Source organism: Shimia sp. (assembly GCF_965227725.1).
GTDB lineage: Bacteria > Pseudomonadota > Alphaproteobacteria > Rhodobacterales > Rhodobacteraceae > Shimia.
In genome coordinates this window covers 948,015-1,004,285 of the sequence record NZ_CBDDGH010000001.1, presented here as the reverse complement: position 1 = coordinate 1,004,285, position 56,271 = coordinate 948,015, and the positions used below count along the sequence as shown (strand labels likewise).

General features: G+C 58.7%; 53 protein-coding genes and 1 pseudogene (2 of these 54 running past the window's edge). 32 read left to right on the top strand and 22 right to left on the bottom strand.

Translation table 11 applies throughout. The annotated features are described in order from the left end of the window. The 6 genes from ACO07T_RS04695 to ACO07T_RS04670 form a co-directional block, all read right to left on the bottom strand. Nucleotides 1-767, bottom strand: partial view of an SIS domain-containing protein gene (locus ACO07T_RS04695; protein ID WP_422048450.1) — the 5' portion only. The gene continues 232 nt to the left of window position 1, outside the view; only the first 767 of its 999 coding nucleotides appear in the window; it begins with the start codon at nt 765-767; its stop codon lies beyond the left edge, outside the window. Beyond that, nucleotides 764-1,900 (bottom strand): Gfo/Idh/MocA family protein, encoded by a 1,137-nt coding sequence (locus tag ACO07T_RS04690; protein WP_422048449.1) that lies wholly within the window; start codon nt 1,898-1,900, stop codon nt 764-766. The genes ACO07T_RS04695 and ACO07T_RS04690 overlap by 4 nt, the downstream gene beginning before the upstream one ends. A 9-nt stretch (nt 1,901-1,909) precedes the next feature. Next, nucleotides 1,910-3,007, bottom strand: a complete 1,098-nt coding sequence (locus tag ACO07T_RS04685; protein WP_422048448.1) for an ABC transporter ATP-binding protein — start codon at nt 3,005-3,007, stop codon at nt 1,910-1,912. Nucleotides 3,008-3,100: 93 nt separating this feature from the next. Then, complete coding sequence (locus ACO07T_RS04680) at nt 3,101-4,306, bottom strand: ABC transporter substrate-binding protein (RefSeq protein ID WP_422048447.1); 1,206 nt, start codon at nt 4,304-4,306, stop codon at nt 3,101-3,103. A gap of 20 nt (nt 4,307-4,326) precedes the next feature. Further along, complete coding sequence (locus ACO07T_RS04675) at nt 4,327-5,169, bottom strand: carbohydrate ABC transporter permease (protein ID WP_209076180.1); 843 nt, start codon at nt 5,167-5,169, stop codon at nt 4,327-4,329. Between the two features lies 1 nt (nt 5,170). Further along, nucleotides 5,171-6,103, bottom strand: coding sequence for a carbohydrate ABC transporter permease (locus ACO07T_RS04670; RefSeq protein WP_209058048.1), 933 nt, complete (start codon nt 6,101-6,103; stop codon nt 5,171-5,173). A 217-nt stretch (nt 6,104-6,320) separates the two neighbouring features. Between ACO07T_RS04670 and ACO07T_RS04665 the strand changes: the two genes are divergently transcribed. From ACO07T_RS04665 to ilvA, 5 genes are all read left to right on the top strand, one after another. After that, nucleotides 6,321-7,076, top strand: a complete 756-nt coding sequence (locus ACO07T_RS04665) for a GntR family transcriptional regulator (RefSeq protein WP_209058040.1) — start codon at nt 6,321-6,323, stop codon at nt 7,074-7,076. Further along, nucleotides 7,045-8,874 (top strand): beta-N-acetylhexosaminidase, encoded by a 1,830-nt coding sequence (locus ACO07T_RS04660; RefSeq protein ID WP_422048446.1) that lies wholly within the window; start codon nt 7,045-7,047, stop codon nt 8,872-8,874. The genes ACO07T_RS04665 and ACO07T_RS04660 overlap by 32 nt, the downstream gene beginning before the upstream one ends. Nucleotides 8,875-8,992: 118 nt before the next feature. Beyond that, the gene (locus ACO07T_RS04655; protein ID WP_422048445.1) at nt 8,993-9,619 is read left to right on the top strand and encodes a hypothetical protein; all 627 of its coding nucleotides are present in this window, start codon (nt 8,993-8,995) and stop codon (nt 9,617-9,619) included. A 159-nt stretch (nt 9,620-9,778) separates the two neighbouring features. Then, entirely contained in the window at nt 9,779-10,528 is a 750-nt protein-coding gene (locus ACO07T_RS04650; protein ID WP_422048444.1) for a hypothetical protein, read from the top strand. Between the two features lie 38 nt (nt 10,529-10,566). Next, a complete protein-coding gene (ilvA, locus tag ACO07T_RS04645) occupies nt 10,567-11,805 on the top strand; it encodes a threonine ammonia-lyase IlvA (protein ID WP_422048443.1) in 1,239 nt (412 codons plus the stop codon). A 163-nt stretch (nt 11,806-11,968) separates the two neighbouring features. Here ilvA and ACO07T_RS04640 read toward each other — a convergent pair whose 3' ends face one another. Beyond that, nucleotides 11,969-12,292, bottom strand: a complete 324-nt coding sequence (locus ACO07T_RS04640) for an Hpt domain-containing protein (protein ID WP_209076170.1) — start codon at nt 12,290-12,292, stop codon at nt 11,969-11,971. A 167-nt stretch (nt 12,293-12,459) separates the two neighbouring features. On the opposite strand from ACO07T_RS04640, the gene ACO07T_RS04635 reads away from it, so the two are divergent. Continuing rightward, the gene (locus ACO07T_RS04635; RefSeq protein WP_247742808.1) at nt 12,460-13,728 is read left to right on the top strand and encodes a PP2C family protein-serine/threonine phosphatase; all 1,269 of its coding nucleotides are present in this window, start codon (nt 12,460-12,462) and stop codon (nt 13,726-13,728) included. 63 nt (nt 13,729-13,791) lie between these two features. On the opposite strand, the gene ACO07T_RS04630 is transcribed toward ACO07T_RS04635, so the two are convergent. After that, a complete protein-coding gene (locus ACO07T_RS04630) occupies nt 13,792-14,229 on the bottom strand; it encodes an NUDIX hydrolase (protein ID WP_422048442.1) in 438 nt (145 codons plus the stop codon). Nucleotides 14,230-14,307: 78 nt separating this feature from the next. On the opposite strand from ACO07T_RS04630, the gene ACO07T_RS04625 reads away from it, so the two are divergent. The 6 genes from ACO07T_RS04625 to ACO07T_RS04600 all read left to right on the top strand — a co-directional run bounded on the left by ACO07T_RS04625 (nt 14,308) and on the right by ACO07T_RS04600 (nt 21,038). Continuing rightward, nucleotides 14,308-15,324 (top strand): Hsp33 family molecular chaperone HslO, encoded by a 1,017-nt coding sequence (locus ACO07T_RS04625; RefSeq protein ID WP_422048441.1) that lies wholly within the window; start codon nt 14,308-14,310, stop codon nt 15,322-15,324. Then, nucleotides 15,308-15,916, top strand: a complete 609-nt coding sequence (locus ACO07T_RS04620) for a CoA pyrophosphatase (protein WP_422048440.1) — start codon at nt 15,308-15,310, stop codon at nt 15,914-15,916. The genes ACO07T_RS04625 and ACO07T_RS04620 overlap by 17 nt, the downstream gene beginning before the upstream one ends. Beyond that, a complete protein-coding gene (locus ACO07T_RS04615; protein ID WP_422048439.1) occupies nt 15,913-17,070 on the top strand; it encodes a CCA tRNA nucleotidyltransferase in 1,158 nt (385 codons plus the stop codon). The genes ACO07T_RS04620 and ACO07T_RS04615 overlap by 4 nt, the downstream gene beginning before the upstream one ends. 287 nt (nt 17,071-17,357) lie before the next feature. After that, nucleotides 17,358-19,199: an ABC transporter ATP-binding protein gene (locus tag ACO07T_RS04610; RefSeq protein WP_422048438.1), complete on the top strand. Its 1,842-nt coding sequence runs from the start codon at nt 17,358-17,360 to the stop codon at nt 19,197-19,199. A gap of 38 nt (nt 19,200-19,237) precedes the next feature. Beyond that, entirely contained in the window at nt 19,238-20,452 is a 1,215-nt protein-coding gene (locus tag ACO07T_RS04605) for a class I SAM-dependent RNA methyltransferase (protein WP_422048437.1), read from the top strand. 91 nt (nt 20,453-20,543) lie between these two features. Further along, entirely contained in the window at nt 20,544-21,038 is a 495-nt protein-coding gene (locus ACO07T_RS04600) for a L,D-transpeptidase family protein (protein ID WP_209085013.1), read from the top strand. Here ACO07T_RS04600 and ACO07T_RS04595 read toward each other — a convergent pair. Beyond that, on the bottom strand, nt 21,024-21,593 hold the full coding sequence (locus ACO07T_RS04595) for a CAP domain-containing protein (protein WP_209085012.1): 570 nt from the start codon (nt 21,591-21,593) through the stop codon (nt 21,024-21,026). The two genes, ACO07T_RS04600 and ACO07T_RS04595, sit on opposite strands and share 15 nt — an antisense overlap. A gap of 168 nt (nt 21,594-21,761) precedes the next feature. Here ACO07T_RS04595 and ACO07T_RS04590 point away from each other — a divergent pair, with 168 nt between their 5' ends. Next, nucleotides 21,762-22,358 (top strand): L,D-transpeptidase, encoded by a 597-nt coding sequence (locus tag ACO07T_RS04590; RefSeq protein ID WP_209058012.1) that lies wholly within the window; start codon nt 21,762-21,764, stop codon nt 22,356-22,358. 147 nt (nt 22,359-22,505) lie between these two features. Next, nucleotides 22,506-22,691 (top strand): hypothetical protein, encoded by a 186-nt coding sequence (locus ACO07T_RS04585; protein ID WP_422048436.1) that lies wholly within the window; start codon nt 22,506-22,508, stop codon nt 22,689-22,691. A 140-nt stretch (nt 22,692-22,831) separates the two neighbouring features. Here ACO07T_RS04585 and hemH read toward each other — a convergent pair. After that, nucleotides 22,832-23,883: pseudogene (gene hemH, locus ACO07T_RS04580) on the bottom strand (ferrochelatase). 37 nt (nt 23,884-23,920) lie between these two features. Next, on the bottom strand, nt 23,921-24,739 hold the full coding sequence (locus ACO07T_RS04575) for a class I SAM-dependent methyltransferase (protein ID WP_209076153.1): 819 nt from the start codon (nt 24,737-24,739) through the stop codon (nt 23,921-23,923). Here ACO07T_RS04575 and ACO07T_RS04570 point away from each other — a divergent pair. From ACO07T_RS04570 to ACO07T_RS04555, 4 genes are read left to right on the top strand one after another with little or no spacing between them, the layout of a single operon-like run. Next, nucleotides 24,722-25,486, top strand: coding sequence for a double zinc ribbon domain-containing protein (locus ACO07T_RS04570; RefSeq protein WP_422048435.1), 765 nt, complete (start codon nt 24,722-24,724; stop codon nt 25,484-25,486). The genes ACO07T_RS04575 and ACO07T_RS04570 overlap by 18 nt on opposite strands. Nucleotides 25,487-25,524: 38 nt before the next feature. Further along, nucleotides 25,525-25,782: a glutaredoxin 3 gene (gene grxC / locus ACO07T_RS04565; RefSeq protein WP_209058002.1), complete on the top strand. Its 258-nt coding sequence runs from the start codon at nt 25,525-25,527 to the stop codon at nt 25,780-25,782. Nucleotides 25,783-25,788: 6 nt separating this feature from the next. Then, entirely contained in the window at nt 25,789-26,619 is an 831-nt protein-coding gene (locus ACO07T_RS04560) for a carbon-nitrogen hydrolase family protein (protein WP_422048434.1), read from the top strand. Further along, nucleotides 26,620-27,060: a MarR family winged helix-turn-helix transcriptional regulator gene (locus ACO07T_RS04555; RefSeq protein WP_209057997.1), complete on the top strand. Its 441-nt coding sequence runs from the start codon at nt 26,620-26,622 to the stop codon at nt 27,058-27,060. Nucleotides 27,061-27,064: 4 nt separating this feature from the next. Here the strand turns inward: ACO07T_RS04555 and ubiG are convergent, their stop codons facing one another. Beyond that, on the bottom strand, nt 27,065-27,808 hold the full coding sequence (gene ubiG / locus ACO07T_RS04550) for a bifunctional 2-polyprenyl-6-hydroxyphenol methylase/3-demethylubiquinol 3-O-methyltransferase UbiG (RefSeq protein ID WP_209085007.1): 744 nt from the start codon (nt 27,806-27,808) through the stop codon (nt 27,065-27,067). Between the two features lie 49 nt (nt 27,809-27,857). On the opposite strand from ubiG, the gene pip reads away from it, so the two are divergent. The 6 genes from pip (at nt 27,858) to infB (ending at nt 35,915) form a co-directional block, all read left to right on the top strand. Beyond that, nucleotides 27,858-28,832 carry a prolyl aminopeptidase gene (pip, locus tag ACO07T_RS04545; RefSeq protein WP_209085006.1) on the top strand — a complete coding sequence of 325 codons (975 nt, stop codon included), beginning with the start codon at nt 27,858-27,860 and terminating at the stop codon, nt 28,830-28,832. Nucleotides 28,833-28,897: 65 nt separating this feature from the next. Further along, complete coding sequence (locus ACO07T_RS04540; RefSeq protein WP_422048433.1) at nt 28,898-30,406, top strand: ABC transporter substrate-binding protein; 1,509 nt, start codon at nt 28,898-28,900, stop codon at nt 30,404-30,406. Between the two features lie 155 nt (nt 30,407-30,561). Then, nucleotides 30,562-31,140 carry a ribosome maturation factor RimP gene (gene rimP, locus ACO07T_RS04535; protein ID WP_209076140.1) on the top strand — a complete coding sequence of 193 codons (579 nt, stop codon included), beginning with the start codon at nt 30,562-30,564 and terminating at the stop codon, nt 31,138-31,140. Between the two features lie 4 nt (nt 31,141-31,144). Next, nucleotides 31,145-32,764, top strand: coding sequence for a transcription termination factor NusA (gene nusA, locus ACO07T_RS04530; RefSeq protein WP_209076138.1), 1,620 nt, complete (start codon nt 31,145-31,147; stop codon nt 32,762-32,764). A 23-nt stretch (nt 32,765-32,787) separates the two neighbouring features. Further along, nucleotides 32,788-33,420, top strand: a complete 633-nt coding sequence (locus ACO07T_RS04525) for an RNA-binding protein (protein ID WP_422048432.1) — start codon at nt 32,788-32,790, stop codon at nt 33,418-33,420. Further along, nucleotides 33,417-35,915 (top strand): translation initiation factor IF-2, encoded by a 2,499-nt coding sequence (infB, locus tag ACO07T_RS04520; RefSeq protein ID WP_422048431.1) that lies wholly within the window; start codon nt 33,417-33,419, stop codon nt 35,913-35,915. The genes ACO07T_RS04525 and infB overlap by 4 nt, the downstream gene beginning before the upstream one ends. Before the next feature lie 397 nt (nt 35,916-36,312). On the opposite strand, the gene mutT is transcribed toward infB, so the two are convergent. From mutT to ACO07T_RS04505, 3 genes are read right to left on the bottom strand one after another with little or no spacing between them, the layout of a single operon-like run. After that, entirely contained in the window at nt 36,313-36,711 is a 399-nt protein-coding gene (mutT, locus tag ACO07T_RS04515) for an 8-oxo-dGTP diphosphatase MutT (protein ID WP_422048430.1), read from the bottom strand. Further along, complete coding sequence (gene argJ, locus ACO07T_RS04510) at nt 36,708-37,937, bottom strand: bifunctional glutamate N-acetyltransferase/amino-acid acetyltransferase ArgJ (RefSeq protein ID WP_422048429.1); 1,230 nt, start codon at nt 37,935-37,937, stop codon at nt 36,708-36,710. The genes mutT and argJ overlap by 4 nt, the downstream gene beginning before the upstream one ends. A 3-nt stretch (nt 37,938-37,940) precedes the next feature. Then, on the bottom strand, nt 37,941-38,810 hold the full coding sequence (locus ACO07T_RS04505) for a peptidylprolyl isomerase (RefSeq protein ID WP_422048428.1): 870 nt from the start codon (nt 38,808-38,810) through the stop codon (nt 37,941-37,943). A gap of 169 nt (nt 38,811-38,979) precedes the next feature. On the opposite strand from ACO07T_RS04505, the gene secA reads away from it, so the two are divergent. The 3 genes from secA to ACO07T_RS04490 all read left to right on the top strand — a co-directional run bounded on the left by secA (nt 38,980) and on the right by ACO07T_RS04490 (nt 44,397). Beyond that, nucleotides 38,980-41,706 (top strand): preprotein translocase subunit SecA, encoded by a 2,727-nt coding sequence (gene secA, locus ACO07T_RS04500; protein WP_422048427.1) that lies wholly within the window; start codon nt 38,980-38,982, stop codon nt 41,704-41,706. A 105-nt stretch (nt 41,707-41,811) separates the two neighbouring features. Beyond that, on the top strand, nt 41,812-42,816 hold the full coding sequence (locus ACO07T_RS04495; protein WP_422048426.1) for a hypothetical protein: 1,005 nt from the start codon (nt 41,812-41,814) through the stop codon (nt 42,814-42,816). A gap of 21 nt (nt 42,817-42,837) precedes the next feature. Beyond that, entirely contained in the window at nt 42,838-44,397 is a 1,560-nt protein-coding gene (locus ACO07T_RS04490) for a phosphate ABC transporter substrate-binding/OmpA family protein (RefSeq protein WP_422048425.1), read from the top strand. Nucleotide 44,398: 1 nt separating this feature from the next. Here ACO07T_RS04490 and radC read toward each other — a convergent pair whose 3' ends face one another. Continuing rightward, nucleotides 44,399-45,160 carry a RadC family protein gene (radC, locus tag ACO07T_RS04485; RefSeq protein WP_422048424.1) on the bottom strand — a complete coding sequence of 254 codons (762 nt, stop codon included), beginning with the start codon at nt 45,158-45,160 and terminating at the stop codon, nt 44,399-44,401. A gap of 207 nt (nt 45,161-45,367) precedes the next feature. Between radC and ACO07T_RS04480 the strand changes: the two genes are divergently transcribed. Continuing rightward, the gene (locus ACO07T_RS04480; RefSeq protein WP_209057954.1) at nt 45,368-46,207 is read left to right on the top strand and encodes an amino acid ABC transporter substrate-binding protein; all 840 of its coding nucleotides are present in this window, start codon (nt 45,368-45,370) and stop codon (nt 46,205-46,207) included. Nucleotides 46,208-46,230: 23 nt separating this feature from the next. Beyond that, on the top strand, nt 46,231-47,106 hold the full coding sequence (locus ACO07T_RS04475; RefSeq protein ID WP_422048423.1) for an alpha/beta fold hydrolase: 876 nt from the start codon (nt 46,231-46,233) through the stop codon (nt 47,104-47,106). Between the two features lie 516 nt (nt 47,107-47,622). Here ACO07T_RS04475 and dnaJ read toward each other — a convergent pair. Then, nucleotides 47,623-48,774, bottom strand: a complete 1,152-nt coding sequence (gene dnaJ / locus ACO07T_RS04470) for a molecular chaperone DnaJ (RefSeq protein ID WP_209057950.1) — start codon at nt 48,772-48,774, stop codon at nt 47,623-47,625. Nucleotides 48,775-48,854: 80 nt separating this feature from the next. Further along, a complete protein-coding gene (gene dnaK, locus ACO07T_RS04465) occupies nt 48,855-50,777 on the bottom strand; it encodes a molecular chaperone DnaK (RefSeq protein WP_422048422.1) in 1,923 nt (640 codons plus the stop codon). A gap of 220 nt (nt 50,778-50,997) precedes the next feature. Here dnaK and ACO07T_RS04460 point away from each other — a divergent pair, with 220 nt between their 5' ends. Together ACO07T_RS04460 and ACO07T_RS04455 are read left to right on the top strand one after the other, a co-directional pair. Then, nucleotides 50,998-51,600, top strand: a complete 603-nt coding sequence (locus ACO07T_RS04460; RefSeq protein ID WP_422048421.1) for an alpha-ketoglutarate-dependent dioxygenase AlkB family protein — start codon at nt 50,998-51,000, stop codon at nt 51,598-51,600. A 79-nt stretch (nt 51,601-51,679) separates the two neighbouring features. Further along, the gene (locus tag ACO07T_RS04455) at nt 51,680-52,249 is read left to right on the top strand and encodes a carboxymuconolactone decarboxylase family protein (protein ID WP_422048420.1); all 570 of its coding nucleotides are present in this window, start codon (nt 51,680-51,682) and stop codon (nt 52,247-52,249) included. A 97-nt stretch (nt 52,250-52,346) separates the two neighbouring features. On the opposite strand, the gene ACO07T_RS04450 is transcribed toward ACO07T_RS04455, so the two are convergent. From ACO07T_RS04450 to ACO07T_RS04435, 4 genes are all read right to left on the bottom strand, one after another. Then, a complete protein-coding gene (locus ACO07T_RS04450; RefSeq protein ID WP_422048419.1) occupies nt 52,347-52,754 on the bottom strand; it encodes a hypothetical protein in 408 nt (135 codons plus the stop codon). A gap of 114 nt (nt 52,755-52,868) precedes the next feature. After that, a complete protein-coding gene (locus tag ACO07T_RS04445; protein ID WP_209057939.1) occupies nt 52,869-53,594 on the bottom strand; it encodes an SDR family NAD(P)-dependent oxidoreductase in 726 nt (241 codons plus the stop codon). Between the two features lie 76 nt (nt 53,595-53,670). Then, nucleotides 53,671-54,549 carry a trypsin-like serine peptidase gene (locus ACO07T_RS04440; protein WP_422048418.1) on the bottom strand — a complete coding sequence of 293 codons (879 nt, stop codon included), beginning with the start codon at nt 54,547-54,549 and terminating at the stop codon, nt 53,671-53,673. Nucleotides 54,550-54,572: 23 nt separating this feature from the next. After that, complete coding sequence (locus tag ACO07T_RS04435) at nt 54,573-55,394, bottom strand: ABC transporter permease (protein ID WP_209057937.1); 822 nt, start codon at nt 55,392-55,394, stop codon at nt 54,573-54,575. Between the two features lie 144 nt (nt 55,395-55,538). On the opposite strand from ACO07T_RS04435, the gene cysQ reads away from it, so the two are divergent. After that, on the top strand, nt 55,539-56,271 hold the 5' portion of the coding sequence (gene cysQ / locus ACO07T_RS04430) for a 3'(2'),5'-bisphosphate nucleotidase CysQ (protein ID WP_422048604.1). The gene runs 38 nt beyond the window's last position; the window shows 733 of its 771 coding nt (coding positions 1-733); its start codon is at nt 55,539-55,541; its stop codon lies off the right edge, out of view.

Here is a 56,271-nt window from a genome sequence, read left to right as displayed (position 1 = left end):
CCGGTATCAAGGATCAGCACCATCAAAGGGTTGGTCGCCAGTTGCAGCGGGCCATGCAGCACCTCTGAGGCGGAATAGGCCTCTGCATGCAGCGCGCAGCATTCCTTGAGCTTGAGCGCCACCTCATGAGCAGCCCCAAAGCCGGTGTCGCGGCCAATCACATAGACGTTGCGCGCGCGTAGAAAAGCCGCGCGAATGCTGTTTGCGTTTGGCAATGCCGTGGGCGCAGTCTGCAGCTTTGTTGCGGCGCTTGCTGCGTCATATTTAGGCTCTATTCCAGCCAAAAGCGCTATCCCTGCGGCGATCGAGCCTACCACGGTTTTGGTTGCAGGCACCGCGTTTTCCGGCCCGGCACCAATCGGCACGGTGACCTCGGAAACCTGTTCCACCGGGCTGTCGGGCTGATTGGTCAGCGCCAGCACTTTGGCCCCCCGCGCCCGCGCGCCTTTGGCGCTGCGCACAAGGTCTTCGCTTGCGCCGGATTGGCTCACCACCAATGCGGCGGTGTCCTCCAGCTGCACGCCCGCGCCAATCGAGAAGACCGAAGGCGGCAGCGAGGTCACCGGCACGCCAAGCACCCGCATGAACTCATAGGAGAGAATATTGGCCGCCGCATCCGAGGAGCCGCGTGCAATCGTGTAAAACGCCCGCACATCGCCCATGTCGGGCAAGGTCACCTCTTGGGTGGCCGCGCGTGCAAATACGCTGAGGGCTTGGGCGCTTTCCTGCGCCATCCAGGCGCCGGGAACATCCGCTTTCATGGTCATGTCCGCAATCCAAATGTGTCAAACTCGGCCCATGTCGGGGCCATATCAATCATGCTGCCGTTGATGCGCGCCTCATCCAGCGCCATGGCCACCAGCCCGGCCTCAAGCGCGTCCACCACGCCCACCGGCAGGCTGTCGCTCTCGCCTTTCAAAAAGGCCACGATTTCATCCACCATCATGTGATCCGCGCCGTAATGCGCAGAGGCACGCGCGGCTTCCATCTGGGTGTAATCGTGATCGGCAATCACTGTGCCATCCCGCGCCGTGGCCCGCACAAAGCCGCGCATAAAATCGCCCTCAATCATGCCAAGCGCGCCCATCACACAGAAGCGGCGGTGCTCATCGGGCACGTTGATATTGGTGTGAAAACTCATCGACGCGCCGCTTTCATAGTGCAGGATCGCGGTCTGGTGGTCGATGATATCCCCGTCGCTGTGAAACGGATCATCCACGCTTTGCCACACGCTTTTCTTGCGGTGCATGATCTCGTTTTCAGCGTTAGACGTGGGGGCGAACTCCGGCACAAAGGAGCGCCGGCCCCCAAAGCTCGCCACCCGGTTCGGGCGAGAGGCCGTCACCATGTTGTAAATGTCCAGATCGTGGCAGCATTTTTCCAGCATGAAGCCGCCAGACCAGCGCACCATCCGCCGCCAGTCCCGCATGAAAAACGCTCCGTGATACGGCGCAATATGTTCGCTCGCCTCAATTGAGGTGATCGGCCCGATCTGATTCAGCACACGGCGCAGATCCACCATATGTTGCGAATAGCGCAGCACCAGCCCGACCATCACACTGTCTGTGCCATGTTCAGCGAGAAGCGCGGCCAGCTCCATGGTCTCCTCTTTGGTGGTGACCACGGGCTTTTCGGTGAAAATCCGCACCCCGGCGGCCAGCCCCGCCTTGATATGCTCCAGATGGAAGCTGTTGGGTGAGCCGACAAAGAAGAGGTCTGGCGATGCCTCAGTGAGCATGGTTTCCACGTCGTCAAACCGCGGCACATCGGTGCCGATCATCTCCAGATGGGTGGGCTGGGGATCATAGAAGCCGACAAATTCGACCTCGGGCATGGCTTCTTTCAGGATGGAGAGCACATGCCCCGCCCGAAGCCCGATCCCTGCTGTCACAACACGCATGGCTTATCCTCAGGCCACCAGCGCAGGCGCAGATTTGCGGCGCAGCACCTGACCGTTGCTTTGGAACACATGGCAGTCCTCTGGCGCGACCGTGAGGTTCAGGATTTCACCCTCGCGCACCGGCGCATCTCCGGGCAGCGAGGCGCAGAACCGTGTGCCGTTGCCAATGGTGCCATAGGTGATCGCCACACCGCCCAGACGTTCCAGCACATTCACCGAAATATCGAGACCATTCTGGCCCAAAGCCACATGTTCGGGGCGAATGCCAACCTCCACAGTGTCACCAACGCTGACGCCCTCGGTCTCCACCGGCAGCGACATCTTGTGGCCGCCTTCAAGCTCCACAGTCAGCGCGCCTGCGGTGTCGAGCACCTTGGCCGGTACAAAGTTCATGTTTGGCTGCCCAATGAAGCTTGCCACAAATTTGGTGGCGGGGTGGTGGTAGAGTTCCATCGGTGAGCCGAATTGCTCCACCTGTCCGCCGTTCAGCACCACAATCCGGTCCGCCATGGTCATCGCTTCGACCTGATCATGGGTCACATAGACCATGGTGGCGTCCAATTCGCGGTGCAGCTGGCTCAGCTCGACGCGCATATCCCCACGAAGTGCGGCGTCAAGGTTGGAGAGGGGCTCATCAAACAGGAACACTTTGGGTTCGCGCACAATCGAGCGGCCAATGGCCACGCGCTGGCGCTGACCACCGGAAAGCTGTCCCGGCTTGAGCTGCAGTTTTTCCGTGAGTTGCAAAACTTTGGCGGCACGCTGCACACGTGCGTCCAATTCGGCCTTCGCCATCTTCTGCACACGCAGGGGGAAGGCGATGTTTTCATAAACACTCAGATGCGGATAAAGCGCGTAGGATTGAAACACCATCGAGATGCCACGATCCACTGGTGCGGCGTGGCTGACGTCGTTGCCGCCAATCACGATGGAGCCTGACGTGGCTTCTTCCAGCCCGGCAATGATGCGCAGCAAGGTGGATTTGCCGCAGCCGGATGGGCCGACAAAGACCACAAACTCCTTGTCCTCAATCGCGAGGCTGATGTCATGCAACACTTTGGCGGTGCCAAAAGACTTGTTGATTGCATTGAGGTTGAGCGTCGCCATGGCACTGTCCGTCTGTCTGAGAAGGGATTGATAGAGAGGAGGAATTTCACCCCGGGCGCACCGCTGAAGGCACGCCCGGAGCAGGGAGACCGCTTAGAGCGCGTCGTCGAGCTCTTCAGCGGCGATGGTGACAAGGTTGTCCACGGTGTCATCCTTCAGGATGATGCCCTGCACCATGTTGGTGAACACCGACTGCAGCGATTTGAAATCTTCCACAAGCGGCTCCGGACCGCCGGTGGCGATGGAGGCTGTGAAGGTCGGCCAGATGCCATCCGCGTAGTAGAGATCTTCTTTGCCGAGCTTGGAATAGTCCAGGATCGGGGTCAGACCCCAGCTGCTGTCCAGATCATACTGGCTGTCACCGGAGGTGATGCGCTTGGCCAGCTCCTGCGCCAGATCTTCGTGGCCAGAGCCTTTGAACACCACGATGGAGTCGGTGATCAGGATCGAACCGGAGGTGCCGGATGGGCCAGCAGGCACAGGCACAACCTTCTGGTTGATGTCTTCGTTGTGCTGGTTGTGACCCCATGGGCCGGAAACATACATCGCGATCTGACCGTCGTTGAACAGGTCACGCAGCTGGTCACGTTCCCATGCGGTTGGGCCGTCCTGCGCCACATCCACGAGCTTGCCGTAGAATTCCAGCGTCTCGCGGGTCTCTTTGCTGTCGAGCATGTTTTCGCCCGACGCGCTGTCGATCACCGCACCACCGTTGGAATAGAGGTAGTTCAGGAACTGGTGCATGGTGTTGTCAAAGTCTTTGCCTGCAAGGCCCACGCCCGCCGCATCGGTGTTGTCCACCACGCCTTTTGCCAGATCATACATCGCGTCCCAGGTGGCAGGCGCTTCACAGGCCTGACCGGAGGCTTCGATGATGTCACAGTTCAGGTAGAGCGCCTTTGTGGAGAACGCATGCGGATAGCCCCAGGCGGTGCCTTCCACGGTGACAGTGTTCAGAACACCGGGCTGATAAGGTGTGCTCGGGTCGATTTCTGCCGGAACGATCAGATCATTCTTGGCCAGCTGGCGCAGGGTACGGCTGCCCATATAAGCGATGGAGGGCGGATCACCGGCTGCGGCGAGAGTCAGGGATTTGTCCTGGCATGTGCCCCATGGCACCGCTTCCAGGTTCACCTTTACGCCTTCGTAGTCGGCCTCAAATTGATCGACCACCGCTTGGTCTGCGGCACGGACTTCGCCGCCGCACATGATGAAATGAACTTCTTTGTCCGCCGCCATGGCTGTGCTTGCCACGCCGGACAAAAGGGCCGCGCCCAATGTCAGTTTTATGCTTTTCATAAATAGTCTCCCTTGTTTGATTATTCTTTCACGGCGCCAGCGGTGAGGCCGGCGACGAGATACTTTTGCAGGAACAGGAAGATGACCATGACGGGCAGAACGCCCACCAAGGCAGCGGCCATCATCTCATTCCAGGTCACCGTTTGGTATCCGATGAATTCATAAAGACCGGCAGGCAGCGGCTGCAGCTCGCGGGTCTGGTTGAATGTGATTGCGAACAAAAATTGCTGTGCATAGGCGCCGATAAAGACCGCAACGCCCACCACGATCAGCCCGGGCACCGCCAGCGGCAGCACCACACGGCGCAGGGTGTAAAGACGGCTGGCGCCATCCACAAAAGCGGCTTCCTCCAGCTCGCGCGGGATTTTCTCCAGATAGGAGCGCAGCAGCCAGATGCCGGTCGGAATGAGGAAGGCGACGCCGGGAATGATCATCGCCCAATAGGTGTTGAGCAGCCCCATGGTGCGCAGCACGCGGTAAAGCGGAATGAGCAGCACCGCGCCGGTGAACATGTTCACGCCGAGAAAGATGCCAAGGCTGATGTTTTTGAAGGGAAACTCCAGCCGCGCATAGGCATAGGCCGCAGGCACCACAAAGACCATGGTGATCGCCGTCACCGCGCTGGCGATGAAAATCGAGTTGAAGATATAGCGGCCGAGCAGGGGCACCGTGACCCACATGTCGCTATAGGCTTGCAGGCTGAAATCATCGGACCAGAACTGATAGGGGCTGCGGAACAGATGCTCCAGCGGGCGCAGGCTGGCCATGAACATCTCAAAAAACGGCAGCAGCATGAAGGTGAGGAAGACAGCAAGCGCGGCGTAGATGCCGACCAGTTGCAACTTTGTGTAGCGATCCATCATGTCACTTCACCCCGTAGCGTTTGTTCACTTTGTTCAGGAAGAACAAGTAGATGAGAGAGAAAATACCGAGCAGGAGGACGATGATGACGGCGCGCGCGGCACCTTCGCCAAACTTGTAGTTGCCAATCGCCACCTTGTAGGTGTCTACGATCATCGTGGTGGTCGCGCCGCGTGGCCCGCCTTCGGTCAAAATCCAGATGATCTCAAAGCTGTTGAAGGTGAAAATCGCGGACAGCAGCGCCATGGAGACAATCACCGGCAGGATTTGCGGGATGGTGATGCGGCGGAAGCGGTACCAGCGTCCTGCGCCATCCACCCAGGCGGCCTCATAAAGATCGCGGCTCACGCCCTGCATCGCGGCAAGGAAGAACAGCGTCACCATCGGCGTGCCCACCCAGACGTCGGTCACAATGGCCGAGTAGAAAGCGGAGGTTTTATAGGCGAGGAATTCAAACGGCCCATCGGTGATGCCGAGCTTCATCAAAGTGCCAGACAACACGCCGAAATAGCCGTTATAGAGCCACATCCAGCCGATACAGCCGATCGCGATCGGGATCACCCAGGGCGGCATCACCAGCACCCGGAAGAGCGCGCGGCCTGGAATGGCAGCATTCAGCAGCACCGCTCCGATCAGACCCAGCACGAGCTTTAGCCCGACACTCAGGAACATCCAATAAAACGTCCGCACAATGGTCTGGTGAAAGCGGCGGCTGTCGGCGAGATCCTGATAGTTCTCAAGGCCAACATAGCTTTCGCCGCCAAGTCCGGCCTCCATGAAAGACAGACGGATGGTTTCCGCCAATGGCCAGGCCACGATCACGGCGATGAAGAGCATCGCGGGCCCAACCAGCAGCCAGCCAAAGAGCCCCTCTGGCAAAGTGCGGCTGCGCAGGCTGGCGCTGTCTTGTGGCGCCTGAGCGGAGAGTTCGGCCATCCATATCCCCCATGGTTTTCATCGGCTCTTAGTGGAGTCGAATCAATTCATGACAAATATGTTAACCCAATCAAACCAAAATGCTACCAATACAATACCAAAAAAGAATTACCTTGAATAACGTATGAAAAACAGGCATTTCGTAAGGAGTTCAGCCTGCCTCATTGCGTATATTTTGCAAATTGGTATTGTTTTTGAAACCACATGAGGGCCCGTGATGGAAACCGAGACATCTCTTTATGATCCCAGTGTCTGGCACCGCGCCGGACGTGGGCCACGGTATCAGCAGCTCTATCGTCACATCGCCGCAGAGATCCGCAGCGGTGGCTTGCAACCTGGTGATCAGCTCCCGCCGGAGCGTGATCTGGCGGACACCGCAGACATCAGCCGCGTGACCGTGCGCAAGGCGGTGTCATTGCTGGTTGAAGAGGGGCTGATTGAACAGCGGCGCGGCGCAGGCTCCTTTGTGGCCATCCCATCGCCTCGTCTGGAGCAATCGCTGTCCTCACTGGTGTCATTCACCGAAACCATGCGTGCCCGCGGGATGCAGGCCACAAGCGAAGTGCTGTCGCGCGGGCTGTTTTCGCCCAACCCCGATGAAATGGTCACGCTGGGGCTGGCGGCGCATGAAAAAGTCGCACGCATCAACCGTTTGCGCAGTGCCGGCGGCACGCCCATCGCGCTCGAATATTCCTCTCTGCCGCGTGACATTCTGCGCGACCCGGAGCAGATCGACACCTCGCTGTATACGCTTCTGCGCAAGGACGGCAGCGCCCCAACCCGCGCCATTCAGCGGGTCACCGCGCTCAATCTGTCGCCGTCTGATGCGGATCTGATGAAGCTGCCTGAGGGCTGCGCGGTGTTGCAGATCGTGCGCACCGGCTACCTCGCCTCGGGTCGCCCCATCGAGCTGACGCGCGGACTGTACCGTTCAGACATTTATGACTTCGTTTCAGAGCTCAGATTGGATTGATATGCAGTATGAAAGTCGCCTCATTGGCAAGGAAATCCTCTGCACCTTCACACCGGATCGCGCATTGGCGGCTCCGGTGTTTTGTTTTTCAGGCATGGCCCCGTTTGAGGTGGTGTCCGGTGGCACGGTGACCAAGGAGCTTGGCAGCTACACGGAAATCCAGCTGCCCGATCTGGCGGCCGATACGCCTTATGAACTGACCATCCGCTACGCCAAAGGTTTCCATCCCGCAAACCGGGCCTGGCTGCCTTTAGGCCCCTTTCTGCGGGTGGCTGGCGAGGCGATCCCTTTGCCCAAGCCGCCTTCGGGGTGCCGCCCGCAACCTCTGCCGGATCTCGGCCCATTTCCCGGCCTGCCGCTGGTGCCGCAGCCGCAAAGCTGGGTGCCGTCCGGCGGCACGCTGTCACTGGACGGCATCCGATGCACCCATCCCGCGCTGGAGGCGGTTGCCGCTCTGGCAGAGCGCAAAGACTGGCATTTTCAAGGTGATATAGAAACTGATATTGCGCTCGCAGACTTTGCTGAAGATGCCTATGAAATCGAGATCACGCAGCAGGGCATCACCATCCGCGCTGCGGATTATGGCGGGGTGTTCTATGCGGGCATCACCCTTCTGACGCTCCTGCAGCAAGGGCCGCTGCCCTGTGGCACCCTCAAGGACGCCCCGCGTTTTGGTTGGCGTGGGCAACATCTGGACACGGCGCGGCATTACTATGCGCCGGAAACCCTCTGTGAGCTGCTCGACCTGATGGCCTTGCTCAAGATGAACCGCTTTCACTGGCATTTTGCCGATGATGAGGCTTTCCGTCTGGAAATCGACAGTTTCCCCGAGCTCTGGCAGAAGACCGCCTTTTGTGGCGAGGGCCATCTGCTGCCCGGCCTGTTCTCCGGCGCGCTGACCTCCGGCGGCAGCTACTCCAAAGACACCGCCCGCGCGATCATCGCCCATGCCAAAGCGCTCAATATCGAGGTGATGCCGGAAATCGAGGTGCCCGCCCACGCCATCGCCCTCACCCATGTGTTCCCCGACCTGCGCGATCCTGATGACACCGGCACGGAAACCAGTGTGCAGGGCTACAGAGGCAATGTGATGAACCCGGCGCTTGAGAGCACATGGGAGGTGCTGGAGACGATCATGGCCGAAGTGGGCGCGCTTTTCCCCTTTGGTCATGTGCATCTTGGCTGTGATGAATTGCCGGAAGGCACTTGGATGGGCAGCCCGCTGGCCCGTGATCTGATGGCGCGGGAAGGCTTGGAGACCACCGATGATCTGCTAGGCTGGACCATCGCGCGACTCGCCGCCAAAACCACCGCGCACGGATTCCGCCCCTGCGCGTGGGAAGAGGCCGCAAAGGGCAACAACGGCGGCATTGGCAACGGCGCGCTTCTGTTCAGCTGGACAGGGCAGGGGCCCGGCCTCGCTGCGGCCCGCGCAGGCTATGATGTGGTGATGAGCCCGGCGCAGCATGTCTATCTCGATATGGCGCACACCGATGATCCGGACGATTGGGGCGCCAACTGGGCCGCCTATGTATCGCTTGCGGACACCATCGCCTGGGAGCCTGTGCCAGAGCCCGAACTTGCGGCGCGTATCAAAGGGGTGCAGGGCACCTTCTGGTCAGAGTTCACCACCGAAGACGCGCAAATCTGGCCGATGCTCATGCCGCGCATGCTTGGCGTCAGCGCCAAGGCCTGGCAAACCGCCGATATTACGACTGAAGCGCTCACGCAGTTGGCCCATGTGTATCAATCTGGCCTTGGCCCGCAGGTCTGGTCACAGCAGGCGGATCAGCCGTGATCTGCGGATAAATCTGCGCAAGTGATTGTAAAAATTTAAGGATTTAGCAGGTCTCGATTTAACCTTTCTTAACCTTGATGCGTCGTACTGGTCCCTGGGATTATTTTGGGGAAGACCGATGGCATATGTAAAAGGCTATTGGCTGTTTGACACAATGACAGCTGGCAAACCTGCAAACGCGGCTTTGGAAGTGCAGATATTTCCAGAGGAAAATCCGCCGCTTGGCCGGGGCAGCGTGGAATACCGCTCGGCGCTGGGCGTGGTGGATGGCGCGTTTTTTGAACATCACGGCGCAACCTATTTTGTGCCCGACGATCACACCGGCTTTCCGACCTTGGCCCGTGGCCGGGTGCTCAGCTTTGAAGAACCTTGGGAGCAGGAGGCCGCCGCTGGCCATCTTCACCCGCCGCAGGCCGAGCTGACCGAAACGCTGGTGCAATGGATGTGTGATTCCGAAACCTTCGCCTTTGCCGGAGAGTATGACTTTGACGTGGTGCCGGATTTCCGCATCGAAGGGGCCGATCGCGACCAGCTGGATGTCTCTTTGCTGACCGATGCCCGTGGCAAGCCGGTCAGCGTTCAGGATGTGGCCGTGCGCGCAGACCGTTACGGCAATGCGGTGCTGATTTTCCCCGGCGGAGAAGGCATCACCCTCACCGGTGTGAACCCAGCGCGACTCAATGAGCCGACCTTGATCGCCATGGGTATCCCCAGCAGCGCACAGGTCGACGCGCTTCTGGCTTGAGCCTGACGTACCGCAAACTGAAAGTTGCGCGATGCACCCAAAGCCCCGCGTGTGGATGTTATACATCACGCGGGCGGCTTTGCGCCGACAGCCCCGCTTCTGACTTGAGATACCTCTAACGCGACCATAGCGTCTGCGCAGCTACTTAGAGGTGATGAGATGCAGGGTTGGAAACTGTTCAAACATGCTTTTGGCATGGTCATTCGCAACTGGCGCGAGGCGCTGCGCATCTTTCTGGTGCCGGCGCTGCTTGGCATTGTTGCCCTTGGCCTGATTGTCGGGCTGATGTTTGCCATTCTGCCCCAATCCACCTCTGAAGACTTCCCTGAAGCCGCTGCCATCCTGGGTTTTCTGGGCATGTTTGTTGTCTCTGCGACGCTGGCAACCTGGTGCGTTGTGGCGTGGCACCGCTTTGTGATCCTTGAGGAGATGCCACAGGGTTGGATACCCACCTTCAACGGTGGTCAGATCCTGGCCTATTGGGGGCAAATCCTGAAGCTGTCTCTGGTGGGTTTGGTGGTCGGCGCTCCGGCGGTATTTATTGTGACGATGCTGCTGCGGACGGCGCCCATCCTTGGGATTGTGCTTGGCATTGCCGCCTATATTTTTGCCGTGCTGGCCTTCATGCGCCTCTCCACAACACTCCCCGCAGCCGCCATTGGCAAACCGGCGACACTTGGCGAAGCGTTTGCCGCCACCGCGGGCTCCTGGGGATCGCTCCTTCTGCTGCTTCTGGTCTTGGTTGGCTGTCAGGTGGCGGCCCAGTCGGCCGTGTTTACTCTGAGTGCGATCACGCCAATACTGGGTGTCCCGTTTTCCATAGCCACAACCGTCTTCCTGTCCCTGCTCAATGTCAGCATCCTGACAACGCTTTATGGGCACTACATCGAAGGCCGCAGCATCGACTGACCCTTGCCAAACGGGGCGGCTTAAGTCACTGAAGGCGCATGAGCGATTTTCGTACCTGTGCCCGCACTGCCGAAGCCGCCATGCGCAGCGTTTTCCCCGCCACGCCTCTGCAGCTGAATGCCCACCTCTCTGCCCGCTTTGACGCCGATATCTGGCTCAAGCGCGAAGACCTCACGCCCGTGCGCTCCTACAAGCTGCGCGGCGCGTTCAACGCCATGCGCAAGCGGCGTGTGAACACGCCCGATCAGCGGATTTTTGTCTGCGCCAGCGCGGGCAACCACGCCCAAGGCCTGGCCTTCATGTGCAAGCATTTTGACGTGCAGGGCGTGATCTTCATGCCGGTCACCACACCGCAGCAAAAGATCTTCAAGACGCAGGTGTTTGGCGGCGACAATGTCGAGATCCGCCTTGTCGGGGATTATTTTGATGACACGCTGGCCGCGGCTCAGGCCTATTGCACCGAGGCAGGGGCCGCCTTCCTCTCACCCTTTGATGATGAAGACGTGATTGAGGGGCAGGCCACGGTTGCCGCCGAAATTGAATCCCAATTGGGCCGCGTGCCCGATCACATCATTCTGCCGGTGGGTGGCGGCGGCCTGTCGTCGGGCGTTTACAGCTATTTTGGCGATCAGACCCGCTACACGCTGGTGGAGCCTGAAGGCGGCATGAGCTTGGCCGCGGCTCTGGATGCCGGACACCCGGTGACGCTGGCCAATCTTGACGGCTTTGTCGACGGGGCGGCGGTGGCCCGGATTGGCGACAAGACTTTCGCCCGGCTGGCGAGCCTCTCCCATGAGGATGTGCTGGCCGCGCCCGAAGACCGGATCTGCGCCACGATGATCGAGATGCTCAATGTGGAAGGCATTGTGCTGGAACCCGCTGGCGCGCTGGCGGTGGATGCGCTGACCGATGTGGCCGACCAAATCCGCGGCAAAACCGTGGTCTGTGTGACATCCGGCGGCAATTTTGATTTTGAGCGTCTGCCCGAAGTGAAAGAGCGGGCGCAGCGGTTCTCCGGTGTTAAGAAGTATTTCATTCTGCGCATGCCGCAGCGCCCCGGCGCGTTGCGCGACTTTCTGGAAACCCTCGGGCCGGAAGATGACATCGCGCGCTTTGAATATCTGAAGAAATCCGCGCGCAACTTCGGCTCGGTTCTGATTGGTATTGAAACCACAAGGTCTGAGAATTTCGACGCGCTGTTTGAGCGAATCAAGGCCGCTGGGATGACCTTCACCGACATCACCAACGATGAAACTCTGGCCCAATACGTGCTCTGACCCTCGGCTTTGGCCGGGCTGTCGGCAGGTCTATGCCGATAGAGGCGTCACAAACCTGTGAGCAGGACAAAGGCAAAAGCGCTGCACCACATCAGTGGGCGCAGCGCTTTTTGGAGGAGGGACGTCTGAGTTTTTGCGCCAGAGGCGCAGGTTCAGGATGCGATCAGGCCGCAGCCAGTGTCTGAGCAAAGACGTTTTTGCTTTCGGAGAAGGCCGTGAGAATCGCCTCAAGATCGACGGATTCGGCTTTCCCAGCCGCTGCAGCGGCCTCGCCAGCTTGGCAAAGTTGCGAAAACGCCCGAAAACCAAGGTTCAGCGCGCCACCTTTCAGGAAGTGCAGGTCAGCCTCAAGGTTGGCCAGATCCGGACCGTCCTGAAGACGGCCGATGACTTCCTCAACTTCGTCGAGAAAGAGGTCCACAACTTCATCAAAGTCCTCTGCGCCGATCTCTTCACGCAGTTCGTCAACGCGTTCCCAGTCAATCATGGGCATTTCCTCATCAGTTCCTCACCTAACAATGACAAAAAAGTATTAACAATTCCTAACCCGTAAAATTTGAACTATCTCATTTTTACTTTTGACGGCATGTTAAGGCGCACGTTCCTAGATGTCTGTGTAACCAAATTCGAAATTTGTGCAAAGGCCCCAGAGTTTTGTCGAGCACCTCTGTTCAATCTGCTGAAGATGATGCGCCTGAAACCGGCGTGATCAAGCGTGTGTTGCTGGTGGATGACAGCCGTGTGCAAAGGCGCATTCTCAGCCTGTCTCTCAAGCGGGACGGTTATGATGTGATCGAGGCGGCCTCTGGTATGGAAGCGCTGGAGATCTGCCGCGAGGATCCGCCTGATCTGATCTTGTCGGACTGGATGATGCCGGGCATGACCGGGATCGAATTCTGCGTCGCCTTCCGCCAGCTGCAGACAGAAACCTACGGCTACTTCATCCTCTTGACCTCCAAGAGCGAGAAAACCGAGGTTGCACAGGGCTTTGACGCCGGTGCTGATGATTTCCTGACCAAACCGGTGAACGGCTATGAGTTGCGCGCCCGGATCTCTGCGGCAGAGCGTATCCTGCGCATGCAGCGCGAGCTGAAAGACAAAAACAAGGTCATCACCGACACGCTGGACGAGCTTCAGCGGCTTTATGACAGCCTTGATAATGACCTTCTGGCCGCCAAGAAACTCCAGCAATCTCTGGTGCCTGAACGCTATCGCACCTTTGATGGCGCGGCGGTGTCGCTGTTGCTGCAATCTTCTGGCCATGTGGGGGGCGATCTTGTCGGCCACTACAAGATCAGCGACACGCGCATTGGCCTTTATGCGATTGACGTTTCAGGCCATGGAATCAGCTCTGCCCTGATCACCGCCCGTCTCGCGGGCCATCTTTCCGCAACCTCGCCGGAGCATAATGTGGCCATGCAGGTGTTGCCCGACGGCACCCATCAACCGCTGCCGCCCGCAGAGGTGGTGGCGCGTCTTAACGAGATCATTCTCGATGAGATGGAGACCGAGCATTACTTCACCATGCTGCTGGCCGATGTGGATCTAAAAACTGGCAAGGTGATCATGGCACAGGCGGGGCATCCGCATCCGCTGGTGCAGCGCGCCGATGGCACGATTGAGCAGGATGGCCCCGGCGGCCTTCCGGTGGGCCTCATCCCCGGCGCCGAGTTCTCGCAGTTTGACATCCAGCTCGCCCCCGGCGACCGCCTGTTCCTCCTGTCAGATGGGGTGACCGAATGTCCGGACACCGGCACTGGCATGCTCGGCGAAGAGGGGCTTGAGACGATGATGGCGGATCTCAAAGACCACGATCTGGAGAACACCCTTCAGGCGCTGGTCTGGAAGCTCGATGAATTCTCCGGCGGCAAAGGCTTCCCGGACGATGTGTCCGGTATTCTGCTGGAATATCAAGGCGACTGACCGCATCAGCACGCCTGATGTGCGCCCTGCGATAGAGCGCACATTGGCCCGCCGCCATATCGCTTAACGCAGAAATTGCGCCGTGAAATGGCGATCGCCATCATTGGCCAGCTTCGCCACCGCATCCTCAATATCCATCCACACCGCCGTATGCCCCGGCTCACTTGGCGGGCCGATCCGCAGCGTTGGCGTGGCCACATAGATCGTGCAGAGCTTTTCCGCCCAGAGGTCATATTCCGGCATAAAGGTGAAACGGCGAAACGCGCCCAGCCGGCGCGGCTTGGCAATCCGGTAGCCGGTCTCCTCAAAAACCTCACGATAGAGCGCGACCGTAGGGCTTTCACCGGGATCAATCCCGCCGCCGGGCAGCTGAAATTCATCATGCGGCGCGCTCTGATAGGTCACCAGCATCTGCTCTCCCTTGAGCAGAACCGCATAGGCCCCGGGACGCATCCGATACCGTTTGTCCGCGCGCGGCGGTGTGCCAAATCGTGGAATCATCCGTGAAACCCCTTTTTCCGGCCCTTGCTGGCCCTATATAGTCGCGGTATGGCAAGGGAAGGCCGATAAGGAAACCCCATGAAAGCTGCAAGTAAAATTGCCTGGGACGACACAGTGTTGCCGTTCCAGCTGGACAAATCTGATATTCGCGGACGTGTGGCGCGTCTGGATGGCGTGCTCTCGGGCGTGCTGAAACAACATGCCTATCCGGAAACGGTCGAGGCGCTGGTGGCCGAAATGGCCCTGCTGACCGCGCTGATAGGCCAGACCATCAGCCTGCGCTGGAAGCTGTCGCTGCAAGTGCAGACCAACGGCCCCGTGCGCATGATCGCCACCGATTACTACGCGCCGCAAAACGAGGGCGAGATCGCCCGCATCCGCGCTTACGCCAGCTTTGATGAAGAGCGCCTGACCGAAGGCACCCCGTTTGAGCAGCTCGGCAACGGCTATTTCGCAGTTCTGATCGATCAGGGCGAAGGCATGAAGCCCTATCAGGGCATCTCCGGTCTGGTCGGCGGCTCTCTGCAGGCCTCCGCAGAAGCCTATTTCGCGCAGTCTGAACAGCTCGCCACGCGCTTTTCGCTGAAATTCGGCAAATCCATCGAGCCGGGTGTGGGCGAACACTGGCGCGCAGGCGGCATCATGTTGCAGCACATGCCAAAAGCCAGCCCCGAAGTCTCCGGCGAAGGCGGCAGCGGCGAAAGCGGCTACCTTCTGGCCAAAGATGTGGTCAACGAAGACGACGCCGAGAACTGGAACCGCGCCAATATCCTGCTGGATTCGGTCGAAGATCTGGAAATGATCGGCCCCTCCGTGCCGCCAACCGATCTGCTGGTGCGCCTGTTCCACGAAGAAGAGCCGCGTGTCTATGCTGCGCAATCCGTGAAATTTGGCTGCACATGCTCCGAGGAGCGCGTACGCCAGTCCCTGTCGATCTACTCCGCCCGTGACATCGAAAAGATGACCACACCGGAAGGCCGCGTGACTGCGGATTGCCAATTCTGCGGCGCGCATTACGACATGGATCCGGCCTCCGTGGGCATGCCACCCAAGGACCGCAGCAAAGACAGCGGTGCCGATGCCGCAGGCGTCTGATCCGCTCCACCACATCAAGGCCGCGCTGTCGCTGGACAGCGCGGCCTCTTCTGATTTTGATCTCAATCCTGATGTGATCCTGCCGCCCGGCCGCAAGCTGCGCCCCGCTGGTGTGCTGGTCCCGATCGAGATCAAATCCGGCATTCCCCATGTCATCCTCACCAAACGTGCCAGCCATCTGAAGCACCATCCGGGGCAGATTGCCTTTCCCGGGGGCAAGCAGGACGAGGCCGATGCGGATGTGATCGCTGCCGCGCTGCGCGAAGCCCGTGAGGAGATCGGTCTGCCTTCTGAAAATGTCGATGTGCTCGGCACACTGCCCACCCATGAGACCGTGACAAGCTTCATGGTCACACCGGTTTTGGGCCATGTTAGAGACGCATTTGACGTGATCCCCGAGCCGGGCGAAGTCGATGAGGTCTTCTCTGTGCCGCTCTCCCATGTCACCGATCCGGCGCGGTTTTCCGTGCAATACCGCCGCTGGCAGGGCAAGCGTCGCCATTATTTCACAGTCCCCTTTGGCCCCTATTACATCTGGGGCGCCACAGCGCGCATTCTGCGCGGTCTTGCCGAACGGGTAGAACGTCTATGAAGGTCACCGGAGACTGGTTGACCGCGCCCGCCACACAGGCGGTTTGCGCTATGTTAGAGACTGATCATCATCAGGCGCTCTTTGTCGGCGGCTGTGTGCGCAACGCGCTTTTGGGCGCGCCTGTCAATGACATCGACATCTCCACCGATGCCCGCCCCGAGCAGGTCATGGCGCTGGCAAAGGCGGCAGGGTTGAACGCGATCCCCACTGGGATTGAGCATGGCACCATCACCGTGGTCTCCGGTGGCATCCCCCATGAGATCACCACCTTCCGGCGCGATGTAGAAACCGATGGCCGCCGCGCCGTGGTGGCCTTTTCCGACCATGTCGAGGATGACGCGCATCGTCGCGACTTCACCATGAACGCACTTTATGCGCGCTCGGACGGCACCGTGGTCGACCCGCTTGGCGGGCTTGCAGATCTTGAGGCCCGCCGCCTGCGCTTTATTGATGTGGCCGAAGACCGTATTCGCGAAGATTACCTGCGCATCCTGCGCTACTTCCGCTTTCACGCCTTTTACGGCGATCCGGCTGAGGGCATGGACCCGGAGGCCTTGGCCGCTATCGCCGCCAATATCGAGGGCATTGCCAGCCTCTCCAAAGAGCGCATAGGCGCGGAGATGGTCAAACTCATGGGTGCGCCTGATCCGGCCCCAGCCGTGGCTGCCATGCGCAGCACCGGCGCGCTCACCGCTGTGCTCGAAGGGGCCGATGATCGCGCGCTTGCGCCGCTGGTGCATTTGGAAGGGCTTGCCGGTCTTGCGCCGGATTCGATGCGTCGTCTTGCGGCCTTGGGCGGGCAACAGGTGGCCGAAGCGTTGCGCCTCTCCAAGAAACGCGCCCGTCAGCTGGAAACCCTGCGCAACGGCGTGGAAAGCACCGACAGCTCCGGCGCGCTTGGCTATCACCATGGCGCGGATCTTGGCCAGTCCATCGTGCTGCTGCGCGCGGCCCTGCTGGAGATGCCCTTGATGCCGGGTGCGCTGTCTGAGGCGGCGCGCGGTGCGGCTGCGACTTTCCCGATCCGCCCCGCTGATCTGATGGATCGCTTTCAAGGGGCCGCGCTTGGCCAACGGCTGAAACAGCTTGAGGCCCGCTGGATCGAGTCACAGTTCACGCTCACCGCAGCGGCGTTGCTTGACGCGCCTGAGTGATCGGCAACGGCCAACGCGCCTTGTGCTTACACTTTGCCCGACCACAAATTTCGCACCTCCGCGATACAGCCGCCTTACCGACGTGATACCGACGTGCCAAAAAGCTGGTTAATGCCCGGTTGACTTTGGCGCAACGGTAGCGCAGCATCACCTCACTCAACCATGAGAAGGAGTGCAAAATGTATCGCGGGATTTGGTTTTCATAACCACATCGGACCGCAGTGGCGGCCGATTGTGGCGTGTCACTTCATTTATGCACTTAACTTTCTGTTCTTTCAGGCTTTCTCATGTTCAAGTTTTTCGAGACCCTTGTTGACCCCTATTGCGACTACGACGAAGTAGATACGCCCCCCACCAAGCTGTGGCCCTTCATGCGCGACTATGCGCTGCCTTTCCGCAAAGTCTTTGTTTTTGCTACGATAATGTCCATCATCGTGGCGGCGGTGGAGGTCGGCCTGATCGCCTATATGGGCCGCGTGGTGGACCTTCTGACAGGCGATCCGTCGACGGTTTGGGCAGACCACGGCACCGAGTTCATCCTGGTGGTGCTGTTTGTGCTCTTCCTGCGCCCCGCGCTTCAGGCGCTCGATGTGCTCCTGCTGAACAATACCGTGCTGCCAAACTTCGGGGCTTTGATCCGGTGGCGAGCCCATAAACATGTTTTGCGTCAATCAGTTGGCTGGTTTGAGAACGACTTTGCCGGCCGCATTGCCAACCGGATTATGCAGACCCCTCCGGCCGCGGGCGAAGCCGTGTTTCAGGTGTTTGACGCGATCACCTTCTCCATCGCCTATGTCATTGGCGCAGCAATCCTTTTGGCCGATGCAGACCCCCGTCTGGTGCTGCCAATGCTGGGCTGGCTGGTGCTCTATGGCTTCTTGGTCAAATGGACCGTCAAACGCGTCGGCCCGGCCTCTCAGGCCGCCTCTGATGCGCGCTCCAAAGTCACCGGTCGCGTGGTGGATGCCTATACCAATATTCATTCGGTAAAGCTCTTTGCCCACAATCAGCGCGAGCTGGAATATGCCAAGGAAGCCATTGAATATTCACGGGAAACCTTCCAGCACGAGATGCGGATATTCACCGTCATGGATGTGGCGCTGGTTCTGCTCAACGGGGTGCTGATCGTCAGCGTTGTGGGCTGGGCCATCTGGCTCTGGTCCATGGGGCAGGCCTCTGTTGGGGCGGTTGCTGCTGCCACCGCGCTTAGCCTGCGCCTGAATGCGATGACCGGCTGGATCATGTGGGCGCTGACCTCCTTCTTCCGCCAGCTCGGTGTTGTGGCCGAGGGTATGGAAACCATTGCCCAACCTATTGATCTGGTTGATCAAAAATCAGCTCCACAGCTTGATTTTGATCAGGGGGAAATCGAGCTGCAGGGCCTGTCGCATCACTACGGCCGCGGCTCCGGCGGGCTGGACCAGATCTCCCTGACCATTGCACCGGGTGAAAAAGTGGGTCTGATCGGCCGTTCCGGGGCAGGCAAATCGACTTTGGTGAAGCTGCTGCTGCGCTTCTATGATGTTGAAACCGGGCGCATTTTGATCGACGGGCAGGACATTTCCACTGTCACGCAGGACAGCCTGCGCGATGCCATCGGCATGGTGCAGCAAGACAGCTCGCTGCTGCATCGCTCTGTACGCGACAACCTGCTCTACGGTCGGCCTGATGCCACAGAGGCGGATATGATTGCCGCTGCCAAAAAGGCCGAAGCCCATGATTTCATTCTGGATTTGGAGGATCCGGAGGAGCGCAAAGGTTATGATGCCCATGTTGGCGAACGGGGCGTGAAACTCTCCGGCGGTCAGCGTCAGCGTATCACTCTGGCTCGGGTGATCCTGAAAGACGCGCCGATTCTGCTCTTGGACGAAGCGACCAGCGCTTTGGACAGTGAGGTTGAGGCGGCCATTCAACGCACGCTGTACGGCATGATGGCGGGCAAAACCGTGATCGCCATTGCGCACCGCCTGTCGACGATTGCCGAGATGGACCGAATTTTGGTTATGGATCAAGGCCGTATCGTGGAGCAGGGCAGTCACGCAGAGCTGCTTGCGCAGAATGGTCTCTATGCCGGTTTCTGGGCGCGGCAATCCGGTGGCTTCCTCAATGCCGATGAGGCTGCAGAGTAGCGTTTGACCTTGTGCTTGTCCCTCGTTAGGGGACAGGCATGAGCCAGATCGACATCCAGCGACTGGGCCTGCACGGTGATGGCATCGCCGACGGCCCGATCTTTGCCCCGCTCACCCTTCCCGGCGAAACCGTCGAAGGGGAGCTTGAGGGCAACCGTCTGAAAAACATACGGGTTTTGACCCCTTCTGATCAGCGGGTGAAGGCACCTTGCCGGCATTTCAAAAGCTGCGGCGGCTGCCAGTTGCAGCATGCAGCGGATGGCTTTGTCGCGGATTGGAAGGTGGATGTGGTGCGTCAGGCGCTTGCCGCGCAGGGTTTGGAAACCGATCTGCGCCCCATCGTGACCTCCCCCGCGCAGTCCCGCCGCCGCGCGGTGATTTCTGCCCGTCGCACCAAAAAGGGTGCGCTTGTCGGCTTTCATGCCCGCGCCTCGGATGTGATTGCCGACATCAGCGACTGCCAGCTTCTGCATCCGGATCTGATGCGCGCTTTGGAGATTGTGGGCGCTTTGTCCCAAATTGGTGGGTCGCGCAAAGGCGAGCTCAGCGCCACGGTCACCCTGTCAGACGCGGGGCTTGATCTGTCTGTGAAAGGCGGCAGACCGCTCGATGGCGCGCTCTTGGCGCGTATGGCTCAGGAGGTGGAGCGCCACAAGCTGGCACGGCTCACATGGGATGGAGAGGTCATCGCAACACGGATTGCGCCCTACCAAACCTTTGGAAAAGCTAGGGTTGTTCCACCACCCGGCGCGTTTTTGCAGGCGACCAAAGAGGGCGAGGAGGCTTTGCTGGCGTCTGTGCGTTCGGCGATCACGCAGGGCGACTCAGGTGTTGATCTCTTTGCTGGAAGCGGCACCTTCACCCTGCCGTTGGCTGAGAGCTACATGATGCACGGCATCGAAGGTGAGAAATCCATGGTCAAAGCCATGGATGCTGGATGGCGCATGGCCACAGGGCTTAAAAAAGTGACGGCAGAGACCCGCGATCTGTTCCGCAATCCGCTGATTGCCGAGGATCTGCGCTATGACTTTGCGGTCATTGACCCCCCGCGCGCGGGCGCTGAGGCGCAGGTGGCAGAGCTCGCCAAATCGCAGATATCTGAAATCGCTTATGTTTCCTGCAATCCCGTGACCTTTGCACGGGATGCGGCGGTGCTGGTGCAGGCGGGCTATGCGCTTGAGTGGGTGCAGACAGTCGATCAATTCCGCTGGTCTTCGCACGTGGAATTGGCTTCAAGATTTGTTCGGAAATAGCGCGTATCACGCAGGCGTGAGCGGCACATGGCCGGCGGGTCTGCTAAGAAACGCTCAGAGGCAGTGAAGACATATAAAGAGGAACTTGTTGATGCGTTGGATCTCCGCATTGATGATTGCCGTTCTGGCATTCGGATTGGCAGGCTGCGCCGAGAAATTCACCACATACAATGGCCCCGAGGTCACCCGTGTGCTGGTTTATAAAGAAAGCCGCCGGATGTATCTGATGCACCATGATCAGGTGCTGCAGGCCTATGACGTGGGCCTTGGGTTTTCTCCTGCTGGCCACAAGCAGATCGAAGGCGATGGCCGCACGCCGGAGGGCGATTACTACATCGACCGCCGCAATCCCAATAGCCGCTTCTATCTGTCGCTTGGCATCTCTTACCCCAATGCCGCGGATCGCGCCTATGCGGCCTCGATCGGTGAATCCCCCGGTGGAGACATTTTTATCCACGGGCGGCCGCAGCTGTTTCAGAACGGCGTTGAGGACTGGACAGCAGGCTGTATCGCGGTCTCAGACGAAGAGATGCGCGACATTTACGCGATGGTCAGAAACGGAACCCCGATCTCAATTTATCGTTGAGAACGGGTTTGTGTCGCTGGCTTCTGGTGTGCTGGTGGTCTCTGCAACATCAATAAAGGACGCAGAGTTTGGTTGACCCATCACAAGGGTCCACCAGATCTTGCCATTGTCTTCCTGGAACCAGGCAAAGCCCATGTCGCGCGCGTTGCGGTCGAGGATCACAGAACGCGTGTCATCCTGCTCCATCCAGGCGGCGAGGGTCTCAACTTCGGTTTCGTAGGTCTCGCTGATGGTTTCGCCGGTCAGAACACCGGTGTAGCCCACGCGCGCCACACGATCGAGCGGCGAGGAGCCGTCAGAGCCAAAGTGCCATGGGCGGTTCTGCAGGGCCATATCCCGCGCATGGGTCGCAGCGGCGGCATTCAGTTGGGCGTTGAGTTCCACGGCTGGTGCGCCAGAGGCCTGACGAAGCGCATTTACAGAGTCCAGTACGCGAAACTGAACGCGGGCGGTATTGCCCGAGGAAATCTTATATTGCTTGGCGCTGCCACCGCCTCCGGTTCCGCAAGCGGCCAATCCAACAGCTGCAGCCAGCAAAAGTGCAATAACGCGCATCGTGTCTCTGTCCCACCTAATTGATTGGGGCACTCCTACCCGCACATCGTGGCCATGAAAACCCACATAGGCGTGACATTGCTACCCTGACAATTGATTGATTTGCGACTGCGGCATTAGAGCCATATGATCTCACCGATCCGTGAGGTTGGTTTCTGGAGAAAAATAATGACTGTAGATCGGTCGGATAAGTTTGGACGGCGTACGTTTCTGGCAGGTAGCGCCGCCTTTTTGAGCACGCCGGCTTTGGCACAAACCGAAGCTGAAACCACTGAGGTGGAACGCGACCTAGACGAGCGTGTCGTTCGCAATATTTCGAGCTTCCGGTCGCTGGACTGGGCGCCGTATTTTGACAACCTGAAGAACGGCGCTGTTCTTGTGGATGTCACGTCCCGCGCGCTGCATTATTGGTCAGAAGATGAGTCGGTCTATAAACTCTACCCGACTTCTGTGCCTTTGAGCGAAGACCTCACACGTCTGGGCCGCACCAAAGTTGTGCGCAAGGTTGAGGGGCCAAGCTGGCGTCCAACGCCGTCGATGAAAGAGCGCAACCCGGAATGGCCTGATTTTGTTGGCCCGGGTCCGGATAACCCATTGGGCACACACGCACTTTATCTGAGTTGGACCTATTACCGAATCCACGGCACCCATGACACTCGCAAAATTGGGCGTCGTTCATCCAACGGTTGCATTGGTCTTTACAACGAACACATCGCAGAGCTGTTTTCGTTGACAAAAGTGGGCACGCAAGTGTTGCTAATTTGACGACATTTTGTTTCGGGAGTCGCGTTTAAGGTAAACTTCGGTTTGCAATTCCGAAAAATTACTGTTTAGACGTGACTTACGAGGTAAGTCTTGGGTGCTTGTCATCGCCCATTCCTATTGGTGGCAAGCGAATTCTGGAGGTGTAGAATGAAAAAACTCGTTATCGCTGCTGCTCTGACTGCTGCTGCAACCACTGCAATGGCTGGCGGCTTGGCCGACCCAGTTGTTGAACCTGTTGTCATCGAAGAAGCCGCAAACGGCTCCGGCTCTGGCGTCTGGGTTCCGCTGGTACTGCTGGCAGTTGTGGCTGCTGCTGTTGCTGCAGGCAGCTAAGCTTTTTAAGCTTACTGAACTACGAATTCAAAAGAGGCGGGGCTTTGGCTCCGCCTTTTTTACGTTTTCCTGTGCCTGAAAGAAAAATGCCCCGGGCCGTTTGAACCCGAGGCATAAGCTTTTCATGGAATGGGCGCTGTTCAGGTGATCCAGCCGCCGAGATTCTGGTCGATGATCTCACAAAGCGCGGCAACATGCGCCTCATCAGAGTTAAGGCAGGGGATGTAGAGGAAGTCTTCGCCACCTGCGTGCTCAAAGCTCTCTTTGATCTCTTCGTTGATCTCTTCCAGCGTTTCGATGCAATCCGCAGAGAAGGCAGGCGCGATTACGGCGATGCTCTTCTTGCCTTCCTCTTTTGCGACACGCGGCCACTTCTTCCACGGTGTAGGGGCGCAGCCAGTCTTCGGGGCCGAATTGCGACTGGAACGTGGTGCGCAGATCGGTGTCTTCCCAGCCCAGACGCTCTTTGAGCAGGCGCGTGGTTTTCTGGCATTGGCAGTGATAGGGATCGCCCTCCTGCAGGTAGCGTTTGGCATGCCGTGGTAAGAAACCACCAGCAGGTCCGGCGTTTTTCCTGAGCGGCGTAGGCTTTTTCCACCGACTGCGCCAACGCTTCGATATAGGCGGGGTGCTCAAAATAGGCTTCCACCGTGCGGGCTGCCGGTTGCCATTTTTCTTCCATCAGAGCGCGGAAAAACTGATCGTTGGCGGTCGCTGTCGTGGCACCTGCGTATTGCGGATAGAGCGGGAAGAACAGGATGCGTTCACAGCCGGCAGCCACCATCTCGCGCACCTTGGAAGTTGTGGAGGGGTTGCCGTAGCGCATGCAGAAATCAACCATGACATCCTCACCGTGACGGGCGGTCAGGGTTTCTGCGATTTTGGCGGTCTGCTCCTTGGTGATGACCATCAGCGGGCTTTCACCACGCTCCTTGTCCCAGATCGATTCGTAGGCTTTGCCGCTGGAAAACGGGCGTTTGGACAGGATGATTAGCTGCAGCAAAGGCTGCCACTTCCATGCCGGATAGTCGATCACCCGCTTGTCGGACAGAAATTCGCTCAGGTAGCGGCGCATGGGCCAATAGGTGTAGTCGTCAGGCGTGCCAAGGTTGGCAAGCAATATGCCGGTTTTGCCGCGCGCTACCTTAGGGTGGTCCGCAGGGGCGTGGGCGGGGCAGGTGGCTTGGGTCATAGGGGAAGGTCCGTTCCGTGTAGGATCACTTGTAAGATCACTTGGGCAGTTTGATTTCAGAGGCGCCGAGCGCGTCGGCAAGTCGGTTGGTGGCCGATCCGGGCCGCAGGGGTTGGGGTTGACTGTCGTCAGGTGCCCAGCCGGTCAGATAAATTAATTCGAACGTGGCGGGTATGCGACCATTTTTCATGAAGCTTTCTACGTAGATTTCGCAGGCGCGGATCATTAACGAACGCGACGTCGCGGTGCGCAATCGATTTTGCAGGGCGTTTCCTTCGCCCATGGCACGCAGCTCTTTCATCAAGGCCCAGGGGCTTTCGTAGGTCACGGTCAGGGGCGCGGTGTCGGCCACGGGCAATGACAGCCCCGCCCGTTGCAGCAAGCCGCCGAGATCACGGATTTCCGCCATAGGGGCAACGCGGGGGGAAAGACCGCCGGTGAGCTCGACCTCGGCCTGCGCCAGAGAGGCGCGCAGTTGATGCAGGGTTTGCCCGCCAAAACACACAGCCAGAAAGAAACCATCGTTTTCCAAAGCGCGGCGGCATTGGATGATTTGACCCACCGGATCGTCGGCCCAATGCAACCCCATGGCATGGATCACCAGATCATGGGCACCGGTTTCCAGAGCCAGCACCTCTGTGTCCGCGACAATTTTCGCATTGGGAACGCATCGCTCCCAAACGCTTGGAAAGCCGGTCACCACGGCAGGTCGCGTAAACCCTTTGTTAACCATGCTGAGACGATCCTGAATCTCGTCCTGCGCCAGCGCATGCAGGAACATGGCGTCCTGCAGATCAGCGCGCGCGCGGTTGCGATCAAGGGCCGCTCTGTCAGTGAGGTGAGGTTGGTTTTGCATAGCGCGGAAAATAGGTTGTTCGCCCGTAAGTTTCAAACAACGCTGCATCTTTTGTTTCCGCCGCGGTGCGTCGGCTGCGGTGATATGGTCGAAAGTGACTTCGGCTTATGCGCCGAATGCTGGGCAGACACCAATTTTCTTGGCGCAGACGTGTGCGACACCTGCGCCACCCCGGTGACGCGCTTGCAGGGGGAGGACAGTGTGGTCTGTGATGCCTGTCTGAAAGACCGGCCCCCTTGGCGCAAGGCGCGCGCCGCTTTGCTTTATGCGGGCACAGGGCGCAGGCTTGTGCTGGCACTCAAACACGGGGACCGCACCGAGGTTGTGCGGCCTGCATCAAAATGGCTCGCCCGCGCTGCTGCCCCGCTTCTGAGGGCTGAGACGGTGATCGCCCCTGTGCCATTGCATCGCCTGCGACTGCTGCGGCGGCGCTACAATCAAGCGGCGCTTCTTGCGGAGGCATTGGCCTGTGAGGTTTCAGCCAGCTATTGCCCGGATTTGCTGATCCGGCGGCATGGGCGTGGCAGTCTGGAAGGGCTGACTGCAGCGGCGCGCCACAAAAAACTCGCCGGAGCGATTGCGGCAAACCCCAAACATCACGGAGTTTTGAAGGGCGCGTATGTGCTTCTGGTGGATGACGTTTTGACCAGCGGGGCGACGTTAAAGGCGGCAACCGACGCCTGTTTTCAGGCAAATGCCACAGATGTGTGTGTTCTGACACTGGCACGCGTTGCAAAGGGTTCCTAAATGGCCGACAAACAATTTGAGTGCATAAAGGAAAGACCATGCAGCCTGTCGAAATCTACACCAGCCCGCTCTGTGGGTACTGCCACGCCGCAAAACGCCTGCTGAAACAGAAAAACGTCAACTTCAAAGAGATTGACGTGCTGACCAGCCCAGGGCGCAAACAAGAAATGATCACCCGCGCCAACGGTGGCCGCACCGTGCCGCAGATTTTCATCGGCGAGACCCACGTGGGTGGTTGCGACGATCTGATGGCGCTGGAGCGCGCGGGTAAGCTCGACCCTCTGCTGGCGGCCTGATCTGCCATGCGCGCCGCCCTGCTTCAGATGACCTCCTCCGACGTGCCAGAGGAAAACCTGGCCACCGCGTCGGCGATGATGCGCGAGGCAAAATCTGAAGGGGCAGACTTCGCCTTTATGCCGGAGGTGATGAATTGTCTTTCTACCAGCCGCAGTCGCCAGAACGAGGTGCTGCGGTTGGAGGAAGAAGACGCCACGCTTCCCGCGCTCTCTGCCCTATGCGCTGAGCTTGGCATGTGGGCGCTGATCGGCAGTCTTGGTTTAAAGACACATGATCCGGATGGGCGCTTTGCCAATCGGTCGTTTGTGATCTCCGACAAGGGGGAGATCGTCGCGCGCTATGACAAAATCCACATGTTTGATGTGGATGTGACGCCGGAAGAAACCTACCGCGAATCAGATGGCTATCGCCCGGGCGACAAGGCGGTGGTGGCCGAAACCCCGTTTGGCGCGATTGGGATGACGATTTGCTATGATGTGCGCTTTGGCGCACTCCATCGCAGTCTTGCCAAGGCTGGTGCGCAGATCCTGACGGTGCCCGCGGCCTTTTCTCATGTCACAGGGGCGGCGCATTGGGAAACGCTCCTGCGCGCGCGGGCCATTGAAACCGGCTGTTTTGTGATTGCCCCGGCGCAGACCGGCACCCATGCGACCACGCGTGGACAGGCGCGGCGCACCCATGGGCATTCCATGGTGGTGGCCCCCTGGGGGGAGGTTCTTGCGGACGCAGGCACCGAGGCCGGTGTCACGATTGTTGATGTTGATCTCTCTTTGGTTCAAAAAGCCCGCAGGCAGGTGCCAGCACTTCAGCACGATCGAGAGTTTGACGGGCCTTAAATGAACGACAAAAGCGGATTGGCCATCACCTTGTTTGGTGAAATTCTCATGGTGGACCAGCTGGCCCGATCCCGCCTGTCCAAAGTCCTGCCCAAAGGCATGGAGCTTTCACATTTTTCTGTGCTCAATCATCTGGATCGCTCCAACGCAGAGCGCAGCCCGGCACAATTGGCCAAGACGTTTCACCTCACGCGCGGTGCCATGACCAACACGCTCAACAAGCTTGAGCTGGCAGGCTATGTGCACATTCGGCCCGATTGGGACGACGCGCGACGCAAGATGGTGGCGATCAGCCCCGCCGGACGGCAGGCGCGCGACGCGGCGCTGGCCAGCATGGCGCCCATCATCAATGAAATGGTGAGCAAGCTTGGGGATGACCGGGTGCGCGCGGCGCTCCCGATCCTGCGCGAATTGCGCCTCAAGCTTGAAGACGGCGGTTAACCCGTCAGTCTTTGATGCTGGCGGTCACGTAGTTCACGCTCAGATCGCGATCTGAAAGCGACCACTGCCAGCTGATCGGATTGAACACAAAGCCCTTGCGATCCACCGGTGTGAGACCGGATTGCTCGATCAAGCCAAACAGCTCATCAGGCGTGATGAATTTGTGCCATTCATGGGTGCCCTTAGGCAGCCAGCGCATGACATATTCCGCGCCGATGATGGCCATGGCAAAGCTCTTCGGGTTGCGGTTGATGGTGGAGCAGATGTGCAGCCCGCCCGGTTTCAGCAACTGCTGGCAGGCCGTGAGATAGCTCAGCGGATCGGCCACATGCTCCACAACTTCCATGTTCAGCACCACGTCAAACTGCTCCCCGGCCTCTGCAAGGGCTTCGGCTGTGGTGTGACGATAGTCGATGGTCAGGCCGGATTGCTCCGCATGGACGCGTGCCACCGGCAGGTTGCCTTCCGCAGCGTCTGCGCCAACAACCTCCGCCCCTAAACGCGCCATCGGTTCAGACAGCAAACCGCCGCCGCAGCCGATATCAAGCAGACGCAACCCGGCAAAAGGCAAAGCTTGAGACAAGTCGCGATTGAACTCTGCCGCAATCTGCGACGTAATGTAGTCAAGCCGACAGGGGTTGAGCATGTGCAACGGTTTGAACTTACCGTTCGGATCCCACCATTCCGCCGCCATGGCCTCGAATTTGGCCACTTCGGCTGGATCTACCGTGGTATTCGTGGCTTGCATTTTGAACTCTCCATGCTCATTTGGGCGTCGCAACCATTATAGGTAGGACATGGACAAAAACTCGGGCCAAAAGCGCGCAGTGCACTACCTCTACCCTCCGGTCGAACCCTTCGACCAGAGGATGCTGGACGTGGGCGACGGTCACGCGATCTATGTGGAACAATCGGGCAATCCGCAAGGGCTGCCGGTGATTGTTGTGCATGGCGGTCCCGGCGGCGGCAGCAGCCCGGCGATGCGGCGCTACTTTGATCCCAAGGTTTATCGGGTGATCTTGTTTGATCAGCGTGGCTGTGGCCACTCGCGCCCGCATGCTGAGGTGGCGCACAACACGACGTGGCATTTGATCGCTGATATGGAACATATCCGGTCTACGCTGGGCATTGCCGAATGGATTGTTTTTGGGGGCAGCTGGGGCGCAACCCTGTCGCTGCTGTATGCGCAGGCGCATCCCGAAAACACGGTTTGCCTCGTGCTGCGCGGTGTTTTCCTGATGACCCGCTCCGAGCTTGATTGGTTTTATGGCGGCGGCGCCGGGCAATTCTGGCCCGAACCCTGGGCGCGGTTTACCTCGCTGATTCCGGAAGATGAGCAAGACGATCTGATTGAGGCCTACCATCACCGCCTGTTCTGCGGTGATCGCGCAACGGAGATCAAATACGCCCGTGCCTGGGCTGGCTGGGAAAATGCGCTGGCGTCGGTTTATTCCAACGGTGCGGGCGGGGATGCCCCCGCAGAATATGCGCGTGCCTTCTCGCGGCTGGAGAATCACTATTTCCGGAACCTTGGATTCCTCGACACCGATGGCCATATCCTGAAGAACATGGCCGTTCTGGAAGACATTCCCGGATATATCGTGCAGGGGCGCTATGACATGATCTGCCCTCCGCGGGCGGCTTATAATCTGGCCCAGGCCTGGGGGGATATGGCGGATCTGCGCATGGTGCGAAACGCCGGTCACGCGCTCTCTGAGCCGGGCATCAGCGCGGAACTGGTGCGCATCATGGATCAATTGGCGCGCATCTAGGAAAACTGCTGGACAATATGCGGGCGAGCGCGTCTGATCAAAGCCCGCAGAACCGGAGATTTTCTTTGCCCCGTATCAGTCGACGCAGCCTTTTGACCTCTGGTGCCGCCGCAGGTGCGCTGGCGGCCTCCGGTCTTGCGTTGATGGCGGGCACCCCCAAGACCGGCGGGACGTTGCGCGGTGTTCTTACGGGAGGAACGGCGCAAGACACATGGGACGCACGGGATCATGACAGCCTGTTCATGATGGCGGCGGCGCATGGCGCGGTGTTTGATTGCCTCACGGAAATTGCAGCGGATGGCGCGCTGAAAGGCGAGTTGGCGGAAAGCTGGAGCGCAAGCGAGGACGCGCGCATCTGGACCTTTGATCTGCGCAAAGATGTGAGCTTCCACAACGGCAAGCCCTTTGTGGCCGAGGATGTTCTGGAAAGCTTTGCGCTGCATTTTGATCCTGCGCATCCCTCGCCTGCGCAGCCTTTGCTGCGGGATGTGACCGGCATCCATGCGCTGGGCGATCATCAGGTGCAGTTCACATTGGCGGCCTCCAACGCGGATTTCCCCTATCTTCTCGCGGATTACCATCTGGTGATCTATCCGGCGGGCTATGTCGAATTGGCGATGCTCAACGGCATCGGCACCGGGCTCTATCGCGTGCAATCCTTTGAGCCGGGGCAGCGCCTGCAGGCGACGCGGGTGTCGTCACACTACAAGGATGGACGCGCCGGTTTCTTTGAAGCGCTTGATTTTGTGAACGTCGATGCGCCTTCAGAGCGGTTGAACCTTCTGCTGGAAGGGCAGGCGGATGCGGTTGCGCAAATCGCGCCAGTTTATGCCACCCAGATCGCACGGGCTGAGGGCATCACGCTGCAACAGTTGCGCGGCAACCAGCATTTCAGCTTTGCATTTGATGGCCGTCACAATCTGGCAGAAGCGGATGCTGTGCAGCGGGCGCTCAAACATGCGGTGGATCGTCAGACCTTTGTGGATGATCTGCTGCTCGGATATGGCGCGTCGGGGAGCGATACTCCGGTTGGCCCTTCAAATCCATTCTATGCGGGCACGCTTGGGGCGCTGGAGCATGATCCGGAGCAGGCGCGCCATCTTCTGCGCGCCGCAGGCGTTGATCAGCTGTTGTTGCGACTCATCGGCGGGTCCGGCGGGCAGGGGCAAGCTGCGGCCGCTGTTTTTGCCAAGCAGCTGAAGCAGGTGGGTGTGGATATCGCCTTCTCTGCGCAACCAAGCCAGCTGTCTCTTTCCGCATCTGCGGGCCGTGCCACGGAAGACTGGGCGATGGCCACATATCTGGCACCGGGCGCCACATGGAACCGGGGCGGCTGGGAGAACCCGCTGTTTGATACGCTTCTTGGTGCGGCGCGCTCTGAGATGGACAGCACCAAGCGCCGGGCGCTCTATGGGGAGCTGCAACAGCTTGTCGCGCAGTCAGGAAATCTGATCATTCCGGCCTTTGCTGATCACCTTCAGGCCACCTCCAAGGCGATTGCCACCCCGCGCGCCACAGGCGCACACTACGGGATGGACAATGCACGCTTTGCCGAACGCTGGTGGCGCGCCTGAGGCCGCGCAACGCGCGGTCCAACATTCTGGCTTGCAGACTCAGCTTCTGACACGTATATGCCTTCTCAACAGCGGCGCGATCGGCTGACACCGAACGCACCACCGAGAAAGATCGACGGGCCGCGGGCCCGTTTTTTTGTGTTTGGAGCTCGCCTATGAGTGACCTGATTGCCAAAGCGGCGATTGACCGCAAGCTGGCAGATATTGTTGGCCCCGTGATTGAAGACATGGGGTTTGAGCTGGTGCGCCTGCGCCTGATGGGTGGGAAAACCCACACCCTGCAGATTATGGCTGAACGCCCCGGTGGCGGCATCGAAGTGGATGAATGCGCGCAGATCTCCAATGCGGTTAGCGCGGTGCTGGACGTGGAAGATCCGCTGGCGGATTCCTACACTTTGGAAGTGGGCAGCCCCGGTGTGGACCGCCCGCTGACGCGCCTGAAGGATTTTGAGGCCTATGAAGGCTATGAAGCCAAGATCGAAACCAGCGAACTGATTGATGGGCGCAAGCGCTTCAGAGGTGTGCTGGCTGGTATCGAAGGCGAAGATGTTCTGATCAACATCGACAATCAGGGTGAGACCGTGACTGTAGGTCTGAACTTTGACTGGCTGGCAGATGCCAAGCTGGTGCTGACCGATGACCTGATCAAAGAAATGCTGAAAGCTCGCAAAGAGGCGGGCATCTTGAACGAAGACGATTTTGACGACGTCGAGACCGAAGAGTCCGAGGAGTAAGACAATGGCAATCACTTCTGCAAACCAACTTGAGCTGCTTCAGACCGCCGAAGCCGTTGCGCGCGAAAAGATGATCGACCCCGGGCTGGTGGTTGAAGCGATGGAAGAATCCCTCGCCCGCGCAGCCAAAAGCCGCTACGGCGCGGAAATGGACATTCGTGTTTCCATCGACCGCAAGACCGGTAAGGCGACTTTCACCCGCGTGCGCACCGTTGTCGAAGACGATCTGCTGGAAAACTATCAGGCAGAGTTCACCGTAGAGCAGGCCAAACAGTATCTGGAAAACCCGGAAGTGGGTGATGTGTTTGTGGAAGAAGTGCCTCCGGTAGAAATGGGCCGGATCGCGGCGCAATCTGCCAAACAGGTGATCCTGCAGAAGGTGCGCGAAGCGGAACGTGATCGTCAGTACGAAGAGTTCAAAGATCGCGCCGGCACCATCATCAACGGCTCTGTGAAGCGCGAAGAATTTGGCAACGTGATCGTGGATCTCGGCGGTGCCGAAGCCGTGCTGCGCCGCAACGACAAGATTGGCCGCGAAAGCTATCGCTCCGGCGACCGTCTGCGCGCCTACATCAAAGAAGTGCGCCGTGAGCCACGTGGCCACCAGATCTTCCTGAGCCGCACCGCGCCTGAATTCATGGCCGAGCTCTTCAAAATGGAAGTGCCGGAAATCTATGATGGCATCATCGACATTAAAGCCGTGGCGCGTGATCCGGGCTCCCGTGCAAAGATCGCTGTGATCTCTCACGATGGCTCCATCGATCCGGTTGGCGCCTGTGTGGGTATGCGCGGCTCCCGTGTGCAGGCGGTTGTGAACGAGCTTCAGGGTGAGAAAATCGACATCATCCCATGGAACGAAGATCAGCCGACCTTCCTTGTGAACGCCCTGCAGCCTGCAGAAGTGTCCAAGGTGGTTCTGGATGACGAAGCTGGCAAAATCGAAGTGGTTGTGCCTGATGAGCAGCTTTCGCTGGCGATTGGCCGTCGTGGTCAAAACGTGCGTCTGGCGTCCCAGCTGACCGCGCTGGACATCGACATCATGACCGAAGCGGAAGAATCCGAGCGTCGTCAGAAAGAATTCGAAGAGCGCACCAAACTCTTCATGGAAACGCTGGATCTGGACGAGTTCTTCGCACAGCTGCTGGTGTCTGAGGGCTTCACCAACCTCGAAGAAGTGGCCTATGTTGAAGTGGATGAACTGCTGGTCATCGACGGCGTTGACGAAGGCACCGCGAACGAGCTGCAGGCCCGTGCGCGTGACTACATTGATGCACAGAACAAAGCTGCGCTGGATAATGCCCGTGAACTGGGTGTTCAGGACAGCCTGGTTGCATTTGAGGGTCTGACACCCCAAATGATCGAGGCACTGGCCAAAGATGGCGTGCTGAACCTCGAAGACTTTGCAACCTGCGCAGACTGGGAGCTGGCCGGTGGCTGGACCACGGTGAACGGCGAGCGTGTCAAAGACGACGGTATTCTGGAACCTTTTGATGTGTCGCTGGAAGAAGCACAGGACATGGTGATGACAGCACGCGTCGTGCTGGGCTGGGTTGATCCGGCTGAGCTTGAGGCCGAAGCGGCTGAAGACGGCGAAGAAGACACATCTGAGGAGGCTGAGGCCTGATTTCAGGCCTCAGAGGGCAACAGATGAGCCGCGGTGGCCGTCCGGGCAAACGGGCTGAAGAACCAGAGCGCAAGTGCATCGCCACAGGCGCGACAGCTCCCAAAGAGGGGCTGATCCGATTTGTTGTCGGGCCGGACCAGCAGGTTGTGCCCGACGTGATGGGCAAATTGCCGGGCCGTGGCATGTGGGTGACCGCAAATGTCGCCGCCCTCAGCAAGGCGGTCAAGAAAGGTGTTTTTGCCCGTGCTGCCAAGCAGCAGGTGAAGGTACCTGAGGATCTGGTGCAAGAGGTGTCCCGCCAATTGGGGCAGCGCGTGATTGAGCTGATCAGCCTTGCGCGCCGCTCCGGATCAGCGGTGGCTGGCTTTGAGAAGGTCAAAGATTGGCTGGTCAAGGATGAGGCAGTGGTGCTGCTTCAGGCCAGCGACGGATCGGAGCGCGGGAAAACGAAACTGAGGCCGCCATATGGTGGTCACCACATAGACTGGCTCACAGCTGACGAATTGGGTTTGGCTTTTGGGCGACAAACTGTGATACATGGAGCGCTTGCGTCTGGCGGACTCACAAATCGTGTTGTAGAGGAAGCCCTAAGATTAAAAGGCGTACGCGAAGAAACGGTGGCAGCGGCCTCCGGGAAGGACAAGACAGCCAGATGAGCGATAACGACGGTAAAAAAACCTTGGGTCTGCGCGGTGGGAACCGCCCTGGCAACGTGACGCAAAGCTTCAGCCACGGACGCAAGAAAAATGTCGTGGTGGAAACGAAGCGCAAACGCGTTGTGGTGCCCAAGCCTGGTGCGGCCAAAACCGGTGCCGGTGGTGGCGCAAAATCCGGTGGTGATCCCAATCGCCGCCCCGCTGGCATTTCTGATGCGGAAATGGAACGCCGCCTGAAGGCGCTTCAGGCCGCAAAAGCACGCGAAGCCGAAGACGCAGCCCGCCGCGAAGCCGAAGAAAAGGCCCGCGCTGAAGAGCGTGAGCGTCGTCGTCAGGAAGCGGAAGCCAAAGAGCGTGAACAGCGCGAAGCTGAAGAGCGTGCCCGCAAGAAAGCCGAAGAAGAAGAGCGCAAGAAAAAAGAAGCGGCGGAAGCCGCAGAGGCAGCCAAGCGTGCTGCCGCTGCGCCTGCACCTTCTGCTGCTGCGCCTCAGGGCCGTGGTGCACCAACTAACAAGCCTGCACCGCAGCCAACCCAGCGCAAAGCAGACCGTGAGCGTGAACAGCGCGGTGGCCGTGGCAAAGGTCGTGACGATGGCCGCCGTTCCGGCAAGCTGACACTTGGTCAGGCCACCGGTGGTGAGAACAACCGCCACCGTTCCATGGCGTCCATGAAGCGTAAGCAAGAGCGTGCGCGTCAGAAAGCGATGGGTGGCTCTGTTGAGCGTGAAAAGGTTGTGCGTGACGTGCAGCTGCCAGAAGCCATCATGGTCTCTGAGCTCGCCAACCGTATGGCCGAGCGCGTTGCAGACGTTGTGAAAGAGCTCATGAAAATGGGCATGATGGTCACGCAGAACCAGACTATCGACGCGGACACAGCGGAACTGATCATCGAAGAATTCGGCCACAAGGTTGTCCGTGTTTCTGACGCCGACGTGGAAGACGTGATCTCCGATGTGGAAGATGATGAAGGCGATCTGCAGGCGCGTCCGCCAGTGATCACCATCATGGGCCACGTGGACCACGGCAAAACCTCGCTTCTGGATGCGATTCGCGACGCGAAAGTTGTGTCCGGCGAAGCTGGCGGCATCACCCAGCACATCGGTGCCTATCAGGTGAAAACCGATGATGGCGTGACCCTGTCGTTCCTCGACACTCCGGGCCACGCGGCGTTTACGTCCATGCGGTCCCGCGGTGCACAGGTGACAGACATTGTTGTTCTGGTGGTGGCAGCCGACGATTCGGTCATGCCGCAGACGATTGAGGCGATCAACCACGCCAAAGCGGCCGAAGTGCCGATGATCGTGGCGATCAACAAGATCGACAAACCAGCCGCAGATCCAAACAAAGTGCGCGCAGAGCTTCTGCAGCACGAAGTGATCGTGGAAGCGATGTCTGGTGAAGTGCAGGACGTGGAAGTTTCCGCACACACCGGTCAGGGCCTTGATGCACTGCTGGAAGCCATCGCGCTGCAGGCAGAGATTCTGGAACTGAAAGCCAACCCGGACCGCGCGGCACAGGGTGCTGTGATCGAAGCGCAGCTGGACGTGGGCCGTGGCCCTGTTGCGACCGTTCTGGTTCAGAAAGGCACGCTGCGCCAAGGCGATATCTTTGTTGTGGGTGAGCAGTACGGTAAGGTCCGTGCGCTGATCAACGACAAAGGTGAGCGCGTCAAAGAAGCTGGCCCTTCCGTGCCGGTTGAGGTGCTTGGTCTGAACGGCACACCGGAAGCGGGTGACGTTCTCAACGTGACCGAAACCGAAGCGCAGGCCCGTGAGATCGCGGAATACCGTGCGCAGGTTGCCAAGGACAAACGTGCGGCAGCGGGTGCTGCAACCACGCTTGAGCAGCTGATGCAGAAGGCCAAGGAAGACGAGAACATGGCCGAGCTGCCAATCCTCGTTAAGGCTGACGTGCAGGGCTCCGCTGAGGCGATCGTTCAGGCGATGGAAAAAATCGGCAACGATGAGGTGCGCGTGCGCGTGCTGCACTCCGGTGTGGGCGCGATCACCGAGACCGATGTTGGTCTTGCTGAAGCCTCCGGCGCGCCGATCATGGGCTTTAACGTCCGTGCCAATGCCTCTGCCCGCAACACGGCCAACCAGAAGGGCGTGGAGATCCGCTACTACTCGGTGATCTATGACCTGGTGGATGATGTGAAAGCTGCGGCCTCCGGTCTGTTGTCTGCAGAAATCCGCGAGAACTTCATCGGCTACGCGAACATCAAAGAGGTGTTCAAAGTGACCGGTGTGGGCAAGGTAGCTGGCTGTATCGTGACCGAAGGTGTGGCGCGTCGCTCCGCTGGCGTGCGTCTGCTGCGCGACAACGTGGTGATCCACGAAGGCACGCTGAAGACCCTGAAGCGCTTCAAAGACGAAGTGGCGGAAGTTCAGTCCGGTCAGGAATGCGGTATGGCGTTTGAGAACTACGACGATATCCGCGCAGGCGACGTGATCGAGATCTTCGAGCGCGAAGAAGTGACGCGTACGCTGGATTAATCCAGCGTATGCCGCCCCGCTCGGCACGGTTTATTTAAAGAAAAAGGCCGCTCCAAACTGGAGCGGCCTTTTTTCTTCCGTTTCTGCTCTGAACGATCAGGAGATCGGCTTGCCAGAGTAGATCTTGTTGCCCACGCGGATGGATACGCGCCCATCTGGAAGGCTTCTTACAACTGGACCTTGAATAGAGACGCAGCTGCCTACAGTGATAGTTTTTAACATGTCAAAAATCCCCACTTGTTTGACATCTTGTTAGCATCAACTTAGTTAATTTTCGGTTAGTGCGCAGTTCCCATACTGCCAACATACTACCTTGTTCAATGCTTATTGTTGAATATAAGTTTACAAACCGCCTACCAAAGTAGCGTGAATTGGCCCAATTTGAGCAGATTCTAGCCTATACCCAGTCTCTAATCATCGGAATCAACGGGATATCGGCGGGCGGCATCTCATAATCACGCAGGTTCTTGCTGGCGACCCACTTGAGGGTTTGACCCTCTTTGGCCTGCGGAATGCCCTCCCATTTTCGGCAAGCAAAGAGCGGCATCAGCAGGTGAAAATCATCATAACTGTGGGACGCAAAAGTCAGCGGCGCGAGGCAGCTTTCCCATGTATCGATCCCCAGTTCTTCATGAAGTTCGCGGATCAGCGCGGCTTCAGGCGTTTCCCCAGGCTCGATTTTGCCTCCGGGAAACTCCCAGAGGCCTGCCATAGATTTTCCTTCAGGACGTTGCGCCAGCAAAATGCGCCCGTCCGAATCGATCAGCACAACGGCTGCGACCAAAACTGTTTTCACGACCGGTAATCCGCGTTGATGGTGATATAGCCATGGGTGAGATCGCAGGTCCAAACGGTGTCCTGTGCGTCACCAAGGCCCAGATCGACATTGATGGTGATGTCTTGCTGCTGCATGTAGCTGGCGCCGGCCTCTTCTTTATAGTCGGGCGACACCCAGCCGTTTTCCGCCACAAGAATATCGCCAAAGCGTATGCTCAGGAGATCGCGATCCGCCTGAGCACCGGACTTGCCGATGGCCATTACGATGCGGCCCCAGTTGGGATCCTCACCTGCCACAGCGGTTTTGACCAAAGGCGAATTGGCGATTGCCATGGCATGTGTGCGGGCTTCCTCGGCGCTTGCTGCACCGGTGATGTTGATTTCGACAAACTTTGTCGCGCCTTCACCGTCGCGCACCACCTGATGCGCCAGATCCAGCATCACCTCATGCAGCGCGGTGCGGAACGTCTGGTCTTCTTTGCCCACGAGAACCCCTGAGGCGCCCGTTGCGGCAACCAGCAGCGTGTCGGATGTGGAGGTGTCACTGTCCACGGTGATCGCGTTGAAGGTGACGTTGTTGAGCGACGATACCATGGCCTGAAGATCCGCGCGCGCGATCTTTGCGTCTGTAAAGATATAGACCAGCATCGTGGCCATATCCGGGGCAATCATGCCGGAGCCTTTGGCGATGCCCGCGATCTTGACGGTCTGGCCATTGATCTCTGCGGAGCGTGTGGCGCCTTTGGCAAAAGTGTCGGTGGTGCGGATCGCCTCGGCGGCATCCACAATCGCGTCAGATGAAAGCTTGCCGCGCAGTTCCTCAAGCTTGCCGGTGATCCGGTCATGCGGCAAAGGCTCGCCAATCACGCCGGTCGAGGAGGAGAACACCCGTGTTTCCGGCAGATCAAGACAGGCGGCCACCGCATCGGTCACAGCTTTCACTGAGGTGACGCCGTTTTTGCCGGTGAAGGCGTTGGCATTGCCCGCATTCACGAGGATCGCGGCACCCGCGTCGCTGTCCTGCGCGATCTTTTCCTGACAATCCAGAACTGCAGCGGAGCGCGTCGCGGAGCGTGTGAAGACGCCAGCCATCGCGGTGCCCGGTGCCAGTTCTGCCAGCATCACATCTTTGCGGTTGGCGTATTTCACGCCCGCCTCAACAGCGGCGAATTTCACCCCTTCGATGGTTGGCAGCTCCGGAAAATGCTCCGGAGCCAGAGGGGACACTGTGGTGATTTCAGCCATCGTTTATTCCTGCACGCGCACAGGGTTCAGCAGGTCGATGCGCTGCAGCACCGCGGGGTCAATGCCTTCAGCACCGGTTTGGTCGACATCAGCCGCTGCCGCCTGTTTGGCGATATAGCCCTGAACCGCTTTGCGCTGCGCATCATTGAGCAGCTCCTGACGCGCCTCCTCAAAGGAAGGGGCTTCGGATTTTCGGGCGTCATTCAGGATGATCAGGTGCCAGCCGAATTGGGTTTGCACAGGCTGAGAGATTTCGCCCACGGCGAGTTCGGCCACGGCGTCTTCAAAAGGTTTCACCATCTGACCTTTGCCAAACCAGCCAAGGCTGCCGCCGGAAGCCCCGGATGGACCTGTGGATTTTTCTTTGGCGGTTTCCGCAAAATCGGCCCCGTCCTGAAGCTGCCGACGGATCTCAACCGCTTCTTCTTCGGTGCCCACGAGAATGTGACTGGCGTTGTATTCTGCCTCGCCCTCAAAGTTTGCGAAGCGGTCCTGATAGGCGGTCTGCAGCTCTTCGTCGCTCACTTCGTTGCTGGCGACAAAGGCTTCCAAAGCTTCGCCTGCCATCAGGGTCCGGCGCTCGTTGTTCAGCGCAATCTCGATATATTGTGGAACATTGTCTCCCAGCGCCTGTGACAGGGCGGTTTGCTGCACCAATTGCTCAAGAATGCTGGCAAACAGGGTTTCCGGTGGCAGCTGCTGGTATTGCGGCTGCAGCCCTGCGCGGATCGAGATCATGTCACCCAATGTGATCGCCTCGCCATTGACCGTTGCAACAACGGTGTCCAGCGACGGTTCTTCCTGTGCAAATGCAGGGAGAGCAAAGCAGACAGCGACTGCACTCGCGCGCAAGAAATTGAGGTGTTTTGACATCGTTTCGTCCTTGGCTGGTGCCGCGCGGACTGGCGGCGTTGACACTGTTCCTGACGCCCCTTACATCGCTTTGAGGTCAAGGCAAACAGGCTGTTTCCCGTTTCTAGGAGCACAGGGCCGGGACAGCAAGAATTAGCCACGCACGAATGCGCAACGAAGGACAAGTTATATGCTCGGTTTCGGAAAAATCGCCAAAAAAGTGTTTGGCACGCCCAATGACCGCAAAGTCAAAGCAACACGTCCGCTTGTTGAAAAGATCAATGCGCTGGAGCCGGAATTCGAGAAACTCTCTGACGACGAGCTGAAAGCCAAAACGCAAGAGCTGTCTGAGCGCGCCAAAGGTGGCGAGTCGCTTGACGCACTTCTGCCCGAAGCCTTTGCCAACTGCCGCGAAGCCGCCAAACGTGCGCTGGGTCTGCGGGCCTTTGACGTACAGCTGATGGGCGGCATCTTCCTGCATCAGGGCAATATTTCCGAGATGAAAACCGGTGAAGGTAAAACCCTCGTGGCGACCTTCCCTGCCTACCTCAATGCCCTGACCGGCAAAGGCGTGCATGTGGTGACGGTGAACGATTATCTGGCCCGCCGCGACGCGGACTGGATGAGCAATGTCTTCGCCGCTCTGGGGATGACCACCGGCGTGGTGTACCCGCAGCAGCCCGAAGACGAAAAGCGCGCAGCATACGCCTGTGACATCACCTACGCGACCAACAATGAGCTGGGCTTTGACTACCTGCGCGACAATATGAAAAGCGAATTGGCTGATATGTCCCAGCGCGATCATCATTTCGCCATTGTGGACGAGGTGGACAGCATCCTGATCGACGAGGCGCGGACCCCTCTGATCATCTCCGGCCCTGCGCAGGACCGCACAGACATGTATGTGGCGATCGACAAGTTGATCCCGGACGTTCAGGAAGAGCACTACACGCTGGATGAAAAAGCCAAAAACGTGACCTTCACCGATGAGGGCAACGAGTTCTTGGAAGAGCACCTGCATGCACGTGGCCTGTTGCCTGAAGGTCAGAGCCTGTATGATCCGGAAAGCACCACCATTGTACACCACGTGAACCAGGGCCTGCGCGCGCATAAGCTGTTCATCAAAGACAAAGATTACATCGTGCGTGACAGTCAGGTGGTTCTGATCGACGAATTCACCGGCCGTATGATGGCAGGCCGTCGCCTGTCTGAAGGTCTACATCAGGCCATCGAAGCCAAAGAGGGCTGCCAGATTCAGCCTGAAAACGTGACGCTCGCGCAGGTGACATTCCAGAACTACTTCCGTCTCTATGACAAGCTGGGTGGCATGACCGGTACAGCGGCAACCGAGGCAGAAGAATTTCAGGAAATCTACGGCCTTGGCGTGGTCGAAGTGCCCACCAACCGCGGCGTGGCACGGATCGACGAAGATGATGCCGTCTATCGCACCGCACGTGAGAAGTTTGACGCCATCGTCACCACCATCAAGGAAGCCCACGAAAAGGGGCAGCCGATCCTTGTGGGCACAACCTCGATTGAAAAGTCCGAGTTCCTCTCCAACCTGCTCGAAAAGGCCGATGTGAAGCACAATGTCCTGAACGCGCGCCAGCACGAGCAGGAAGCGCAGATTGTTGCGGATGCGGGTAAGCTGGGTGCGGTGACCATCGCCACCAACATGGCGGGCCGCGGCACCGACATCAAACTGGGTGGCAATGTCGAGTTCAAAGTGCTCGAGGCCATCGCTGCGAACCCTGAAGGCGATCACGCGGCGCTGCGGGCAGAGATTGAAACCAAACACGTGGACGACGAAGAGGCCGTGAAAAAGGCCGGTGGTCTGTTTGTTCTCGCCACCGAGCGCCATGAAAGCCGCCGGATCGACAACCAGCTGCGTGGCCGTTCTGGCCGTCAGGGCGACCCGGGCCGTTCTGCCTTCTTCCTGAGCCTTGAAGATGACCTGATGCGCATCTTTGGCTCTGACCGTCTGGATAAGGTGCTCTCCACTCTTGGCATGAAAGAGGGTGAGGCGATTGTTCACCCATGGGTCAACAAATCTCTGGAGCGTGCGCAGGCGAAGGTCGAAGGCCGCAACTTTGACATCCGTAAGCAGCTCCTGAAATTTGATGACGTGATGAATGACCAGCGGAAAGTGGTCTTCTCCCAACGTCGCGAAATCATGGAAAATGCGGATCTTTCTGAGATCGTTCAGGATATGCGTCATGAGGTCATCGACGATCTGGTGGAGAAGCATCTGCCGCCGAAAACCTATGCGGATCAGTGGGACACGCAGGGTCTCTATGCTGCGGCCATTGAACATCTGGGCGTCGACGTTCCGGTGATTGAATGGGCCGACGAAGAAGGCGTGGATGACGACAGCATGCGTGAGCGTCTGGAAAAGGCCGCTGACGAGATGATGGCGTCCAAAGCCACCAGCTTTGGCCCCGAAGCGATGCGCATGATCGAAAAGCAGGTTCTTTTGCAGACGATCGACAGCAAGTGGCGCGAGCACCTTCTGACGCTGGAACATCTGCGCTCTGTTGTGGGCTTCCGTGGCTACGCGCAGCGTGATCCGCTCAACGAATATAAGAACGAAGCCTTCCAGCTGTTTGAAAGCATGCTCGATAGCCTGCGCATTGACGTGACCTCCATGCTTTCCCGCGTGCGTCCGATCTCTGAGGAAGAACAGAAACAGCTCGCACTTGAGATGGCGCAGCGCCAGCAGGCCATGATGAACGCCTCTCAGGCGGGCGCGGCACCTGCGCCCAGTGACGCCGCAGCGGCGGCGCAACCGCCAGCGGGCGAAGCACTTGCAGGGTTTGACGAAGAAGATCCCTCAACCTGGGGCAATCCGGGGCGCAATGAGCAATGTCCCTGTGGCTCGGGCAAGAAGTTCAAGCACTGTCACGGCAAGCTGGCCTGATTTCAGGGCTACACCGACAGACAAAGATCAAAAGGGCGCCTTATGAGCGCCCTTTTCTATTGTGAATGTGTCCGGACGGGATTTGCCACCTGAGAAGGAGACATCATGCAGAATCTCAAAAACATGTACCGCCGCTATGCCCTTGCTTTCGCAACGGGGTCGATGGCTGTGTGCATTGGGTTTGTGATGCAAACAAGTGAGGCCGCCGTGCCCGCCGTTGCGCAGGCGCCAGCGCAGGGTGATTTGCGTGACCGCGTGTCATTGCCTCAGGATTTTGCGACCCCGCGCTTGGGGCAGGCTGTGTCTTTGCCGACCATGCCAGCCGAGCAGGGCCAAGGCGTGAGTCTGCCGACACAGCAGGTGTTGGTGGCGGTTGCCGATGATCTGCCGGTTGGTCTTCTGCCCAAGGAAGAGAGCATTCCTGCGCTTGGCTGTGGCCCGGAGTTACATGCCAAAACCAATGCCGCCGCGCTGGTGTCTTTGCAGCTGATCGCGCCGTGCCATCCCGGCGAGCGTGTTCTGATTGAGCACGAAGAGCTGAAATTCCACGCGCAGGTGTCTGCTGACGGCAGCGCGGATCTGCTGGTGCCAGGTCTGGCAGAAGTGGCTGTATTCGCCGCGTCTTTTGAGAACGGTGACGGGGCTGTGGCCTCCGCACGTATCGACTCTTTGCCGCTTTATGACCGGGTGGTGATGCAGTGGCGTGGTGACAGCGGCCCTGAGCTCCATGCCCGTGAGTTTGGCGCAAGCTACGGCGAGAAGGGCCATGTGTGGCGCGAAGCACCGCGCAGCGTGAGTGCGCTTGCTGGCGGCGCGGGCGGTTTTCTGATGGTTCTTGGCGAGGCTGACGACCCGACAGCGGCGCAGGCAGAGGTTTATACTTTCCCGACCGGCATTGCGAAGAACCGTGGTGAAATCCAGATCAGCATCGAAGCTGAGGTGACCGCCGCCAACTGTGATCAGGACATGCAGCTTTCCAGCCTCGCTCTGCGTGAGGGGCAGGTCAAAGACCGGCATGAGCTGCAAATGCAGATGCCCGATTGTACCGCCGTTGGTGAATTTCTGGTGTTGAAAAACCTCGTCCAAAACCTGACAATTGCGAAAAACTAAGCTCGCGGTCAGGACATCACAATGATGCAGTTTCGTGCGGCGGTTTACGCCGCACTTCTTCTTTTGGCAGGTGTCACATCTGCCCTTTCTCAGGACGTTTTCCTCAAATCTCACGACGGAGAAGTTGAAATCTCCGGCACCCTTTTGGGGTTTGATGGAGAGTTCTATCGTGTGCAGACGATCTACGGCGAACTGACCGTGGATGGCTCCGGTGTGTTCTGCGAAGGCCCCGGCTGCCCCAATCTGATCAACTTCGTCGCCGATGTCTCGATCTCCGGATCCGCGACCATGGCTGACATCCTGATGCCTGCGCTGCTTGAGGCCTTTGCACAGGCAGAGGGCTATGAGGTGGCCAGAGAATCTGAGAGCAAACAAAGGTTTACCTATATCCTCAGCGCACCGAACGGAGGCGAAACGCTCGCCAAATTCCGCTTTCATGCGAGCAGCGCGGAAGAAGGGTTTGCCGACCTTCTGGCGGATGAGGCCGACATTGCCATGTCCCTGCGTGAGATCCGCCCCAAGGAGGCAGAGCTGGGCTATGAGGCCGGACTGGGTGATATGACAGACGCCAACCGCAGCCGCGTTCTGGCGCTCGACGGGATGGTGCCCATCGTGGCCGCTGGCAATCCGGTCACGTCCATGTCTTTGCTGCAGCTCGCTGAGGTTTTTGCCGGGAAGATCGACAATTGGGCAGCGCTTGGCGGCCCGGATGCGCCGATTTCCGTTCATATGATGACAGGGGAGTCCGGTTTTGCGCAGGCGGTCGAAGATCAGCTGATGCTCCGCGCCAATCTGCGAACAGATGAGGCGGCGGCGCGCCACAGCCGCAATGAGGCGCTGGTTCATGCGGTGGAGCGGGACCCGTTTGCCATTGGCATCGCGTCTTATGCGGATCGCGGCAACACGCAGCTTGTGACCTTGCAGGGGGCTTGCGGGTTTTCTCTGGCAGCCTCGCGGCGCACCATCAAAACCGAGGATTATCCCCTAAACGCCCCGATGTTCCTCTATTTTCCGGCCCGTCGCTTGCCCAAAATCGCACGGGATTTCCTGAGCTATACCCGCAGCCCCTCCGCACAGATCGTGATCCGGCGGGCTGGCTTTGTGGATCAGACCGCCGAAGAGGTGCCGGTCAACTTGCAGGGAGACCGCTTTGCCAATGCGATTTCCGTGGCTAGGGAAGACGTCGGGCTTGAGGACCTACAGCGCCTGACATCCACGCTTTCTGGCATGAAACGCCTGTCGATTTCTTTCCGGTTCCAAGCGGGATCCTCGCGTTTGGATGCGCAGTCGCGCTCCAATGTGCAACAGCTGGCGCGGGCGCTCGAGGCCGGAGTTTATGACGCAAGAAGCCTCTATTTTGTAGGCTTTTCAGATGGTAACGGCCCGGCGGCTGGCAACCAGAAGATCGCGGAACGTCGGGCGGATTCGGTGCGCAAGGCTGTGTTGACGGCTGCGGAGACCGCACAGCCTGAGCGGATGGATATTCAGGTGCATGCCTTTGGCGAAGCCATGCCCATGGCTTGTGATGACAGCGCCTGGGGGCGGCAGGTGAACCGGCGGGTGGAGATTTGGGTCAAGTGACCTAAATCAGCCCTTCGGAGCGGAAGCTCAACTCGCGGGATTTCCCAATGATGATATGGTCATGCAGGGTCAGCGCGAGGGTCTGGCAGGCCATGTCGATCTGATGTGTCATGGCGATATCCGCCTCTGACGGGGTCGGGTCCCCGGATGGGTGGTTGTGCACCAGAATGAGAGCGCTTGCGTTGAGTTCGAGTGCGCGTTTGGCGACCTCGCGGGGGTAGACCGGCACATGATTGACCGTGCCCTGCGCCTGCGCTTCGTCGGCGATAAGGGTGTTTTTTGTGTCTAAAAACAGCACTCTAAACTGTTCGGTGTCGCGATGCGCCATGGTGGTGTGGCAATAATCCAGCAGCGCCTCCCAGCTCGACAGGATCGGGCGGTGCATCACACGCGAGCGGGCCAGACGGTGGGCAGCGGCCTCAATCACCTTCAGCTCACAGATCACCGCTTCGCCCACGCCTTTGACCTGCGCAAGGCGCGGCAGGGGCGCGCTGATGACGGCGTTGAAGTCTCCGAATGTTTCCAGGAGCTTATGCGCGAGGGGTTTCACATCCCGTCGCGGGATTGCGCGAAATAGCACCAGTTCCAGCAGCTCATAATCAGGGAGCGCCTGCGCGCCGCCGTTAATGAAGCGGGTGCGCAGGCGCTTGCGGTGATCCGCAATATAGGAGGGTAGTTTACCGGCCTTGAGCGGCGACCCAACGGCCTCGTCCGCTTCAAAAAGCGGCAACGGCCGTTCCCCAAAGTCGTTCGCTCTGGACATGGGTTAACAATCTCCAAAGATGGTAAATCAAAGGTTAACAAAGGTCAGATTTCTGCAAAATCGCACGTCGGTATCGCGTCTGTATCGCGGCTGTAACGCGACGGTGTCAATTTCGTTAACCTTTGTGCGCGGAAATCGCGCTTGTGGCCCTTCCCGGAAGCTGGAAAGGTAACGTCAACACAAATTATTTTTGAGACAGGATACCCCATGAAATCCTTTTTGAGCCTTGTTATGGCCACTGCCCTTTTGGCGGGGGCTGCCAGTGCGCAGACCATCGAACGGATAAAGGAAACCGGGCAGCTCAAACTGGGCTATCGCGTGGATGCGGCGCCGTTGTCCTTTCAGGCTGAGGACGGCAACCCGAGTGGCTACACGCCGCTGGTGTGTGCCGAACTGGCGCAGGGCATTCTGAACACGATCAAGATCCCCAATCTGGATGTGGAATTTGTACCCGTCGGCGCGCAGGACCGGTTTGAGAAAGTGGCCGCGGGTGAGATTGACCTGCTGTGCGGGGCGGCCACCATCACCTTGTCTCGGCGCGAGATCGTGGATTTTTCCATTCCGGTTTTTGCCGATGGCACGTCAATCCTGCTGCCCCTGAACGGCTCGGACAATTTTGCGGATCTGGCGGGCAAGAAGCTGGGCGTGCGGCGCGACACCACCACCGAAACCGCGCTCACCAATACGCTGACTGGGGCGGGGCTGTTTGCCGAGGTGGTGCGCTTTGCCGATCATGATGCGGCGATGGAGGCGTTGGAGAATGGCGAGCTGGATGCCTATTTCGCGGACCAGTCCATTCTCGCGGCACTGTGGCTGAGCAGCGAAGATCGCGGCAATCTTAAGCTCAGTAATGCGATCCTCACGGTGGAGCAGCACGGGCTGGCCATGGCGCGCGGCGACACGGATTTCCGCCTGTTGGTGGATGGCCTGTTGTCTGAAATGTATGCGCGCGGGGTGATGCAGAAGGTCTTTGAAGCGACGCTGCCAGGCATTCAGCCGGGAGATTTCCTGCGTGCGATGTTCACCATGGCACCGCTCCCACGGTGAGGCGGTTGCACTAGAAGAGAGGCGTGAGCGGCGTGTTTTCCGGCTTTGAGACACATGAGATTGACCTGCCCAATGCGCGCATTCATCTGCGTGTGGGCGGGGCAGGCGCGCCGCTTCTGTTGTTGCACGGGTTTCCGGAAACCCATGTGATGTGGCACGGCATCGCCGAACAGCTGGCAGCGCGGTACCGCGTGATCGTGCCAGATCTGCGCGGCTATGGTGACTCTGTGGCACATGATGGGGATTTCACGTTTCGGGCTATGGCGCAGGATCAGGTCGCGGTGATGCACGCGCTGGGGTATGAGCGGTTTCATGTGGTGTCCCATGACCGCGGCGCCCGTACCGCACATCGCATGGTGCTCGACCATCCGGAGGCGGTGCGCTCCATCGCTTTGATGGACATTCTGCCCACGCTGGATGTGTGGCGCACGATGGATGACTGGCTGGCCAAGCGCTACTACCACTGGACCTTTCTGGCGCAGCCCGGCGGTATGCCGCAGGCGCTGATCAAAAGCGATCCGGTGCTCTATCTGCATTCCGCGCTGGTCGGGCTGTCAGGCAGTTTGGAGATGTTTCACCCAGCGGCTCTGGCGGCCTATGAGGCGGCGGCGCGCAAGCCCAGCGTGGTGGATGCCTGGTGCGGCGATTATGCGGCCGGAGCCAGTGTGGATCTGGAGCACGATCGGGCGGATGAGGGGCGGCAGTTTGAGATGCCCTGTCTGGTGCTTTGGGGCACAAAAGGCGTGATCGACCACCACGTGGACCCTCTGGAGTGCTGGCAGACGTGGTTCCCGAACGCGGTGGGGAAGGGCGTTGAAGCGGGGCATTTCCTGATTGAGGAGCAGCCGGAGGACGTGCTGGCGGCAGTGCTGGGGCATTTGGAGGGGGCGGTTCGTTAGCAAGAGAATCGCTTTTAAGTTCTATCGGATCACTACATATGCTGCATCGGTTGCGAGTGATCCCAAATTGCTGTGGATTCTCCAGCATTTAGATTGTGGTCAAGACTTACCCACAGGCTATATGTTGACTCACGCTAACATTGTACCGATGATTTGTGATGAGGGTACGCCACTAGGAACCTCTTAACTCTCCTAGTGGCGCTTTCCTTCAGTATATGAAACGGAGCCGTTTCTTACCGAATAGACTCGCTCAGTAGAATCTACTGGGTAAACTTAGTCAAGAGCGGCTTCATAGTTCCGGTGTACCCGGAGAAAGAGAGAACTCATGGCTAAGAAATCGCCTTGGCACTCAATCAAGTCTGGCGTCTATCATGACGAGACGAACTGTAATACCGGCAACAATATCGAGAGCGAAAATCTGCGTTCTGGCACAGGTGGAAAGCCGAAGTGTTCGGAATGTCGCCGTATCAGCGGTTGATCGATGTGGGAATGGGCGACAGTGTCGCCCATTCCAATCTACCCCTTCATCGAATCCCAGAAGCTCTTCACGGAGCTGAAGAAGCTGCTGCTTTCGGGGTTGTTTTCCTCCGACAGCTCTTCGAATTCGCGCAGAAGCTCTTTCTGGCGGCTGGTGAGGTTCACCGGGGTTTCCACTGCCAGTTCGATCATCATGTCGCCGGTGCCGCCGCCGCGCAGGGCGGGCATGCCTTTGGCGCGCAGGCGCATCTGGCGGCCCGATTGCGAGCCGGACGGGATCTTCACACGCGAGCGGCCTCCGTCGATGGTTGGCACCTCGATGTCTCCGCCAAGAGCGGCGGCGGACATGGAGACCGGGACGCGGCAGTAGAGGTTCACACCGTCACGCTCAAAGATCTTGTGCTGCGCCACCTCGATGAAGATGTAGAGGTCGCCTGCGGGGCCACCACGCATGCCGGCTTCGCCTTCGCCAGCGAGGCGGATGCGGGTGCCGGTTTCCACACCTGCGGGGATGTTCACAGACAGTGCGCGGTCTTTCTCGACGCGCCCCTGACCGTGGCAGCCCTTACAGGGATTCTTGATGATCTGACCGAGGCCCGAGCAGGTCGGACAGGTGCGTTCCACCGTGAAAAAGCCCTGCTGTGCGCGCACTTTGCCCATGCCGGAGCAGGTCGGGCAGGTGGTCGGCTCAGCGCCGCCCTCAGCACCGGAGCCTGAGCATTTCTCACAGGACACGGAGGCCGGGACGTTGATGGTTTTCTGGAGGCCGGAGTAGGCTTCCTCAAGGGTCACACGCAGGTTGTAGCGCAGGTCGGCACCACGGGAGGCGCGCTGACGCCCGCCGCCACCACGGCCACCGCCGCCCATGAAGTCGCCAAAAAGGTCGTCAAACACATCAGAGAAGGCTGAGGCAAAATCACCTTGGCCCGGATGGCCGCCACGGCCTCCGCCACCACCCATGCCACCTTCAAAGGCAGCGTGACCAAAGCGGTCATAAGCGGCTTTCTTCTCTGCGTCTTTGAGGATTTCGTAGGCTTCGTTGGCCTCTTTGAACTGTCCTTCCGCCTCAGGGTTGTCCTTGTTGCGGTCCGGATGCAGCTCTTTGGCTTTCCTACGGTAGGCTTTTTTGATTTCGTCCGCCGAAGCCCCTTTGCTGACGCCAAGCACCTCGTAGAAGTCACGTTTTGCCATGGGTTACTCCTTTGGTCGGAATGAAAAGGGCCAGTCCGGAGATCGGACCGGCCCGATTTTCATGTCCGGGAGCGCTGGGATCAGCGCTTGTTGTCGTCCAGATCTTCGAAGTCGGCGTCAACGATGTCATCGTCAGCAGCCGGACCAGCGTCGTCCATGTCAGGCATGTCAGCAGCGCCTGCATCGTCCTGGCTGGCTTTGTAGATCGCTTCGCCCAGACGCATCGCAACTTCCATCACGTTCTGGATGCCGGACTTCAGCTTCTCAGCAGTGATGTCGTCTTTTTCCAGATCGTCTTTCAGCGCGGCCACGGCCAGCTCGATGGCTTCAACAGTGGATGGGTCCACTTTGTCGCCATGCTCTGCCACCTGCTTCTCGGTGTCGTGCACGAGGCTTTCCGCCTGGTTGCGCGCTTCGATCAGCTCGCGGCGCTCTTTGTCGGCCTCGGCATTCTCTTCGGCGTCCTGAACCATCTTCTCGATGTCCGCATCAGACAGACCACCGGAAGCTTGGATGGTGATCTTCTGCTCTTTGCCGGTGCCTTTGTCGGACGCGCCCACAGACACGATGCCGTTGGCGTCGATGTCGAAGGTCACTTCGATCTGCGGCATGCCGCGTGGCGCCGGTGGGATATCTTCGAGGTTGAACTGGCCGAGGATCTTGTTGTCCGCCGCCATCTCACGCTCACCTTGGAAGACGCGGATCGTCACAGCGTTCTGGTTGTCTTCGGCTGTGGAGAAGATCTGAGACTTCTTGGTCGGGATGGTGGTGTTTCGGTCGATCAGACGGGTGAACACGCCACCGAGGGTCTCGATGCCCAGAGACAGCGGGGTCACGTCCAGAAGAACAACGTCTTTCACGTCGCCCTGCAGAACACCGGCCTGAATGGCGGCACCCATGGCCACAACTTCGTCAGGGTTCACACCTTTGTGCGGCTCCTTGCCGAAGAACTTGGTCACCTCTGCGATGACTTTTGGCATACGGGTCATACCACCCACGAGAACAACTTCGTCGATCTCGTTTGCGGACAGGCCTGCGTCTTTCAGAGCGGCGGCACAAGGCTTCATGGAGGCCTTGATCAGGTCGTTCACCAGGCTTTCCAGCTTCGCGCGGGTCAGTTTGATGACCATGTGCAGCGGGGTCCCGCTGGTCGGGTCCATGGAGATGAACGGCTGGTTGATTTCGGTCTGGTTGGCCGAGGACAGCTCGATCTTGGCTTTCTCTGCGGCTTCTTTCAGACGCTGCAGCGCCATCTTGTCTTTGGTCAGGTCGACGTTGTGCTCTTTTTTGAACTCATCCGCGAGGTAGTTCACGATGCGCATGTCGAAGTCTTCACCACCGAGGAAGGTGTCACCGTTGGTGGATTTCACTTCAAACAGACCGTCGTCGATTTCCAGGATGGTCACGTCGAAAGTACCGCCGCCGAGATCATACACGGCAATGGTTTGGGTGTCTTCTTTGTCCAGACCATAGGCCAGCGCGGCCGCGGTTGGTTCGTTGATGATGCGCAGCACTTCGAGGCCCGCGATCTTACCGGCGTCTTTGGTCGCCTGACGCTGTGCGTCGTTGAAGTAGGCAGGCACGGTGATCACAGCCTGTGTCACGTCTTCGCCGAGATAAGACTCAGCGGTTTCTTTCATCTTGCCGAGGATGAAAGCAGAAATTTGGGATGGGGAGTATTTGTCACCCTTGGCTTCGACCCAAGCGTCGCCATTGCCGCCGTTGATCACGGAGAATGGCATGTTCTTGAGGTCTTTGGACAGCGCTGCGTCATCCTTACGACGACCGATCAGACGCTTCACACCAAAGATGGTGTTTTCTGGGTTGGTGACGGCCTGGCGTTTTGCCGGCTGGCCCACAAGGCGCTCGTCATCGGTGAGCGCAACGATAGACGGCGTGGTGCGCGCGCCTTCTGCGTTCTCAATTACTTTTGGCTGGGAGCCATCCATGATGGCGACACAGGAGTTGGTTGTACCGAGATCGATACCAATCACTTTGCTCATTTTTGATCCCTTCTACTTAAGGCGATATTTCAAGGCCGGACCCTTTGTGGCATCCATGCCCCGATCCATTGTGCATTTGGCAACTGAGCCAAAATGCGCTTCGCAGCGTATATAGGGAGCAAGAAAAAAGCCTGCAAGCGTCTCCATTGGGCGATTGTGGTCCTTTGGCTACATTTTGCAGAGGTTTTTTGCCGTGGGGGCGGGGAAATTGGAACAAGCCATGAAAATTGGCGGTTTTGAGCTGTTGAAGAGCTATCTGAACAGCGCGGATCAGTTAGATTTGGTTAATGATTTACGCAGCGTCGCGCAGGCCGCGCCGATGCGATCTCCGGTGACTCGCTGGGGCAAGCCGATGAGCGTGAAAATGACCAGCGCGGGACGGGTGGGCTGGATCAGCGACCGGCGTGGATACCGCTATGAGCCGCAGCACCCGGACGGCATGGATTGGCCGCCGATTCCCGACCGCATTCTGACCCTGTGGAAAGACATCACGGGGCTGACCCGCCAGCCGGATTGCTGCCTGATCAACTACTACGGCGAAGGCGCACGCATGGGGCTGCATCAGGACAAGGACGAGGTAGATTTTTCTTATCCGGTGCTGACGATCTCGCTGGGGGACGACGGGCTTTTCCGTATGGGCGGCACGGAACGGGGCGGCAAGACACAATCGGTCTGGCTGACCTCCGGGGATGTGGTGGTGATGGGCGGCGAGGCAAGGTTGGCCTATCACGGCGTGGACCGCATCCGCTTTGGCAGTTCATCACTTCTGCCTGATGGCGGGCGGATCAACGTGACCCTGCGGGTTGTTGAAGGGGTGAGCTGAACGGGTGAGCTCCTTTGGCGGTGGGTTTGTCGATGCTACACTGAAGCCCTTGTTACGTTGCGCGTTGGGAGGTTTTGCGATGAAACGGCTTTTTCCATCTTTGCCTGAGGATGCCACGCTTGGCACTGTGTATCAGGCCTTTCCGTCCAAGCTGGCACCTTTGGCCGAATACCAAAACCGGGTGATGCGCGGAGACAGCAGCCTCTCTATTGCGGAGCGCGAAACGATTGCCGCCTATGTGTCTGGCTTGAATGCCTGCGCGTTTTGCCATGGGGCGCATATGGTCCATGCAAAGGCATTTGGCGTGAGCGTTGATGCAATTGAGGCCATGATGCACGATTTGGAGACGGCGCCAATTGATGAGGCGCTCAAGCCAATACTGGCATTCTGCAAAGAGCTCACCCTTGCCCCGAGTCGGATCACGGAGGCTGACGCAAAGGCTGTCTATGAGGCGGGCTGGTCGGAGGCTGCGCTGTTTGACGCCATTCAGGTGTGCGGATTGTTCAACATGATGAACAGGGTTTTGGAGGGCACCGGGATCACAAGCTACTATCTTGATCCAAAACACGTCGGAGAGACGCTTTTGGCACCTCTGCGGAGCCGAAGCTGCTATTCGGATTTTGGTGCGGCAAACGGATTGTCTGAGTGAGTTTCCAGCCGGCTGATTGGAGAGCCCTTCTAAAAAGCTAAGGCGGTTCTAGTGACCGCTGTGCGGTCATAGCTACCTGCGCAAGCCATGCATGGGATCAGGCGTCCGCGCGCTCTGTCCATTGATAATGCCCGCGTGCATTCACGTAAGTGGTCATGCGAAAGCGATCCTCAACAATATGCATGATCGCTGTCGACGTATAAGGCTCTTCAATAAGCGCTTCGTTGCGGAGCAGCCGCGTTTGAAATGTGCCGACCCATGTGCCGTCCGGGGAATGTTCCAGCATGACCGGGATGCGGTCGGCGACTTCCACACACAGGGCATCTCTTACTTTCAGGTACATCCCGAAATTTTCGGCCACTTCCTCTTCGGTTCTCAGGATGGTGTGCTCTGTTTTGGTCGTGATCGTTAAGGGCAAGATCAGCCGGGACCGCCAAAGTGGCAGATTTCCCTGAAGGAATGATACGGAAATGTCTTTCAAAAAATCTTTGAACGCCTCATCCATGCCTTCAGCTTAGGCGCAACCTTAGGAATGAGTCGAGCGGGTAAGAGGTCGGACTTTCGTGCTCTGCTTATATCCGCCGAAACGGGCTGTTCTGCTCGGCTATTTAAGTGGCACTCACACGTGCTGGCCGCCGTTGATCTCAATCTCGGTACCCGTGACATAGCTCGACTGATCCGAGCACAGCCAATAGATCACATCGGCCACTTCGCGGGGCTGGCCCAAGCGCTCCATCGGCAGGGCTTCGACGATTTTTTCGGTGCCCGGGGACAGGATCGAGGTTTCCACTTCGCCCGGCGCGATGGCGTTGACGCGCACGCCCAGCGGGCCGAAATCATGCGCCATTTCGCGGGTCAGCGCCGCCAGGGCCGCTTTGGAGGTGGCATAGGCCGCGCCCGCGAAAGGGTGTACCCGTGAGCCCGCGATGGAGGAGACATTCACGATAGAGCCTTTGGCCTCGGCCAGTTCTTCACGTAGGCCGCGCGCAAGGATCACGGAGGCAAAGAAATTCACGTGAAAGACCTTGCCCCAGTCCATCAGATCGGTGGTGAAGGTGTTCAGCCGCTCGCCATTGGGGCCTTTGGGGGAAATGCCTGCATTGTTGGCCAGCCCGTGCAGCGGCCCATCAAGCCGCTCGCGGATCAGCTCCACCGCGTTGATGGTGTCTGCCGGGTCAGAGAGGTTGAGCTGGATGTGGTTTTTCTCACCATCAGGCCAGGGGCAGCGCGGATCAAAGGGTTGGCGGGAACAGGTCAGCACGCGCCAGCCTTCCTCTGAGAAGCGCTTGACAGTGGCGTGCCCGATGCCGCGGCTGGCGCCAGTGAGGAGAAGCGTTTTCTGCATGGAAGGTCATCCGCGATGGTGGTTGCTTGGGGGTAACTTGATCCTGTCGCGGAGGAATTACAACCATTGAGAGCACCTATTGGCCTTCCCAATTGCGCTCCAGTTCCAGCGCGGCGGCAAAGCTCTTGATGGGGATCGCGACGCTCAGGAATTCCGATTGCTTTGAGACCGCGCCGGTGAAGATGCCAACCACCTTTGGGACGCCGTCAATCAGGGCAAGGGCGGGGGCGCCGGAATCCCCGTGCATGGTGGCGCAGCGTTGAAACATCAGCCGCCGGTCGGTGCTGAACCCCGGTGCGCCACAGTCCTGCGCCAGAGACAGTACATGTTGCCGCAGCGCGGGGTATCCGGCGAGGGCAAAATCTGCGTTTTGGGCTGAAACAGAGCCTAAATCGACCGTTTCCAGAAAGCCTGTGTCGCGTCCGATCGGGTCTTTCAAAATCAGCATGGCCCAGTCGCGTGGGAAGTCGCCTTTGAAGTCGCGGCTGTGCGGGTCTTGCACCTCATGCAGCACGTAGCGGGCAACCTGAGACACCGCCACAGCTGTGCTGCGCTGATAGCCCGCGACAAAGCGGATACTCTGCGGCGGGATCCAGGTTTTGCGGGCGAAGTTGTACAGGCAATGGGAGGCAGTCAGCACGATCCGTTCAGAGACCAGCGCGCCGGTGCAATGCTGGCGCTGAGAGGTGCTGGCAAAATTGACCCGACCGATGGCGCGCCACGGGGCTACGGAGGCGTCCAGTATCTGGCGGTCGCGAATGGCCTGACAGCCCTGAGACAGCTGCTTGCCCGCGCCGCAGAGGGCATCGAGCTGCAAAACATAGAGATCATCCCCCAGCGGCCCGGCATCAGGCCGGCCCGCATCCGGCGCGGTGGTGGTTTGGGCCTGCGCAAAAGGCAGGGCGCAGAGCAGAGCAATCAGAAAGGCGCAGGCTCGGCAGATTGGTTTCATCATCCGCAGGCCCCCTCTGCCTTACATCAGCGCCGTGCGCTCCAGCTGACGGAGGCATGTTTGCGGGTGTAAAATTCGCCCATCAGACCAATCATCAGCAGTACGACGCCAACAATGAGCGGATAGGTGACAGAGGAATTGCGCGGCACATAGTTGATAAAGGCAAACCCGCGCGCCTGATCGATGCAGTGAAACAGCGGATTCCAGTCAAACATTGCAAGCATGAAGGGTGGCAGCGTGTTGGCCACAAACATCTTGCCGGACGCAATCATATTGGCGCGCGCAAATATGGTGTTCGCGATGCTGACAAAGGTGGGAAACCACGGCTTGAGCGCCAGAAAGACCGTGCCAATTGCAAGCCCGGTGAACCAGGCAATGAGCAACATGCCAAAGGCAGGCACGGGCTGATGAATCTCAAACGGCGTGAAGGCCACGTGATAGACAAACAGAATCGTCATAAGCGACAACACCTGAATGTAGAGCGTGCCCAAGGCGGCAGACAGGATGGCGATGATGGTGTTCATCGGCGCATGTTTCATCATCGGCGAGGATGGTCCCTCCGATCCCACCACGGCGCCCATGGTCTTTGTGTGGGTCATAAAGAGGAACACGCCGGACATGATGTAAATGAGGAAGTCCCCACGCAGCGCAGCCCCCCGCATCCCGAGTACCGAGAACATCACATAAAACACCATCACAAACATGATGGTCTGCAACATGTTCATGATCAGCGACATGAGCGCATTGCCGTGCGTTTTTCGCACGCTGCGCACAATCGAGTGGTACACCAGCTCAGACAGGTTAAGTGCCGAAGCGAGCGTCGTTTTGGGGGCGCTTTGCTGAAACATTGCCTCTGCCGCTTTTGTGTGCCCAAAGAATAGGATGGAATTCTTGCTGTTCCCTTACGCAGGGAGCATAAGGGGCCGGACCCAATTAGACAACAAATGTCCTTCAGGAGAGAAACCTTGGATTATGACATCCTCATTCCCGTCATGCGTGAGCTGGCCATCGAAGCCGGTGCAAAGATCATGGAGATCTACGAGGCGGCTGATTTTGACGTGAAGGTGAAAAGCGATGACAGCCCGGTGACGGCGGCTGACGAGGCGGCGGATGCGCTGATCTCTGCAGGGCTGCGGGCGGCGTTTCCTGATGTGATGTTGGTGACTGAGGAGCAAGCCGACAGTCACAAAGCCAAAGGCGATACCTTCCTGATCGTTGACCCGCTGGACGGCACCAAGGAATTCATCCACCGCCGTGGCGATTTCACCGTGAACATCGCCTATGTGGAAAACGGTGTGCCACAGCGCGGTGTGGTCTATGCCCCGGCGCGCAACCGTATGTTCTTCACCCAGGTGGACGGGCAGGCGGTCGAGGAAACCGGCATGTTTGATCCCAAGAAAGTGGGCACCATCACCCCGATCAACGTGGCCGACAGCGACAATGACGCGCTGTTTGTTGTGGCCTCCAAATCCCACCGGGATCAGGCAACAGATGACTACATCAACAAATACAGCGTCAAAGACATGAAGAGCGCAGGCAGCTCTCTGAAGTTCTGTCTGGTGGCGACCGGCGAAGCGGACATCTACCCACGTGTGGGCCGCACCATGGAGTGGGACACCGCCGCAGGTCACGCTGTTTTGCTTGGCGCAGGTGGTCAGGTGGTCCGTTTTGATGATCACAGTCCGCTGGTCTATGGCAAAGAAGATTTCGCCAATCCGTTTTTTA

What these genes read in the sequence shown, in the direction of transcription:
- ACO07T_RS04690 (WP_422048449.1), bottom strand. Translation starts at nt 1,900, where the DNA reads ATGCGTGTTGTGACAGCAGGGATCGGGCTTCGGGCGGGGCATGTGCTC.
- ACO07T_RS04685 (WP_422048448.1), bottom strand. Translation starts at nt 3,007, where the DNA reads ATGGCGACGCTCAACCTCAATGCAATCAACAAGTCTTTTGGCACCGCC.
- ACO07T_RS04680 (WP_422048447.1), bottom strand. Translation starts at nt 4,306, where the DNA reads ATGAAAAGCATAAAACTGACATTGGGCGCGGCCCTTTTGTCCGGCGTG.
- ACO07T_RS04675 (WP_209076180.1), bottom strand. Translation starts at nt 5,169, where the DNA reads ATGATGGATCGCTACACAAAGTTGCAACTGGTCGGCATCTACGCCGCG.
- ACO07T_RS04670 (WP_209058048.1), bottom strand. Translation starts at nt 6,103, where the DNA reads ATGGCCGAACTCTCCGCTCAGGCGCCACAAGACAGCGCCAGCCTGCGC.
- ACO07T_RS04665 (WP_209058040.1), top strand. Translation starts at nt 6,321, where the DNA reads ATGGAAACCGAGACATCTCTTTATGATCCCAGTGTCTGGCACCGCGCC.
- ACO07T_RS04660 (WP_422048446.1), top strand. Translation starts at nt 7,045, where the DNA reads ATGACTTCGTTTCAGAGCTCAGATTGGATTGATATGCAGTATGAAAGT.
- ACO07T_RS04655 (WP_422048445.1), top strand. Translation starts at nt 8,993, where the DNA reads ATGGCATATGTAAAAGGCTATTGGCTGTTTGACACAATGACAGCTGGC.
- ACO07T_RS04650 (WP_422048444.1), top strand. Translation starts at nt 9,779, where the DNA reads ATGCAGGGTTGGAAACTGTTCAAACATGCTTTTGGCATGGTCATTCGC.
- ilvA (WP_422048443.1), top strand. Translation starts at nt 10,567, where the DNA reads ATGAGCGATTTTCGTACCTGTGCCCGCACTGCCGAAGCCGCCATGCGC.
- ACO07T_RS04640 (WP_209076170.1), bottom strand. Translation starts at nt 12,292, where the DNA reads ATGATTGACTGGGAACGCGTTGACGAACTGCGTGAAGAGATCGGCGCA.
- ACO07T_RS04630 (WP_422048442.1), bottom strand. Translation starts at nt 14,229, where the DNA reads ATGATTCCACGATTTGGCACACCGCCGCGCGCGGACAAACGGTATCGG.
- ACO07T_RS04625 (WP_422048441.1), top strand. Translation starts at nt 14,308, where the DNA reads ATGAAAGCTGCAAGTAAAATTGCCTGGGACGACACAGTGTTGCCGTTC.
- ACO07T_RS04620 (WP_422048440.1), top strand. Translation starts at nt 15,308, where the DNA reads ATGCCGCAGGCGTCTGATCCGCTCCACCACATCAAGGCCGCGCTGTCG.
- ACO07T_RS04615 (WP_422048439.1), top strand. Translation starts at nt 15,913, where the DNA reads ATGAAGGTCACCGGAGACTGGTTGACCGCGCCCGCCACACAGGCGGTT.
- ACO07T_RS04610 (WP_422048438.1), top strand. Translation starts at nt 17,358, where the DNA reads ATGTTCAAGTTTTTCGAGACCCTTGTTGACCCCTATTGCGACTACGAC.
- ACO07T_RS04605 (WP_422048437.1), top strand. Translation starts at nt 19,238, where the DNA reads ATGAGCCAGATCGACATCCAGCGACTGGGCCTGCACGGTGATGGCATC.
- ACO07T_RS04600 (WP_209085013.1), top strand. Translation starts at nt 20,544, where the DNA reads ATGCGTTGGATCTCCGCATTGATGATTGCCGTTCTGGCATTCGGATTG.
- ACO07T_RS04595 (WP_209085012.1), bottom strand. Translation starts at nt 21,593, where the DNA reads ATGCGCGTTATTGCACTTTTGCTGGCTGCAGCTGTTGGATTGGCCGCT.
- ACO07T_RS04590 (WP_209058012.1), top strand. Translation starts at nt 21,762, where the DNA reads ATGACTGTAGATCGGTCGGATAAGTTTGGACGGCGTACGTTTCTGGCA.
- ACO07T_RS04585 (WP_422048436.1), top strand. Translation starts at nt 22,506, where the DNA reads ATGAAAAAACTCGTTATCGCTGCTGCTCTGACTGCTGCTGCAACCACT.
- ACO07T_RS04575 (WP_209076153.1), bottom strand. Translation starts at nt 24,739, where the DNA reads ATGCAAAACCAACCTCACCTCACTGACAGAGCGGCCCTTGATCGCAAC.
- grxC (WP_209058002.1), top strand. Translation starts at nt 25,525, where the DNA reads ATGCAGCCTGTCGAAATCTACACCAGCCCGCTCTGTGGGTACTGCCAC.
- ACO07T_RS04560 (WP_422048434.1), top strand. Translation starts at nt 25,789, where the DNA reads ATGCGCGCCGCCCTGCTTCAGATGACCTCCTCCGACGTGCCAGAGGAA.
- ACO07T_RS04555 (WP_209057997.1), top strand. Translation starts at nt 26,620, where the DNA reads ATGAACGACAAAAGCGGATTGGCCATCACCTTGTTTGGTGAAATTCTC.
- ubiG (WP_209085007.1), bottom strand. Translation starts at nt 27,808, where the DNA reads ATGCAAGCCACGAATACCACGGTAGATCCAGCCGAAGTGGCCAAATTC.
- pip (WP_209085006.1), top strand. Translation starts at nt 27,858, where the DNA reads ATGGACAAAAACTCGGGCCAAAAGCGCGCAGTGCACTACCTCTACCCT.
- rimP (WP_209076140.1), top strand. Translation starts at nt 30,562, where the DNA reads ATGAGTGACCTGATTGCCAAAGCGGCGATTGACCGCAAGCTGGCAGAT.
- nusA (WP_209076138.1), top strand. Translation starts at nt 31,145, where the DNA reads ATGGCAATCACTTCTGCAAACCAACTTGAGCTGCTTCAGACCGCCGAA.
- ACO07T_RS04525 (WP_422048432.1), top strand. Translation starts at nt 32,788, where the DNA reads ATGAGCCGCGGTGGCCGTCCGGGCAAACGGGCTGAAGAACCAGAGCGC.
- infB (WP_422048431.1), top strand. Translation starts at nt 33,417, where the DNA reads ATGAGCGATAACGACGGTAAAAAAACCTTGGGTCTGCGCGGTGGGAAC.
- argJ (WP_422048429.1), bottom strand. Translation starts at nt 37,937, where the DNA reads ATGGCTGAAATCACCACAGTGTCCCCTCTGGCTCCGGAGCATTTTCCG.
- ACO07T_RS04505 (WP_422048428.1), bottom strand. Translation starts at nt 38,810, where the DNA reads ATGTCAAAACACCTCAATTTCTTGCGCGCGAGTGCAGTCGCTGTCTGC.
- secA (WP_422048427.1), top strand. Translation starts at nt 38,980, where the DNA reads ATGCTCGGTTTCGGAAAAATCGCCAAAAAAGTGTTTGGCACGCCCAAT.
- ACO07T_RS04495 (WP_422048426.1), top strand. Translation starts at nt 41,812, where the DNA reads ATGCAGAATCTCAAAAACATGTACCGCCGCTATGCCCTTGCTTTCGCA.
- ACO07T_RS04490 (WP_422048425.1), top strand. Translation starts at nt 42,838, where the DNA reads ATGATGCAGTTTCGTGCGGCGGTTTACGCCGCACTTCTTCTTTTGGCA.
- radC (WP_422048424.1), bottom strand. Translation starts at nt 45,160, where the DNA reads ATGTCCAGAGCGAACGACTTTGGGGAACGGCCGTTGCCGCTTTTTGAA.
- ACO07T_RS04480 (WP_209057954.1), top strand. Translation starts at nt 45,368, where the DNA reads ATGAAATCCTTTTTGAGCCTTGTTATGGCCACTGCCCTTTTGGCGGGG.
- dnaJ (WP_209057950.1), bottom strand. Translation starts at nt 48,774, where the DNA reads ATGGCAAAACGTGACTTCTACGAGGTGCTTGGCGTCAGCAAAGGGGCT.
- dnaK (WP_422048422.1), bottom strand. Translation starts at nt 50,777, where the DNA reads ATGAGCAAAGTGATTGGTATCGATCTCGGTACAACCAACTCCTGTGTC.
- ACO07T_RS04460 (WP_422048421.1), top strand. Translation starts at nt 50,998, where the DNA reads ATGAAAATTGGCGGTTTTGAGCTGTTGAAGAGCTATCTGAACAGCGCG.
- ACO07T_RS04455 (WP_422048420.1), top strand. Translation starts at nt 51,680, where the DNA reads ATGAAACGGCTTTTTCCATCTTTGCCTGAGGATGCCACGCTTGGCACT.
- ACO07T_RS04450 (WP_422048419.1), bottom strand. Translation starts at nt 52,754, where the DNA reads ATGGATGAGGCGTTCAAAGATTTTTTGAAAGACATTTCCGTATCATTC.
- ACO07T_RS04445 (WP_209057939.1), bottom strand. Translation starts at nt 53,594, where the DNA reads ATGCAGAAAACGCTTCTCCTCACTGGCGCCAGCCGCGGCATCGGGCAC.
- ACO07T_RS04440 (WP_422048418.1), bottom strand. Translation starts at nt 54,549, where the DNA reads ATGATGAAACCAATCTGCCGAGCCTGCGCCTTTCTGATTGCTCTGCTC.
- ACO07T_RS04435 (WP_209057937.1), bottom strand. Translation starts at nt 55,394, where the DNA reads ATGTTTCAGCAAAGCGCCCCCAAAACGACGCTCGCTTCGGCACTTAAC.